Source organism: Thiobacillus thiophilus (assembly GCF_055378705.1).
Genome location: NZ_AP042404.1, coordinates 2,426,811 through 2,481,428 on the forward strand (window position 1 = coordinate 2,426,811; position 54,618 = coordinate 2,481,428).

At 61.5% G+C, this 54,618-nt stretch carries 65 protein-coding genes and 5 tRNA genes (2 of these 70 running past the window's edge); 61 read left to right on the forward strand and 9 right to left on the reverse strand.

Annotated elements, in window-relative coordinates; genetic code table 11:
- Positions 1-1,251, reverse strand: partial view of a dynamin family protein gene (locus ACZ41T_RS11970; protein WP_464921622.1) — the 5' portion only. Its footprint begins 726 nt before the window's first position; the window shows 1,251 of its 1,977 coding nt (coding positions 1-1,251); it begins with the start codon at positions 1,249-1,251; its stop codon lies beyond the left edge, outside the window.
- A gap of 76 nt (positions 1,252-1,327) precedes the next feature.
- A complete protein-coding gene (mutM, locus tag ACZ41T_RS11975) occupies positions 1,328-2,140 on the reverse strand; it encodes a bifunctional DNA-formamidopyrimidine glycosylase/DNA-(apurinic or apyrimidinic site) lyase (protein ID WP_464921623.1) in 813 nt (270 codons plus the stop codon).
- Positions 2,141-2,411: 271 nt separating this feature from the next.
- Between mutM and ACZ41T_RS11980 the strand changes: the two genes are divergently transcribed.
- The 55 genes from ACZ41T_RS11980 (at position 2,412) to ACZ41T_RS12250 (ending at position 42,201) form a co-directional block, all read left to right on the forward strand.
- Positions 2,412-4,181, forward strand: a complete 1,770-nt coding sequence (locus ACZ41T_RS11980) for a tetratricopeptide repeat protein (protein ID WP_464921624.1) — start codon at positions 2,412-2,414, stop codon at positions 4,179-4,181.
- The gene (gene lolB / locus ACZ41T_RS11985) at positions 4,181-4,735 is read left to right on the forward strand and encodes a lipoprotein insertase outer membrane protein LolB (RefSeq protein ID WP_464921625.1); all 555 of its coding nucleotides are present in this window, start codon (positions 4,181-4,183) and stop codon (positions 4,733-4,735) included. The genes ACZ41T_RS11980 and lolB overlap by 1 nt, the downstream gene beginning before the upstream one ends.
- Entirely contained in the window at positions 4,732-5,565 is an 834-nt protein-coding gene (gene ispE, locus ACZ41T_RS11990; RefSeq protein ID WP_464921626.1) for a 4-(cytidine 5'-diphospho)-2-C-methyl-D-erythritol kinase, read from the forward strand. Before lolB ends, ispE begins: the two co-directional genes overlap by 4 nt.
- A gap of 11 nt (positions 5,566-5,576) precedes the next feature.
- Positions 5,577-5,651: transfer RNA gene (locus ACZ41T_RS11995), tRNA-Gln, on the forward strand.
- Between the two features lie 72 nt (positions 5,652-5,723).
- Positions 5,724-6,674 carry a ribose-phosphate pyrophosphokinase gene (locus ACZ41T_RS12000; protein ID WP_464921627.1) on the forward strand — a complete coding sequence of 317 codons (951 nt, stop codon included), beginning with the start codon at positions 5,724-5,726 and terminating at the stop codon, positions 6,672-6,674.
- 93 nt (positions 6,675-6,767) lie between these two features.
- A complete protein-coding gene (locus ACZ41T_RS12005) occupies positions 6,768-7,388 on the forward strand; it encodes a 50S ribosomal protein L25/general stress protein Ctc (RefSeq protein WP_464921628.1) in 621 nt (206 codons plus the stop codon).
- 42 nt (positions 7,389-7,430) lie between these two features.
- A complete protein-coding gene (gene pth, locus ACZ41T_RS12010) occupies positions 7,431-8,027 on the forward strand; it encodes an aminoacyl-tRNA hydrolase (RefSeq protein WP_464921629.1) in 597 nt (198 codons plus the stop codon).
- The gene (gene ychF, locus ACZ41T_RS12015; protein WP_464921630.1) at positions 8,024-9,115 is read left to right on the forward strand and encodes a redox-regulated ATPase YchF; all 1,092 of its coding nucleotides are present in this window, start codon (positions 8,024-8,026) and stop codon (positions 9,113-9,115) included. The genes pth and ychF overlap by 4 nt, the downstream gene beginning before the upstream one ends.
- Before the next feature lie 70 nt (positions 9,116-9,185).
- Positions 9,186-9,270: transfer RNA gene (locus ACZ41T_RS12020), tRNA-Tyr, on the forward strand.
- 28 nt (positions 9,271-9,298) lie between these two features.
- Positions 9,299-9,372 (forward strand) — tRNA-Gly (locus ACZ41T_RS12025).
- Positions 9,373-9,420: 48 nt separating this feature from the next.
- Positions 9,421-9,495: transfer RNA gene (locus ACZ41T_RS12030), tRNA-Thr, on the forward strand.
- A 114-nt stretch (positions 9,496-9,609) separates the two neighbouring features.
- Complete coding sequence (tuf, locus tag ACZ41T_RS12035) at positions 9,610-10,800, forward strand: elongation factor Tu (protein WP_464921631.1); 1,191 nt, start codon at positions 9,610-9,612, stop codon at positions 10,798-10,800.
- Positions 10,801-10,870: 70 nt separating this feature from the next.
- Positions 10,871-10,946: transfer RNA gene (locus tag ACZ41T_RS12040), tRNA-Trp, on the forward strand.
- Positions 10,947-10,975: 29 nt separating this feature from the next.
- Positions 10,976-11,323, forward strand: coding sequence for a preprotein translocase subunit SecE (secE, locus tag ACZ41T_RS12045; RefSeq protein WP_464921632.1), 348 nt, complete (start codon positions 10,976-10,978; stop codon positions 11,321-11,323).
- Positions 11,320-11,853 carry a transcription termination/antitermination protein NusG gene (nusG, locus tag ACZ41T_RS12050; RefSeq protein ID WP_464921633.1) on the forward strand — a complete coding sequence of 178 codons (534 nt, stop codon included), beginning with the start codon at positions 11,320-11,322 and terminating at the stop codon, positions 11,851-11,853. Before secE ends, nusG begins: the two co-directional genes overlap by 4 nt.
- 100 nt (positions 11,854-11,953) lie before the next feature.
- A complete protein-coding gene (gene rplK, locus ACZ41T_RS12055) occupies positions 11,954-12,385 on the forward strand; it encodes a 50S ribosomal protein L11 (RefSeq protein WP_464921634.1) in 432 nt (143 codons plus the stop codon).
- Position 12,386: 1 nt separating this feature from the next.
- Positions 12,387-13,082, forward strand: a complete 696-nt coding sequence (rplA, locus tag ACZ41T_RS12060; RefSeq protein ID WP_464921635.1) for a 50S ribosomal protein L1 — start codon at positions 12,387-12,389, stop codon at positions 13,080-13,082.
- Between the two features lie 331 nt (positions 13,083-13,413).
- Positions 13,414-13,935, forward strand: a complete 522-nt coding sequence (rplJ, locus tag ACZ41T_RS12065) for a 50S ribosomal protein L10 (RefSeq protein ID WP_464921636.1) — start codon at positions 13,414-13,416, stop codon at positions 13,933-13,935.
- A 70-nt stretch (positions 13,936-14,005) separates the two neighbouring features.
- Positions 14,006-14,383, forward strand: coding sequence for a 50S ribosomal protein L7/L12 (rplL, locus tag ACZ41T_RS12070; protein ID WP_464921637.1), 378 nt, complete (start codon positions 14,006-14,008; stop codon positions 14,381-14,383).
- Between the two features lie 216 nt (positions 14,384-14,599).
- A complete protein-coding gene (gene rpoB, locus ACZ41T_RS12075) occupies positions 14,600-18,679 on the forward strand; it encodes a DNA-directed RNA polymerase subunit beta (RefSeq protein ID WP_464921638.1) in 4,080 nt (1,359 codons plus the stop codon).
- A gap of 21 nt (positions 18,680-18,700) precedes the next feature.
- Positions 18,701-22,900 carry a DNA-directed RNA polymerase subunit beta' gene (gene rpoC / locus ACZ41T_RS12080; protein ID WP_464921639.1) on the forward strand — a complete coding sequence of 1,400 codons (4,200 nt, stop codon included), beginning with the start codon at positions 18,701-18,703 and terminating at the stop codon, positions 22,898-22,900.
- 167 nt (positions 22,901-23,067) lie between these two features.
- Positions 23,068-23,445: a 30S ribosomal protein S12 gene (gene rpsL, locus ACZ41T_RS12085; RefSeq protein ID WP_011310913.1), complete on the forward strand. Its 378-nt coding sequence runs from the start codon at positions 23,068-23,070 to the stop codon at positions 23,443-23,445.
- A 44-nt stretch (positions 23,446-23,489) separates the two neighbouring features.
- On the forward strand, positions 23,490-23,960 hold the full coding sequence (gene rpsG, locus ACZ41T_RS12090) for a 30S ribosomal protein S7 (protein ID WP_464921640.1): 471 nt from the start codon (positions 23,490-23,492) through the stop codon (positions 23,958-23,960).
- Between the two features lie 31 nt (positions 23,961-23,991).
- A complete protein-coding gene (fusA, locus tag ACZ41T_RS12095) occupies positions 23,992-26,082 on the forward strand; it encodes an elongation factor G (RefSeq protein ID WP_464921641.1) in 2,091 nt (696 codons plus the stop codon).
- Between the two features lie 41 nt (positions 26,083-26,123).
- On the forward strand, positions 26,124-27,314 hold the full coding sequence (gene tuf, locus ACZ41T_RS12100) for an elongation factor Tu (RefSeq protein ID WP_464921642.1): 1,191 nt from the start codon (positions 26,124-26,126) through the stop codon (positions 27,312-27,314).
- 10 nt (positions 27,315-27,324) lie between these two features.
- Positions 27,325-27,633, forward strand: a complete 309-nt coding sequence (gene rpsJ / locus ACZ41T_RS12105) for a 30S ribosomal protein S10 (RefSeq protein ID WP_464921643.1) — start codon at positions 27,325-27,327, stop codon at positions 27,631-27,633.
- Between the two features lie 124 nt (positions 27,634-27,757).
- Positions 27,758-28,402, forward strand: coding sequence for a 50S ribosomal protein L3 (rplC, locus tag ACZ41T_RS12110; RefSeq protein WP_464921644.1), 645 nt, complete (start codon positions 27,758-27,760; stop codon positions 28,400-28,402).
- Positions 28,402-29,019: a 50S ribosomal protein L4 gene (gene rplD / locus ACZ41T_RS12115; protein ID WP_464921645.1), complete on the forward strand. Its 618-nt coding sequence runs from the start codon at positions 28,402-28,404 to the stop codon at positions 29,017-29,019. Before rplC ends, rplD begins: the two co-directional genes overlap by 1 nt.
- Positions 29,019-29,324, forward strand: coding sequence for a 50S ribosomal protein L23 (gene rplW, locus ACZ41T_RS12120; protein WP_464921646.1), 306 nt, complete (start codon positions 29,019-29,021; stop codon positions 29,322-29,324). Before rplD ends, rplW begins: the two co-directional genes overlap by 1 nt.
- A gap of 11 nt (positions 29,325-29,335) precedes the next feature.
- Positions 29,336-30,163 (forward strand): 50S ribosomal protein L2, encoded by an 828-nt coding sequence (gene rplB, locus ACZ41T_RS12125; RefSeq protein WP_464921647.1) that lies wholly within the window; start codon positions 29,336-29,338, stop codon positions 30,161-30,163.
- Between the two features lie 15 nt (positions 30,164-30,178).
- Positions 30,179-30,454, forward strand: a complete 276-nt coding sequence (rpsS, locus tag ACZ41T_RS12130; RefSeq protein WP_464921648.1) for a 30S ribosomal protein S19 — start codon at positions 30,179-30,181, stop codon at positions 30,452-30,454.
- Between the two features lie 10 nt (positions 30,455-30,464).
- A complete protein-coding gene (gene rplV, locus ACZ41T_RS12135; RefSeq protein ID WP_464921649.1) occupies positions 30,465-30,794 on the forward strand; it encodes a 50S ribosomal protein L22 in 330 nt (109 codons plus the stop codon).
- Between the two features lie 9 nt (positions 30,795-30,803).
- Positions 30,804-31,508, forward strand: coding sequence for a 30S ribosomal protein S3 (gene rpsC / locus ACZ41T_RS12140; protein ID WP_464921650.1), 705 nt, complete (start codon positions 30,804-30,806; stop codon positions 31,506-31,508).
- Complete coding sequence (gene rplP, locus ACZ41T_RS12145; RefSeq protein WP_464921651.1) at positions 31,492-31,908, forward strand: 50S ribosomal protein L16; 417 nt, start codon at positions 31,492-31,494, stop codon at positions 31,906-31,908. Before rpsC ends, rplP begins: the two co-directional genes overlap by 17 nt.
- 3 nt (positions 31,909-31,911) lie before the next feature.
- A complete protein-coding gene (gene rpmC / locus ACZ41T_RS12150; protein ID WP_464921652.1) occupies positions 31,912-32,106 on the forward strand; it encodes a 50S ribosomal protein L29 in 195 nt (64 codons plus the stop codon).
- On the forward strand, positions 32,103-32,366 hold the full coding sequence (gene rpsQ, locus ACZ41T_RS12155; protein WP_464921653.1) for a 30S ribosomal protein S17: 264 nt from the start codon (positions 32,103-32,105) through the stop codon (positions 32,364-32,366). The genes rpmC and rpsQ overlap by 4 nt, the downstream gene beginning before the upstream one ends.
- Positions 32,367-32,549: 183 nt before the next feature.
- Positions 32,550-32,918 (forward strand): 50S ribosomal protein L14, encoded by a 369-nt coding sequence (rplN, locus tag ACZ41T_RS12160; RefSeq protein WP_464921654.1) that lies wholly within the window; start codon positions 32,550-32,552, stop codon positions 32,916-32,918.
- Between the two features lie 9 nt (positions 32,919-32,927).
- Entirely contained in the window at positions 32,928-33,251 is a 324-nt protein-coding gene (rplX, locus tag ACZ41T_RS12165; protein WP_464921655.1) for a 50S ribosomal protein L24, read from the forward strand.
- A 2-nt stretch (positions 33,252-33,253) separates the two neighbouring features.
- Positions 33,254-33,793, forward strand: a complete 540-nt coding sequence (rplE, locus tag ACZ41T_RS12170) for a 50S ribosomal protein L5 (protein WP_464921656.1) — start codon at positions 33,254-33,256, stop codon at positions 33,791-33,793.
- A 7-nt stretch (positions 33,794-33,800) separates the two neighbouring features.
- Entirely contained in the window at positions 33,801-34,106 is a 306-nt protein-coding gene (gene rpsN, locus ACZ41T_RS12175; RefSeq protein WP_464921657.1) for a 30S ribosomal protein S14, read from the forward strand.
- Positions 34,107-34,118: 12 nt separating this feature from the next.
- On the forward strand, positions 34,119-34,514 hold the full coding sequence (rpsH, locus tag ACZ41T_RS12180; protein WP_464921658.1) for a 30S ribosomal protein S8: 396 nt from the start codon (positions 34,119-34,121) through the stop codon (positions 34,512-34,514).
- 12 nt (positions 34,515-34,526) lie between these two features.
- Positions 34,527-35,057 (forward strand): 50S ribosomal protein L6, encoded by a 531-nt coding sequence (gene rplF, locus ACZ41T_RS12185; RefSeq protein WP_464921659.1) that lies wholly within the window; start codon positions 34,527-34,529, stop codon positions 35,055-35,057.
- A 16-nt stretch (positions 35,058-35,073) separates the two neighbouring features.
- Positions 35,074-35,427, forward strand: a complete 354-nt coding sequence (gene rplR / locus ACZ41T_RS12190) for a 50S ribosomal protein L18 (RefSeq protein WP_464921660.1) — start codon at positions 35,074-35,076, stop codon at positions 35,425-35,427.
- Positions 35,428-35,442: 15 nt separating this feature from the next.
- Entirely contained in the window at positions 35,443-35,958 is a 516-nt protein-coding gene (rpsE, locus tag ACZ41T_RS12195) for a 30S ribosomal protein S5 (protein WP_464921661.1), read from the forward strand.
- 3 nt (positions 35,959-35,961) lie between these two features.
- Entirely contained in the window at positions 35,962-36,147 is a 186-nt protein-coding gene (gene rpmD, locus ACZ41T_RS12200; protein ID WP_464921662.1) for a 50S ribosomal protein L30, read from the forward strand.
- A complete protein-coding gene (gene rplO / locus ACZ41T_RS12205) occupies positions 36,148-36,582 on the forward strand; it encodes a 50S ribosomal protein L15 (protein WP_464921663.1) in 435 nt (144 codons plus the stop codon).
- Between the two features lie 19 nt (positions 36,583-36,601).
- Positions 36,602-37,915: a preprotein translocase subunit SecY gene (secY, locus tag ACZ41T_RS12210; RefSeq protein WP_464921664.1), complete on the forward strand. Its 1,314-nt coding sequence runs from the start codon at positions 36,602-36,604 to the stop codon at positions 37,913-37,915.
- A gap of 1 nt (position 37,916) precedes the next feature.
- Complete coding sequence (gene infA, locus ACZ41T_RS12215; protein WP_464921665.1) at positions 37,917-38,141, forward strand: translation initiation factor IF-1; 225 nt, start codon at positions 37,917-37,919, stop codon at positions 38,139-38,141.
- 44 nt (positions 38,142-38,185) lie between these two features.
- Positions 38,186-38,299: a 50S ribosomal protein L36 gene (rpmJ, locus tag ACZ41T_RS12220; protein WP_026240735.1), complete on the forward strand. Its 114-nt coding sequence runs from the start codon at positions 38,186-38,188 to the stop codon at positions 38,297-38,299.
- 90 nt (positions 38,300-38,389) lie between these two features.
- On the forward strand, positions 38,390-38,746 hold the full coding sequence (rpsM, locus tag ACZ41T_RS12225; RefSeq protein WP_464921666.1) for a 30S ribosomal protein S13: 357 nt from the start codon (positions 38,390-38,392) through the stop codon (positions 38,744-38,746).
- A 9-nt stretch (positions 38,747-38,755) separates the two neighbouring features.
- A complete protein-coding gene (gene rpsK, locus ACZ41T_RS12230; RefSeq protein ID WP_059750921.1) occupies positions 38,756-39,148 on the forward strand; it encodes a 30S ribosomal protein S11 in 393 nt (130 codons plus the stop codon).
- A gap of 15 nt (positions 39,149-39,163) precedes the next feature.
- Positions 39,164-39,793 (forward strand): 30S ribosomal protein S4, encoded by a 630-nt coding sequence (gene rpsD / locus ACZ41T_RS12235; RefSeq protein ID WP_464921667.1) that lies wholly within the window; start codon positions 39,164-39,166, stop codon positions 39,791-39,793.
- Positions 39,794-39,849: 56 nt separating this feature from the next.
- Positions 39,850-40,830 carry a DNA-directed RNA polymerase subunit alpha gene (locus tag ACZ41T_RS12240; protein ID WP_464921668.1) on the forward strand — a complete coding sequence of 327 codons (981 nt, stop codon included), beginning with the start codon at positions 39,850-39,852 and terminating at the stop codon, positions 40,828-40,830.
- Positions 40,831-40,919: 89 nt separating this feature from the next.
- Positions 40,920-41,309: a 50S ribosomal protein L17 gene (gene rplQ / locus ACZ41T_RS12245; RefSeq protein ID WP_464921669.1), complete on the forward strand. Its 390-nt coding sequence runs from the start codon at positions 40,920-40,922 to the stop codon at positions 41,307-41,309.
- 163 nt (positions 41,310-41,472) lie between these two features.
- On the forward strand, positions 41,473-42,201 hold the full coding sequence (locus ACZ41T_RS12250; RefSeq protein ID WP_464921670.1) for an SAM hydrolase/SAM-dependent halogenase family protein: 729 nt from the start codon (positions 41,473-41,475) through the stop codon (positions 42,199-42,201).
- Between the two features lie 6 nt (positions 42,202-42,207).
- Here the strand turns inward: ACZ41T_RS12250 and ACZ41T_RS12255 are convergent, their stop codons facing one another.
- The 6 genes from ACZ41T_RS12255 to uvrA form a co-directional block, all read right to left on the reverse strand.
- Positions 42,208-43,464, reverse strand: coding sequence for a glycerate kinase type-2 family protein (locus ACZ41T_RS12255; RefSeq protein ID WP_464921671.1), 1,257 nt, complete (start codon positions 43,462-43,464; stop codon positions 42,208-42,210).
- 139 nt (positions 43,465-43,603) lie between these two features.
- Positions 43,604-44,035 (reverse strand): hypothetical protein, encoded by a 432-nt coding sequence (locus ACZ41T_RS12260; RefSeq protein WP_464921672.1) that lies wholly within the window; start codon positions 44,033-44,035, stop codon positions 43,604-43,606.
- Positions 44,036-44,147: 112 nt separating this feature from the next.
- Entirely contained in the window at positions 44,148-44,447 is a 300-nt protein-coding gene (locus tag ACZ41T_RS12265; protein ID WP_464921673.1) for a hypothetical protein, read from the reverse strand.
- Positions 44,448-44,568: 121 nt separating this feature from the next.
- Positions 44,569-45,303 (reverse strand): pseudouridine synthase, encoded by a 735-nt coding sequence (locus ACZ41T_RS12270; RefSeq protein WP_464921674.1) that lies wholly within the window; start codon positions 45,301-45,303, stop codon positions 44,569-44,571.
- A gap of 12 nt (positions 45,304-45,315) precedes the next feature.
- The gene (locus tag ACZ41T_RS12275; RefSeq protein ID WP_464921675.1) at positions 45,316-46,287 is read right to left on the reverse strand and encodes a YecA family protein; all 972 of its coding nucleotides are present in this window, start codon (positions 46,285-46,287) and stop codon (positions 45,316-45,318) included.
- A gap of 597 nt (positions 46,288-46,884) precedes the next feature.
- Positions 46,885-49,707, reverse strand: a complete 2,823-nt coding sequence (gene uvrA / locus ACZ41T_RS12280) for an excinuclease ABC subunit UvrA (protein ID WP_464921676.1) — start codon at positions 49,705-49,707, stop codon at positions 46,885-46,887.
- Positions 49,708-49,832: 125 nt separating this feature from the next.
- Between uvrA and ACZ41T_RS12285 the strand changes: the two genes are divergently transcribed.
- Both ACZ41T_RS12285 and ssb read left to right on the forward strand, forming a co-directional pair.
- Positions 49,833-51,194 carry an MFS transporter gene (locus ACZ41T_RS12285; protein ID WP_464923968.1) on the forward strand — a complete coding sequence of 454 codons (1,362 nt, stop codon included), beginning with the start codon at positions 49,833-49,835 and terminating at the stop codon, positions 51,192-51,194.
- Positions 51,195-51,247: 53 nt separating this feature from the next.
- Positions 51,248-51,706: a single-stranded DNA-binding protein gene (ssb, locus tag ACZ41T_RS12290; RefSeq protein WP_464921677.1), complete on the forward strand. Its 459-nt coding sequence runs from the start codon at positions 51,248-51,250 to the stop codon at positions 51,704-51,706.
- Between the two features lie 177 nt (positions 51,707-51,883).
- Here the strand turns inward: ssb and ACZ41T_RS12295 are convergent, their stop codons facing one another.
- On the reverse strand, positions 51,884-52,147 hold the full coding sequence (locus ACZ41T_RS12295) for a hypothetical protein (protein ID WP_464921678.1): 264 nt from the start codon (positions 52,145-52,147) through the stop codon (positions 51,884-51,886).
- On the opposite strand from ACZ41T_RS12295, the gene ACZ41T_RS12300 reads away from it, so the two are divergent.
- From ACZ41T_RS12300 to aspS, 4 genes are all read left to right on the forward strand, one after another.
- Positions 52,146-52,712 (forward strand): hypothetical protein, encoded by a 567-nt coding sequence (locus ACZ41T_RS12300; RefSeq protein ID WP_464921679.1) that lies wholly within the window; start codon positions 52,146-52,148, stop codon positions 52,710-52,712. The two genes, ACZ41T_RS12295 and ACZ41T_RS12300, sit on opposite strands and share 2 nt — an antisense overlap.
- Positions 52,709-52,879, forward strand: coding sequence for a hypothetical protein (locus ACZ41T_RS12305; RefSeq protein ID WP_464921680.1), 171 nt, complete (start codon positions 52,709-52,711; stop codon positions 52,877-52,879). The genes ACZ41T_RS12300 and ACZ41T_RS12305 overlap by 4 nt, the downstream gene beginning before the upstream one ends.
- A gap of 125 nt (positions 52,880-53,004) precedes the next feature.
- Positions 53,005-53,265: an FmdB family zinc ribbon protein gene (locus ACZ41T_RS12310; RefSeq protein ID WP_464921681.1), complete on the forward strand. Its 261-nt coding sequence runs from the start codon at positions 53,005-53,007 to the stop codon at positions 53,263-53,265.
- 161 nt (positions 53,266-53,426) lie between these two features.
- Positions 53,427-54,618, forward strand: the 5' portion of a protein-coding gene (gene aspS / locus ACZ41T_RS12315) for an aspartate--tRNA ligase (protein WP_464921682.1). It continues 599 nt past the right edge of the window; only the first 1,192 of its 1,791 coding nucleotides appear in the window; it begins with the start codon at positions 53,427-53,429; its stop codon lies off the right edge, out of view.

Below are 54,618 nucleotides of genomic sequence, written 5' to 3' on the forward strand. Positions count from 1 at the left end.
CAGGCCGCGTTCGAATTGCTGCTTGTCCTCGTTGGCCTTGACCATCATGTGCTGGATGACGTCGCGATTCTTGCCGCGCAGCCCCTGCAGTTCATCGACCTGATCCTGGATGTTGGCGAGCCGGGTTTCCAGCAGCTCGGTGGTCTTGATCACCACGTCCTCCACGCTGGCCTGGGCCGATTCGCTGACCAGCGTCTGCTTGCAGGGAATCAGTTCCTGCGTCAGCGCGGCTTCCAGTTCGAGCAGGCGGCTTCTCGCCAGCAGGGCGGGGTCATTCTTCACCTTGGCGACCAGCGCTTTCTGCGCCGACACCGGATAGACCTGGCTGGCGGGCAAATCGAGCAATGTCGCGCTCGCGTCGACCTGCCTGGCGATTACGGCGTCGATTTCGGCCGGCGACTTGAGGTCGTCCCACAGGCCGTCGATCTTGTTCAGCACCACCAGCCGTGCCCGGCTGGCGCCCTGCAGCGGGGCGATGTACTGACGCCAGATTTCGATGTCGGATTTGGTCACGCCGGTGTCGGCGGCCAACAGGAACAGCACCGCATGGGCGCTGGGCAGCATGTTGAGCGTCAGCTCCGGTTCGGTGCCGACGGCGTTGAGGCCCGGCGTGTCGAGGATGACCAGGCCCTGCTTCAGCAGCGGATGCGGAAAATTGATCAGCGCATGGCGCCAGCGTGGAATCGCGATGCCGCCGTCGCGCGCCAGGCCGCGTGCGGTCTCCTCATCGTTGGGGTTGATCAGGCCGTAGGCTTCGGCGGTGGCGGCATCGACCTGCATGGTGTCGGCCAGTCGCATCAGCGTCGCGCTCATCTCGTCGGCGGAATCGAGGTTGAGCGGGAATTCGGTCCAGGCGTCCGCATCGCGCTTGAAATCGGCAATGCTGCCCTCGCGGGTCTTGGTGTCGATCGGCAGCAGGCGCAGCGAAGGGCGCCGTGTGGGGGTGTAATACAACTCGGTGGGACACATGGTGGTGCGCCCGGCGGAAGACGGCAGCACGCGCTGGCGGTAATCCGAAAAGAAAATCGCGTTGATCAGTTCGGACTTGCCGCGCGAAAACTCGGCGACGAAAGCCACGTTCAGTGTGTCTTCCTGCAACCGCCCCAGCAGCTGGTTCAGCCGCAATTCGGATTCGGCGTCACCCAGTTCCTGTGTGGCGAGCCAGTCGCGCAGTGCCTCGACACGCACGTACACGGCATCGCGCCAGGCACTGTAGTGTTCGAACTCGTCAACCAGGGTCATGGGTTTCATCGGGCCGTCCATCGGATAACGCACTGTAATTTAACGACATGTTAATGACAAACTTGATGCGGGCGGCAGCTGCGCATCAGCGCTGGCAGGTCGGGCAGTAAAAGCTCGCACGCTGCCCCTGCACGATGCGGCGAATCGGCGTGGCGCAGGTCTTGCAGGGGAGGCCTGCGCGATCGTACACCCGTGTCTGCAGCTGGAAGTAGCCCAGCTCGCCGTCGCTTGCGACGTAGTCGCGCAGCGAACTGCCGCCGGCGGCAATCGCCGCCGTCAGCACGTGCCGGATCGCCTCCGCCAGCCGCGCGCAGGCCGGGCGGCTGAGGCGGCGGGCGGCGGTGGCGGGGCGGATGCCGGCATGGAACAGGGACTCGGAAGCATAGATGTTGCCGACGCCGACCACTACCTGCCCATCCATGATGACCTGCTTGATCGCGGCGCTGCGGCGCTGGCACTGCGCATGCAGATAGGTCGCATCGAATGCCGGCGTCAGCGGCTCCGGCCCCAGGTGGGCCAGCAGCGGATGGCGCGCCACGTCGTCGGTCCACAGCACCGCGCCGAAACGGCGCGGGTCGCGCAGCCTGAGCGTGGTGCCGTCGTCGAACAGCCAGTCGACATGGTCGTGCAGGGCGGCGGGTTCGCCGGGTTCGGCAAAGCGCAGGCTGCCCGACATGCCGAGATGCACGATTTGCGTGACGCTGCCGAAGTCGAACAGCAGATATTTGCCGCGCCGGACGAGTGAATTCAGCGTCAATCCCGCCAGCCGGGCTTCCAGATCGTCCGGCACCGGCCAGCGCAGGCGCGGGTTGCGCACCACGATGCGCCTGAGCGCACGGCCCCGCAGACGCGGCAACAGGCCCAGGCGGGTGGTTTCGACTTCGGGTAATTCGGGCATGGTGTGGGGCCGGGCTATGCTTCGATGCTGGGTTGAAATAAACGGGACGTTAGCCATTCACGCGATGCCCTGTAATGTTTTAGCTCCCGCAAGCGGGAACTGAACCTATACACTGCGATTCTATATCCCTCACCTCACTCCCTTAGCCCTCACCATTTTGAATACGTTTTTCTCTGCGTCCGCAATAAACGCTACACGCCTGAACCTGGCTTGCAGACAGGCCTCGAGCGCTTAGAATCGTGACAGGCACCCCCCATCTATAAGGCATAACATGGCATACCTCAAAGTCCTTCCCCTCTACGCAGCGCTGCTGTTAGCGGTTGCGTGCAGCCAGCCCGGCGTCAAGGCGTCGCAGCCCGTGGCAGAGGAAACGCAAGCGCAGCAGGCTGTCGAGGCAGCGGTCGAAGTCGCCGCCGATGCCGAGGCAGAGGCTGAAGCCCGTGCCCGTGCTGCCCTGCCCAGGCAGCCGCTCACGCCCGAAATCCTGTTCAAATTCCTGGTGGCCGAGGTGGCCGCCCAGCGCGGCGCGATTGGCATTTCCCAGTCGACCTATCTCGACCTGGCGCGGCAGACGCAGGATCCTCGCATTGCCCATCGTGCCGTCGAGGTTTCGATGTTTGCGCGTAACCAGGCCGGCGCGCTGGAGGCCGCCCGCTTGTGGGCGGCAGCCGAGCAGGATTCGGAACGGGCGCAGCAGACGCTGGCAGCGCTGCTGCTGAACGAGGGCAAGTTCGGGGAGGCCGAACCGATTCTGCGCGCCCTGCTGAAAAAGGATGGCGCTAACGGCTTCCTGCATCTGTCGGCGCTGATGGGCAAGTTGCGCGATACTCAGGCCGCGCTGGAACTGGTCGAGCGTCTGGCGGCCGACCATCCGACCTTGCCGGAGGCGCGCCTGGCGGTTGCCCAGGCCGCGGCCAGTGCCGGGCATTTCGATGCGGCGGTTGCGGCCTTGCAGCAGGCCGACAGCCTGCGCCCGGGCTGGGAGCCCGGCGCGCTGTTGCATGCGCAGATCCTGGCGAAAACTTCGCGCCCCGATGCGCTGGCCTTCATGCGCGATTTCCTGGCGCGCTACCCCGGATCGCGCGAAGTGCGGCTGGCCTATGCGCGCACCCTGGTCAATGCCAATCAGTTCGCCGAGGCACGCGTCGAATTCGCCCGCCTGACGGGCGATTTTCCGCGCAATGCCGAAGTCAGCTTTGCCGCCGGTCTGCTTTCGCTGCAGATGGGCGATTTCGAGGCGGCACGCGATTTGCTGACCCAGACGCTCGGCTACAGCCCACGCGATCCCGATATGGTGCATTACTACCTCGGTCAGGTGGCCGAACAGATGAAGCAGCCGGACGCAGCCAATGCCCATTACGCCGAAGTCGAATCGGGTAATTACCTGGTGTCGGCACGCGCGCGCCAGGCGGCGCTGCTGGTGCGCGCGGGCAAACTGGACGAGGCACGCGCGTTGCTGGCGTTCACGCGCGGCGAAAACGATGCGCAAAACGTGCGGCTGATCCAGGCGCAGGCCGAACTTCTGCGCGACAGCAAGGAATACGCGGCGGCATTCGGGGTGCTGTCGGAAGGGCTCAAGCGCTTTCCCGATTCGGCAGACTTGCTGTACGACCGCGCCATGGTGGCGGAAAAGCTCGACAAGCTCGATGCGCTGGAAGCCGACCTGCGCCGCGTGATCGTGCTGCGCCCCGACGATGCACAGGCCTACAACGCGCTGGGCTACACGCTGGCCGACCGCACCGATCGTTTGGCCGAGGCCATCGTGCTGCTCGACAACGCGCTGGCGCTGGCGCCGGAAGACCCCTTCATTCTCGATAGCGTGGGCTGGGCGCAATACCGCTCGGGCAATCTGGTGCGCGCGCGGGAATACCTGGAACGTGCCTACAAAGTGCGTCCGGATCCCGAAATCGCGGCGCATCTGGGCGAGGTGCTGTGGGCGGGCGGTCAGCGCGAGGCGGCCGGAGAACTCTGGCAGACCAGCCTGCAAGCCCATCCGCAGAACGAATTGCTGCTCGAAACCCTGCGCCGGCTGAAGCCTTGATGGTGCGCCTGGCCGCAGCATTGCTGCTGGCGCTGACGGCCGCTTGTGCGACCACGCCGCCGGGTGTTCCGGCCGATGTCGTCGTTCCCCTGTCCGCCAACTGGACGCTGCAGGGCCGCATCGGCATCCGGGCCGGCGAACAGAACCTGTCGGGCCAAATCCGCTGGCAGCACAGCATGCAAGCAGACGATGTGTTGCTGACCTCGCCGCTGGGGCAGGGGGTGGCGCGTATCGTGCGCGATGCCGATGGCGTTGCCCTCGAGGTGCCGAACCAGCCCACGCGCCGCGCACCCGATGCCGAATCCCTGACGCGCGAGGCGCTCGGTTATACGCTGCCGGTGGCGGGCCTGGGGTGGTGGATGCAGGCGCGTCCCGACCCTGACGGCATTTTCGAGGCGACACGCAATGACGCCGGACGCCTGGTGCAACTCAAACAGCATGGCTGGGTGATCGATTACCTGCAATATGCCGCCGACGGGCGTCCGCGCAAACTGACGGTGACGCGCGAGGGGCTGGAAATCCGCCTGGTGGCGGACAGCTGGGAGGCCGAATGATCCACGTCTACCCCGCCCCCGCCAAGCTCAACCTGTTCCTGCACGTCGTCGGCCGGCGCGCCGACGGTTACCACCTGCTGCAGAGCGTGTTTCGCCTGATCGACCGCGCCGACACCGTGCACCTTGAGCTGCGCGACGACAGCCGGGTGGTGCGCGACGGCGACCTGCCGGGGGTGCCGGAAGAGCGTGACCTGACGGTGCGCGGCGCGCGTCTGCTGCAGGCGTATGCGCCAGCCGGCGCCGGGGTGAGCATCCGGCTCGACAAGGTGTTGCCGATGGGGGGCGGGCTCGGCGGCGGCAGTTCGGATGCCGCCACCGTGCTGCTGGCCCTGAACCGCCTGTGGCAGGTCAATCTGCCGCGCGAAACCTTGCAACGGCTGGCCCTGCAGTTGGGGGCCGACGTACCGGTCTTCGTGTTCGGCCAGACGGCGCTGGCCGAGGGCGTGGGCGAAATTCTGCGCCCGCTGAGCGCACCGCCGGCGTGGTATGTGGTGCTGACGCCACCGGTGCAGGTGCCGACCGCAGCAATTTTTGCAGCGCCGGAATTGACACGCAACTCGCCACCCCTCAAAATAGCGCGCTTTTCCGCAGGCATGGGTTGTAACGACCTGCAGCCGGTGGTCGTCAGCCGTTATCCTGAAGTCGCCCGCCATCTCGAATGGCTGGGGCAATTCGGCGAGGCGCGGATGACCGGCTCGGGTGCCTGTGTGTTTGCATCGTTCGGAACGGAAGACGCGGCGCACGGCGTGCTGCGCCGGTTGCCCGAAACGATGCAGGGTTTTGTGGCGCAGGGTCTCGACAGGCATCCCTTGCATGACTTTTGCGCCTGAGTAGCACCCATTGGGGAGTCGCCAAGTGGTAAGGCATCGGATTTTGATTCCGACATTCGCAGGTTCGATCCCTGCCTCCCCAGCCAGTTAAGCGAACAGCCGCCGGTGGCGGCTGTTTTTGTTGTTAGGCCGGACCAGCCAAATCGCCGGAGACTCGTGTGCCCATAGACAATCTGATGGTGTTCAGCGGAAATGCCAATCCGCGTCTTGCCAGCGACGTGGCGCGCCATCTGAACATTCATCTCGGCCGCGCTACGGTGTCGCGTTTTTCCGATGGCGAAGTGATGGTCGAGCTTCTGGAAAACGTGCGCGGCAAGGACGTGTTCGTGCTGCAGTCGACTTGTCAGCCATCCAACGACACCCTGATGGAAGTGATGGTGATGGTCGATGCGCTGAAGCGCGCTTCGGCCGGCCGTATCACCGCAGCCATCCCGTATTACGGTTATGCGCGCCAGGACCGGCGCACCCGCTCGGCGCGGGTGGCAATCACCGCCAAGGTGGTGGCCAACATGCTGCAGGGCGTGGGGGTCGACCGGGTGCTGACGATGGACCTGCATTCGGACCAGATCCAGGGCTTTTTCGACATTCCGGTCGACAACATTTATTCCAGCCCGATCCTGCTGGGCGACATCTGGAAGCGCGACCACCCGAACCCGGTGGTAGTGTCGCCCGACGTGGGCGGGGTGGTGCGGGCGCGGGCGATCGCCAAGCGGCTGGAATGCGACCTGGCGATCATCGATAAGCGCCGCCCGAAACCGAACGTGGCGAAGGTGATGCACATCATCGGCGACGTCAAGGATCGGACCTGCATCATCATGGATGATCTGGTCGATACGGCCAATACACTGTGCGAAGCGGCCAATGCGCTGAAGGAGCATGGCGCCAGAAAGGTGATGGCCTATTGTACCCATGCCGTGCTATCCGGCAGCGCCGCCGAACGCGTGACGAATTCCGCGATCGACGAACTGGTGGTGACCGACACCATCCCGCTGCGCGACGATGCGCGCGCATGCGCCAAAATCCGGCAATTGTCGGTGGCTGAACTGCTGGCGGAAACTATCCGCCGCATCAGCAACGAAGATTCCGTCAGCTCGCTCTTTATCGAGTAGAGCCGGCAGAATGCCCCTGGTCGCGGGGGCTTTAATCATGCATTGACCATTTTCGGCAATGCATTATCAATGCAGTTATTTAGGAGAAGTTTCATGGAAATCGAAGTCATCGCCGCCAAGCGTGAATTGCAAGGTACGGGTGCGAGCCGCCGTCTGCGTCACGCGGGCAAGGTCCCGGGCATCGTCTACGGCGGCACTGCTGCCCCCGTGCAGATCGAGCTGGACCACAACACGCTGTATCACGCGCTGCGCAAGGAGTCGTTCCACGCCGCGGTGCTGACGCTGAACCTCGACGGCGCCAAGGAATCGGTGCTGCTGCGCGATTCACAGTGGCACCCCTTCAAGCAGCAGGTGCTGCACGTCGACTTCCAGCGCATCGACAAGAACCAGAAGATCCACGTCAAGGTGCCGCTGCATTTCCTCAACGCCGAAGTGGCACCTGGAGTCAAGACCGGCGGCGGCAAGCCGCACCACATCGTGACCGAGCTCGACGTCCAGTGCCTGCCCGGCAGCCTGCCCGAGTTCATCGAAGTCGACATGGGCAATCTCGAAGTCGGCCATTCCATTCATGCGAATGACCTGACGCTGCCCGCGGGCGTCGAGCTGGTTGCGCACCTGCAGACAGAAAACCCCGCTGTGGCGTCGATCAGTGCGCCCAAGGTCGGTGTGGCTACCGAAGAAGCGCCCGCTGCGCCGGCTGCTCCTGAGGCGTAAGCCGGTCGTGCAACCCGCGGTGGATTGCACGCCGTGTGCGGCATGACAGCGCCCCGCCTGATTGTCGGCCTCGGCAACCCGGGGCGCGACTACGAAGAAACCCGGCATAACGCCGGGTTTTGGTTTTGCGCGCGGCTGGCGCAGACATGGGGCGTGCCGCTCGCGCATGAGTCGCGCTTTCACGGCATCGTCGGGCGCAGTCCGGGCAACGTGTGGATGCTGCTGCCGCAGACTTTCATGAACCGTTCCGGTCAGGCAGTCGGTGCGTTTGCACGCTTTCATCGCATAGCGCCAGCCGAGATGCTGGTGGTGCACGACGAGCTCGACATTCCACCCGGCCAGCTGCGCCTCAAATTCGGCGGCGGCATGGGTGGCCATAACGGCCTGAAGGACATCGCCGCGCATCTGGGCACCCAGGACTATTGGCGGCTGCGCATCGGCATCGGTCATCCGGGCGAGCGCAACGAAGTCGTGAACTACGTTCTGAAACCGCCGCGTCGCGAGGAGCAGGGCGACATCGACGCCGCTATCGAGCGCGCGCTCGATTTGTGGCCGCTCATTGAAAAGGGCGAGTGGAACGCGGCCATCCAGCGTGCCAACACCAAACCCGGTTCCATCAAACTCCAGGAAAAACCATGAGTCTCAAATGCGGCATCGTTGGCTTGCCCAACGTCGGAAAATCCACCTTGTTCAACGCGCTGACCCAGGCGGGCATCGCGGCGGAAAACTATCCCTTCTGCACGATCGAGCCGAACACCGGCATCGTCGAGGTGCCGGATCCGCGTCTGGCGCTACTGGCCGAGATTGCCAAGCCGCAGAGAGTCGTGCCGGCGATTGTCGAATTCGTCGACATCGCCGGCCTGGTGGCGGGCGCCTCCAAAGGGGAGGGTCTGGGCAACCAGTTCCTCGCCAACATTCGGGAGACCGATGCGATCTGCCATGTGGTGCGCTGTTTCCAGGACGACAACGTGATCCACGTTGCGGGCAAGATCGATCCCCTGTCGGACGTGGAAACCATTGCCACGGAGTTGGCGCTCGCTGACCTGTCCAGTGCTGAAAAGGCGTTGATACGATATGAAAAAGCTGCACGTGGGGGCGACAAGGAAGCGAAAGTCATCGCGGAGGCATTGAAGCCGGTGCTGGCCGCGCTGAACGAAGGCCGCCCCGCGCGTGCCGCCGGCCTGGATGCGGAAGGCCTCGCGGCGATCAAGCCGCTGTGCCTGTTGACGATGAAGCCGACGCTGTATGTCGCCAACGTTAGCGAAGACGGCTTCCACGACAATCCCATGCTCGATGCGCTGCGAGCGTTTGCCGGCAAGGAAGGCGCGCCGGTGGTGCCCGTGTGCGCGGCGCTGGAGGCCGAACTGCAGGAATTGTCGCCTGAAGACCGCATGGAATACCTGAAAGAGCTCGGCTGGGACGAGCCGGGACTCAACCGTCTGGTTCGTGCCACCTATGATTTGCTGGGCCTGCAAACCTACTTCACCGTCGGGGTGAAGGAGGTGCGGGCGTGGACCATCCACAAGGGTAATACCGCGCCGCAGGCGGCGGGTGTCATTCACACCGATTTCGAACGCGGCTTCATACGCGCGCAGACCATCTCGTACGAGGATTTCATTGCCTGTAAGGGCGAACAGAGTGCCAGGGAGGCGGGCAAGATGCGCGCCGAAGGCAAGGAATACGTGGTCAAGGACGGCGACGTCCTGAATTTCCTGTTCAATGTGTGAGTGAGGAAATTTGCTCAGGGGATAATTGACACATTATTCCGAAAAGCCCTATAATCTCGCGCTTCGTTTGGGTGGGGTTCCCGAGCGGTCAAAGGGATCAGACTGTAAATCTGACGGCTCTGCCTTCGAAGGTTCGAATCCTTCCCCCACCACCAGATTTTTGCAGTTTTCGAGCACGGCGAAGCGGGTGTAGCTCAATGGTAGAGCAGAAGTTTTCCAAACTTATGACGAGGGTTCGATTCCCTTCTCCCGCTCCAGGTTGTAAAGGTTTTTGTGTTTTGACGCGCTGTGGGTCAAAGCCTTGCGCCCGCGTAGCTCAGAGGTAGAGCACTCCCTTGGTAAGGGAGAGGTCGACAGTTCGATTCTGTCCGCGGGCACCAGTTCTTGGGTGTTGTCGAAGTCTAAAGCGGCGCACCGGTATTTGAAAAGCGGTAGTCGGGTTGCCGATCGTGATTGACCGCATTGTTGCGTGTGCAAATTGAGGGGTACTTGAAATGGCTAAGGAAAAATTCCAGCGGACCAAACCGCACGTAAACGTTGGCACGATTGGTCACGTTGACCACGGCAAGACCACCTTGACCGCGGCGATCACCACCATTCTGGCGAAGAAATTTGGCGGTTCGGCCAAGAACTACGCCGAGATCGACAGCTCGCCCGAAGAAAAGGCGCGCGGCATCACCATCAACACCTCGCACGTCGAGTACGAGACCGAGAAGCGTCATTACGCACACGTCGACTGCCCGGGCCACGCCGACTACATCAAGAACATGATTACCGGTGCTGCGCAGATGGACGGCGCCATCCTGGTCGTGTCCTCCGCCGACGGCCCCATGCCGCAGACCCGCGAGCACATTCTGCTTGCGCGTCAGGTTGGCGTACCCTACATCATCGTCTACATGAACAAGGCCGACATGGTCGACGACCCCGAGTTGCTCGAGCTTGTTGAAATGGAAGTTCGCGAACTGCTCAGCAAGTACGACTTCCCCGGTGACGACACCCCCATCATCATTGGCAGTGCCCTCAAGGCCCTCGAAGGCGACCAGAGCGACATCGGCGAGCCCAGCATCCTCAAGCTGGCCGACGCGCTCGACTCCTACATCCCCGAGCCCGAGCGTGCCGTTGACCGTCCCTTCCTGATGCCTGTTGAAGACGTCTTCTCCATCTCCGGTCGCGGCACCGTCGTTACCGGACGTGTCGAGCGCGGCGTCGTCAAGGTTGGCGAAGAAATCGAGATCGTCGGCATCGTCCCCACCGTCAAGACCACCTGCACCGGCGTCGAGATGTTCAGGAAGCTGCTGGACCAGGGTCAGGCTGGCGACAACGTCGGCGTGCTGCTGCGCGGCACCAAGCGTGAAGAAGTCCAGCGCGGCCAGGTACTGGCCAAGCCCGGCTCGATCAAGCCGCACACCAAGTTCAGCGCCGAGATCTACGTGCTGAGCAAGGACGAAGGCGGTCGTCATACCCCGTTCTTCAACGGCTACCGTCCGCAGTTCTACTTCCGCACCACCGACGTCACAGGCAGCATTGAACTGCCGGCCGGCACCGAGATGGTGATGCCTGGCGACAACGTCAGCATCAAGGTCTCGCTGATCCAGCCGATCGCCATGGACGAAGGTCTGCGTTTTGCCATCCGCGAAGGCGGCCGCACCGTCGGTGCCGGCGTTGTTGCCAAGATCGAAGAATAAGGCGGGCAGTTGAAATCAAGGCCGGGTTCGGTGCGGCGGGTGCGTACTGAATGCCGGCCTTTAAGAATACAGGCCAATAGCTCAATTGGTAGAGCGTCGGTCTCCAAAACCGAAGGTTGGGGGTTCGAGACCCTCTTGGCCTGCCACAGGATAAGCCGCAAGGCGCACAGCATTCATGGCTGACAAACTCAAGCTGCTGGTAGCAGTGTTGCTGGTCATCGCAGGGGTGGCCGGCTTTTATTTTTTTGCGGACGCGCCCACCGTGGTGCGTGTGCTGTCCGTGATCGTGGGCGTCGTGCTGGCTGGCGCCGTTGCTGGCATGTCGAGTCCGGGCAGGCAGTTTTTCCGCTTCGCGCTCGATGCGCGTGACGAGGCCAAGAAGGTTGTCTGGCCGACGCGCAAGGAAACCATCCAGATGACGGGTGTGGTCATGTTGTTCGTGATCGTGATGGCGCTGTTCCTTTGGGCGGTTGACAGTATTTTGATGTGGCTGGTCAAACTGGCCATGGGACAGGGGAGTTGAGTATGCGGTGGTACGTGGTTCATGCCTACTCCGGCTTCGAGAAAAGCGTCGCGCGCAATCTGATTGAGCGTATCGAGCGTGCGGGTATGAAGGATCGTTTCGGCGAAATCCTGGTGCCGGTGGAAGAAGTGGTGGAAATGAAGGGTGGGCAGAAAAAAACCGCCGAGCGCAAGTTCTTCCCCGGATACGTCCTGGTGCAGATGGAAATGGACGATGACACCTGGCATCTGGTGAAAAGCACGCCCAAGGTGACGGGCTTTGTCGGTGGAACGGCAACCAAGCCCGCGCCGATTACCGAGAAAGAGGTTCAGTCCATCCTCGATCAGATGCGCGAGGGCGTTGAAAAGCCCAAGCCCAAGGTGTTGTTCGAGGTGGGCGAGGCGGTGCGTGTCATCGACGGCCCGTTCACCGACTTCAATGGAAATGTGGAAGAAGTGAATTACGACAAGAGCAAATTGCGCGTGTCGGTGATGATTTTTGGCCGGGCGACGCCTGTAGAACTGGGCTTCGGTCAGGTCGAAAAAGCCTGAATTCCGGCTTCGGCCGTGAAGGGTAAAAATCCGGTTCGCCGGAGAGGAGCGCGAGTAGGGTGACCTAAAGCGCGTTGGTACTCACTTATTAGGAGCCATCATGGCAAAGAAAATTGTCGGCTATATCAAGCTGCAAGTCCCGGCGGGCAAGGCTAATCCTTCGCCGCCCATCGGCCCCGCGCTCGGTCAGCGCGGCCTGAATATCATGGAATTCTGCAAGGCTTTCAACGCCAAGACGCAGAGCATGGAGCCCGGTCTGCCGATTCCGGTCGTCATCACCGCGTTTGCGGACAAGAGCTTCACCTTCGTGATGAAGACGCCGCCTGCAACGGTGCTGATCAAGAAGGCGATCAAGCTCGATAAAGGTAGCGCCAAGCCGAACCTCGACAAGGTTGGCACGATCAATCGCGCCCAGCTGGAAGAGATCGCCAAGGCCAAGGAGCCCGATCTGACAGCGTCCGACATGGATGCGGCAGTGCGCACCATTGCCGGCACAGCCCGTTCCATGGGCATCATCGTGGAGGGAGTCTGAGATGGCTAACGTATCCAAGCGCTTGCGCGCGCTCAAAGAAAAAATCGACCGTAACCGCAATTACCCGGTAGCCGATGCGCTGCAGCTGGTCAAAGACGCCGCCACCGCCAAGTTCAACGAGTCGATCGACATCGCGGTGAACCTCGGCGTTGACGCCCGTAAATCCGACCAGATGGTTCGTGGTGCCGTGGTGCTGCCGAAGGGTATTGGCAAGACGGTTCGTGTCGCCGTATTCGCCCAGGGCGACAACGTGCAGAAGGCAAAAGATGCAGGCGCCGATATCGTCGGTTTCGACGACCTGGCAGCCGAAATCAAGGCCGGCAAAATGGATTTCGATGTGGTGATCGCCACCCCTGACGCCATGCGCGTCGTCGGTCAGCTCGGCCAGATTCTGGGCCCGCGCGGCCTGATGCCGAACCCCAAGGTGGGCACGGTGTCGGCCGACGTGACGGGTGCGGTGAAAAACGCCAAGGCCGGCCAGGTACAGTACCGCACCGACAAGGGCGGCATCGTGCATTGCACCATTGGCCGCGCCTCGTTCAGCGTCGAAGACCTGAAAGAGAACCTGACAGCACTGCTGGATGCGCTTCAGCGTGCCAAACCGGCCAGTTCCAAGGGTGCCTATTTCAAGCGCCTGTCGGTGTCTTCCACCATGGGCGTGGGCGTTCGTGTGGATCAGGCCAGCGTCAGCGCATAAATTTAATTGCGGGCATTTCTGGAAAGAGTGCCTGAATGAACTTTGGGCCGTCAGCCGGTGGTTTCGACTGACGGGTTGTCAAAGACCGTAGGGGTGTCGTTCGTGAGGTGTGAGGCGTGAGGGGTGAGGTGTATGCCCCGAACGAATCAGCCTCCTGCGCGCTTAATCGGTTGGATGGAAGGTCGTTGGTGCGCGGGCGTGTTCCTTACGCCTCACGCCTCACGCCTCACCGAAAACTGCCCTACGCAGATGGCGTTCCCCAGCAGGATTTTCCTGTCAAGGTCGCCAGCCGGAGCGGGCAACGCTCCGTAACTGAGAAGGAGGTAAGACCTTGAGTCTGAATCTTGAAGAAAAGAAAGCCGTTGTTGCTGAGGTTGCTGCGCAGGTCGCGGCCGCCCAGACGGTTATTGTTGCCGAATACCGTGGCATCAAGGTGGAAGATCTGACCCGGTTGCGCGCGCAAGCACGCAAGGAAGGCGTCTATCTGCGCGTGTTGAAGAACACGCTGGTACGCCGCGCGTTTGCGGATACGCCGTTTGCAGGGCTTGCCGACCAGTTGGTCGGCCCGCTCGCCTACGGCATGTCCAAAGACCCGGTGGCTGCCGCCAAGGTGATGCACGAGTTTGCCAAGACCAACGACAAGTTTGTCGTCAAGGCCGGTGCCATGCCCAACTTCCTCATGTCCGCAAAGGACGTGGGGAATCTGGCCAGCATGCCCAGCCGTGATGAATTGCTGTCCAGGCTCTTGGGCACCATGCAGGCCCCGATCGCGCAATTCGTTCGTACGCTGAACGAAGTGCCGACCAAGTTCGTTCGCGGACTGGCTGCGGTGCGCGACAAGCAGGCCGCTTAAGCGGCCTGCCGACATCCGAATCGACGATATTGTTTTTTAATCTGAAGCACAATTGACAGGAGTAACACAAATGGCTGTTGCAAAAGCTGACATTCTGGACGCCATCGCGAGCATGACCGTGCTTGAGCTGTCCGAGCTCATCAAGGAAATGGAAGAGAAATTCGGCGTTTCCGCCGCCGCCGCTGCGGTTGCCGTAGCAGCCCCCGCTGCCGGCGCCGCCGCCGCCGCTGAAGAGCAGACCGAATTCACCGTGATGCTGAATTCCTGTGGCGAAAAGAAAGTGGAAGTCATCAAGGTGGTGCGTGCAGCGACCGGCCTGGGCCTGAAAGAAGCCAAGGATCTGGTCGATGGCGCCCCCAAGGCAGTGAAGGAAGGCGCCACCAAGGCCGATGCCGACGCGCTGAAGAAGCAGTTGGAAGACGCTGGCGCTACCGTCGAAATCAAATAAGTCAACGGACCCCAGGGCGGTGCGCGCAAGCGTGCCGTCTGCTTCCGGTGACGCATTTATTTCGATCGCTTGCAGCGGGGCAACCCGCGGCAGACGCAAGCAGCAAATACCCGGAACCCGGAATCGGCTTCCGGGTCGTTTGCTTTTTGCGTGTGCCCTATAAAGCATTGGCCGTAACCCACGCGCCAGCGCGCCCCTGATCGTCAAGGAGACCCCATGGCTTATACCTTTACCGAGAAAAAACGTCTGCGCAAGAGCTTCGCCAGCCGGACCAACACCCTTCCGGTGCCTTTTCTTCTGGCGACTCAGCTTGAGTCCTATCGCGCTTTCCTGCAAGAAGGCCGTACCCGCGAGGAGCGCCTGAACGAAGGCCTGCAGGCCGCGTTTACTTCGATTTTCCCGATTGAAAGTCACTCCAAGAACGCGCGGCTGGAATACGTCAGCTACATGCTGGGCGAGCCGGTGTTCGATATCGGCGAATGCCAGCAGCGCGGCCTGACCTATTGCGCCCCGCTGCGTGCCAAGGTGCGCCTGGTGATCATGGACAAGGAAGCGTCCAAGCCGACCATCAAGGAAGTCAAGGAGCAGGAGGTCTACATGGGCGAGATCCCCTTGATGACGCCGACCGGCTCCTTCGTCATCAACGGCACCGAGCGGGTGATCGTGTCGCAGCTGCACCGCTCGCCCGGCGTATTCTTCGAGCATGACCGCGGTAAAACGCACAGTTCGGGCAAACTCCTCTTTTCGGCGCGCGTGATTCCCTACCGCGGCTCGTGGCTGGACTTCGAGTTCGACGCCAAAGACATCCTGTTCTTCCGCGTCGACCGCCGCCGCAAGATGCCGGTCACCATTCTGCTGAAGGCGCTGGGCTACACCCCGGCCACTATTCTGGACGACTTCTTCAGCAAGGACACTTTTTACGTCAACACCCAGGGCGTGCAGTTCGAACTGGTGCCCGAGCGCCTGCGCGGCGAACTGGCGCGTTTCGATATCTGCGGTAAGGATGGGCACGTCATCGTTGCCAAGGACAAGCGCATCACCGCCAAGCACATTCGTGAGCTTGACGCCGCGGGCGTCAAGAAGTGGGCGGTGCCGGCCGAGTTCGTGGTGGGCCGCGTGCTATCGCACGATGTGGTCGACACCAACACCGGCGAACTGATTGCGCGCGCCAACGACGAGATCACCGAGGACCTGCTGACCAAGCTTGCCGCTGCGGGCGTGGACAAGTTCAACACCCTCTACACCAACGACCTCGATCACGGCGCCTTTATTTCGCAGACGCTGCGCGCCGACGATACCGCCGACGATTACGCCGCCAAGGTGGCGATCTACCGCATGATGCGTCCGGGCGAGCCGCCCACCGAAGATGCGGTGAACACCCTGTTTGCCAACCTGTTTTTCAACGAAGACCGCTACGACCTGTCGGCGGTGGGCCGGATGAAGTTCAACCGCCGCATCGGCCGCGAGGAACTGACCGGCTCCGGCACGCTGTCGACCGAAGACATCGTCGCGGTCATCAAGATCCTGGTCGAGCTGCGCAACGGCCGCGGCGAGATCGACGACATCGACCATCTCGGCAACCGCCGCGTGCGCAGCGTCGGCGAACTGGCCGAGAACCAGTTCCGCGCCGGCCTGGTGCGGGTCGAGCGCGCGGTGCGCGAGCGTCTGAGCCAGGCCGAATCCGACAACCTGATGCCGCACGACCTGATCAACGCCAAGCCGGTTTCGGCGGCGATCAAGGAGTTCTTCGGTTCCAGCCAGCTGTCGCAGTTCATGGACCAGACCAACCCGCTGTCCGAGATCACCCACAAGCGCCGCGTCTCCGCGCTGGGCCCGGGCGGCCTGACGCGCGAGCGCGCCGGCTTCGAGGTGCGCGACGTGCACCCGACCCACTACGGCCGCGTCTGCCCGATCGAAACACCGGAAGGCCCGAACATCGGCCTGATCAACTCGCTGGCCCTGTTCGCCCGCACCAACTGGTATGGCTTCATCGAAACACCCTACCGCAAGGTGGTGAACCACAAGGTGACCGACGAAATCGAATACCTGTCGGCGATCGAAGAGAGCAAATTCGTGATCGCGCAGGCCAACGCCGAGCTCGATGCCAAGGGCAAGTTCACCGACGACCTGGTGTCATGCCGTTTCAAGAACGAATTCACGCTGTCGGCCCCCGACAAGATCGAATTCATGGACGTCGCGCCGGCGCAGATCGTGTCGGTGGCAGCCTCGCTGATCCCCTTCCTCGAGCACGACGACGCCAACCGCGCGCTGATGGGCTCCAACATGCAGCGTCAGGCGGTGCCTTGTCTGCGCCCGGAAAAGCCCTTCGTCGGCACCGGCATCGAGCGCACCGCTGCGGTCGACTCCGGCACGGTGGTGACCGCGCATCGCGGCGGCGTCGTCGACTACATCGACGCCGGCCGGATCGTGATCCGGGTACACGACGAGGAGGCGCGCGAAGGCGAGGTGGGCGTGGATATCTACTCGCTGATCAAGTACACGCGCTCCAACCAGAACACCAACATCAACCAGCGTCCGCTGGTGAAGGTGGGCGACGTCATCGCCCGCGGCGACGTCATCGCCGATGGCGCCTCGACCGACATGGGCGAGCTCGCGCTGGGCCAGAACATGCTGGTCGCCTTCATGCCGTGGAACGGCTACAATTTCGAAGACTCGATCCTGATCAACGAGAATGTCGTTGCCGAAGACCGCTACACCTCGATCCACATCGAGGAGCTGTCGGTGGTGGCGCGCGATACCAAGCTCGGTCCGGAAGAAATCACCCGTGACATCTCCAACCTGGCCGAGCGCCAGCTGGGGCGCCTGGATGATTCCGGCATCATCGCCGTCGGCGCGGAAGTCGAGTCGGGCGACGTGCTGGTCGGCAAGGTCACGCCCAAGGGCGAAACCCAGCTGACGCCGGAAGAAAAGCTGCTGCGTGCCATTTTCGGCGAAAAAGCCAGCGATGTGAAAGACACCAGCCTCAAGGTGCCGTCCGGCATGTCGGGCGTGGTGATCGACGTGCACGTGTTCACCCGCGAGGGCATTGAACGGGACGGCCGCGCGCAGTCGATCATCGATACGCAACTGGTTGAATACAAGAAGGACGTGACCGACCGCATGCGCATCGTCGAAGGCGACACCTTTGCGCGTCTGGAGAAACTGCTGCACCTGAAGATCGCCAATGGCGGTCCCAAGAAGCTCGCCAAGGGCAGCAAGATCACCAAGGAATATCTGGAGTCGGTGAATCGCCATGACTGGTTCGACATCCGTCTGGCCGACGACGACGCCAGCCGCCAGGTCGAGTCGCTGAAGGACAGCCTGACGCAGAAGCGCATCGAGTTCGACCTGATGTTCGAGGAGAAGAAGAAAAAGCTTACCGCGGGCGACGAACTGCCACCCGGTGTGCAGAAGATGGTCAAGGTCTACATCGCGGTCAAGCGCCGCCTGCAGCCCGGCGACAAGATGGCCGGTCGTCACGGCAACAAGGGCGTGGTGTCGAAGATCGTTCCGGTCGAAGACATGCCCTTCATGGCCGACGGCCGTCCGGTCGACATTGTGCTGAATCCGCTCGGCGTGCCGTCGCGGATGAACATCGGCCAGATCCTGGAAACCCACCTCGGCTGGGCGGCCAAAGGACTGGGCGAGCGCATCGGCGAAATGCTGGCGGCGCAGACCAAGACGCTGGTCAAGGACCTGCGTATTTTCCTGAAGAAAATTTATAACCAGTCGGGCAAGACGGAAGACATCGATGGCTTCAGCGATGACGAAGTGCTCGAGCTTGCGCGCAATCTGAAAAAGGGCGTGCCGTTTGCCTCGCCGGTATTCGACGGCGCTTCGGAAGATGAAATCCGTCAGATGCTGACGCTGGCCGGCCTGCCCGAGGGCGGTCAGGTCACGCTGTACGACGGCCAGACCGGCGAGGCCTTTGATCGCCAGGTGACGGTGGGCTACAAGCATGTGCTGAAGCTGCACCATCTGGTCGACGACAAGATGCACGCGCGCTCCACCGGCCCGTACTCGCTGGTCACCCAGCAGCCGCTGGGCGGCAAGGCGCAGTTCGGCGGCCAGCGCTTCGGCGAAATGGAAGTGTGGGCGCTGGAAGCCTACGGCGCATCCTACGTGCTGCAGGAAATGCTGACGGTGAAATCGGACGATGTGAATGGCCGCACCAAGGTGTACGAGAGCATCGTCAAGGGCGAACACAAGATCGAGGCGGGCATGCCGGAGTCCTTCAACGTGCTGGTGAAGGAAATCCGTTCGCTGGGCATCGACATCGATCTGGAACGTTATTAATTTAGGGGTGAGGACACAGCCATGAAAGCACTGTTGGATCTATTCAAGCAGGCCACCCACGAGGAAGAGTTCGACGCCATCAAGATTGGCCTGGCGTCGCCGGAGAAAATCCGCTCCTGGTCGTACGGCGAAGTGAAGAAGCCGGAGACCATCAACTACCGTACCTTCAAGCCGGAGCGCGACGGCCTGTTCTGCGCCAAGATTTTCGGTCCGGTGAAGGACTACGAATGCCTGTGCGGCAAGTACAAGCGCCTGAAGCACCGTGGCGTGATCTGCGAAAAGTGCGGCGTCGAAGTCACGCTGTCCAAGGTGCGCCGCGAGCGCATGGGCCACATCGAGCTGGCCTCGCCGGTCGCCCACATCTGGTTCCTGAAGTCGCTGCCCAGCCGTCTCGGCATGGTGCTCGACATGACGTTGCGCGACATCGAGCGCGTGCTCTATTTCGAAGGCTTCATGGTGGTCGAGCCCGGCATGACGCCGCTCAACCGCGGCCAGTTGCTGACCGAGGAAGACTACCTCGCCAAACTGGAAGAATACGGCGATGAATTCAAGGCGCTGATGGGTGCGGAAGCCGTGCGCGAATTGCTGCGCTCGCTTGACCTGCATACCACCGTGGAAAGCCTGCATGCGGAAATCAACAAGACCAGTTCCGACACCAAGCTGAAGAAGCTGTCGAAGCGGCTGAAGATCCTCGAAGGTTTCCAGAAGTCCGGCATCAAGCCCGAGTGGATGATCCTCGAAGTACTGCCGGTGCTGCCGCCCGAACTGCGTCCGCTGGTGCCGCTGGACGGTGGTCGTTTCGCCACCTCCGACCTCAACGACCTCTACCGCCGCGTCATCAACCGCAACAACCGGCTCAAAAGGCTTCTTGAACTGAAGGCGCCGGAAATCATCGTGCGCAACGAAAAGCGCATGCTGCAGGAAGCGGTTGATTCGCTGCTCGACAACGGCCGTCGCGGCAAGGCGATGACCGGCGCCAACAAGCGCCCGCTGAAGTCGCTGGCCGACATGATCAAGGGCAAGAGCGGCCGCTTCCGCCAGAACCTGCTGGGCAAGCGCGTCGACTACTCCGGCCGTTCCGTCATCGTGGTGGGCCCCTATTTGAAGCTGCATCAGTGTGGCCTGCCCAAGAAGATGGCGCTGGAACTGTTCAAGCCCTTCATTTTCCACCGCCTCGAAGTGCTGGGGCTGGCGACCACGATCAAGGCTTCCAAGAAGATGGTGGAAGACGAAGAGCCGATCGTGTGGGATCTGCTGGAAGACGTCATCCGCGAGCATCCGGTGATGCTGAACCGCGCGCCGACGCTGCACCGCCTGGGCATCCAGGCGTTCGAGCCGGTGCTGATCGAAGGCAAGGCGATCCAGCTGCACCCGCTGGTGTGCGCCGCCTTCAACGCCGACTTCGACGGCGACCAGATGGCCGTTCACGTGCCGCTTTCACTGGAAGCGCAGACCGAAGCCCGCACCCTGATGCTGGCATCGAACAACGTGCTGTCGCCCGCCAACGGCGAGCCGATCATCGTGCCGTCGCAGGACATCGTGCTGGGCCTGTATTACATGACGCGCGAGAAGATCAACGCCAAGGGCGAAGGTATGTTGCTTGCCGACGTCACCGAAGCGCGCCGCGCCTATGACACCCGCGAGGCGGAACTGCACGCCCGCGTCACGGTGCGCATCAAGGAAGTGACCCTGGACGAGAACAGGAACCGGGTCGAGACCGTCAAGCGGGTGGAAACCACGCTCGGGCGCGCGCTGCTGTCCGAAATCCTGCCGCCGGGTCTGCCGTTCAGCTTCATCGACAAGGCATTGAAGAAAAAGGAAATTTCGAAACTGATCAACGCCAGCTTCCGCCGCTGCGGCCTGCGCGAGACGGTGATTTTCGCCGACAAGCTGATGTACACCGGCTTCACCTTCGCCACCCGTTCGGGGATGTCGATTGCGGTCAAGGACATGCTGATCCCCGGCGAGAAGGGCCAGATCCTGGGCGCCGCAGAAGCCGAGGTGAAGGAGATCGAGTCGCAGTACACCTCGGGTCTGGTGACCCAGGGCGAACGCTACAACAAGGTGGTCGACATCTGGGGCCGCGCGGGGGATGCCGTGGCCAAGGCGATGATGGGACAGCTGGGCGGCGAGAAGGTCATTGACCGCAACGGCAAGGAAGTCACCCAGGAGTCGTTCAACTCGATCTACATGATGGCCGACTCGGGCGCGCGCGGCTCCGCGGCGCAGATTCGCCAGCTGGCCGGCATGCGCGGCCTGATGGCGAAACCGGACGGCTCCATCATCGAGACCCCGATCACGGCGAACTTCCGCGAAGGCCTGAACATGCTTCAGTACTTCATCTCGACCCACGGCGCTCGCAAGGGCCTCGCCGATACCGCGCTGAAGACCGCGAACTCCGGCTATCTGACGCGCCGTCTGGTCGACGTGACGCAGGATCTGGTGGTGACCGAGGACGATTGCGGCACCAGGAACGGCCTGGCGGTGAAGGCGCTGGTCGAGGGCGGTGAAGTCGTGGAAGCGTTGCGCGAGCGGATTCTCGGCCGCGTGGCTGCCAGCGATATCATCCATCCCGACACCCAGGAAACCGTGTTCGAGGCCGGTACGCTGTTGGTGGAGGACGTTGTCGATACCATCGAATCGCTCGGCCTCGACGAAGTCAAGGTGCGCACCCCGCTGACCTGCGAAACGCGTTACGGCCTGTGCGTCAAATGCTATGGCCGCGACCTCGGCCGCGGCTATCTGGTCAACGTCGGCGAAGCGGTCGGTGTGATCGCCGCGCAGTCGATCGGCGAGCCGGGCACCCAGCTCACCATGCGGACCTTCCACATCGGCGGTGCCGCTTCGCGTGCCGCGGCAGCGAGCCAGCTCGAGGCCAAGTCGAACGGCACGGTGCAGTACACCGCCACCATGCGCTACGTGACCAACGCGCGCAAGGAGCCGGTGGCGATTTCGCGCAGCGGCGAAATCATCATTGCGGACGACAGCGGTCGCGAGCGCGAGCGTCAGAAGGTACCCTACGGCGCGACGCTGATGGTGACCGACGGCGCCAGGATCAAGGCCGGCACCGTGCTGGCGACCTGGGATCCGCATACCCGTCCGATCATTACCGAGTACGCCGGGCGCATCCGCTTCGAGAACATCGAGGAAGGCATCACCGTGGCCAAGCAGCTCGACGACGTCACCGGCCTGTCGACGCTGGTGGTGATCGATCCCAAGCGCAAGGCCAGCAGCGCCGCCAAGGGCCTGCGCCCGCAGGTCAAGCTGCTGGACGAGAGCGGGAATGAAGTCAAGATCGCGGGCACCGAGACGCTGGTCAATATCACCTTCCAGATCGGCTCCATCATTACCGTGAAGGATGGCCAGGACGTGGCGGTGGGCGACGTGATCGCGCGTATTCCGCAGGAAACGTCGAAGACCCGTGACATTACCGGTGGTCTGCCGCGCGTGGCCGAGCTGTTCGAGGCGCGTTCGCCGAAAGATGCCGGTGTGCTGGCGGAAGTCACCGGAACCGTATCGTTCGGTAAGGACACCAAAGGCAAGCAGCGTCTGGTGATCACCGACCCGGACGGCGAGCCGCATGAATATCTGATCACCAAGGAAAAACATGTGACGGCGCACGACGGCCAGATCGTGCAGAAGGGTGAAATCATCGTCGACGGCCCGGTTGACCCGCATGACATCCTGCGCTTGCGTGGGGTGGAAGCGCTGGCGCGTTACATCACCGACGAAGTGCAGGACGTCTACCGCCTGCAGGGGGTGAAGATCAACGACAAGCACATCGAGGTCATCGTGCGCCAGATGCTGCGTCGCGTCACCGTGACGGATCCGGGTGCCACCGGCCTCATCCCCGGCGAGCAGGTCGAGCGCTCGGAAGTGCTGCAGATCAACGACGACATGGCGGCGGCGGGCAAGGAACCGGCAATCTACGATCCGATCCTGCTCGGTATCACCAAGGCATCGCTGTCGACCGATTCGTTCATTTCCGCGGCCTCCTTCCAGGAAACCACGCGTGTGTTGACCGAGGCGGCCATCATGGGCAAACGGGACGAACTGCGCGGCTTGAAGGAAAACGTGATCGTCGGACGCCTGATCCCTGCGGGCACTGGCCTGGCCTACCACAACACCCGGCGCCGCCAGGCAGCCGGGGAAGACTTGGGGGCCGAGCATCTGATCGAAGGCGGGGGCGTGAATCCCGCCGAGAATCAGGAAGTTGCTTGACAGGGGGGAGTCTCCCCCATAGAATCACGCGTCTTTTTCCGGCCATAGGTTTGCCGGGAAGCGCAGGACTGTAGCCCGGGACGGCGCCGCGTTTAAAAAATGCGGTTGGCGCCGTCCCGCTTGTTTTAGAAACGATACGCTTACTTAATTTTTCGGAATTTTTGAACATGCCAACGATTAACCAGCTGATCCGCAAGCCGCGCCAGGCGCCGGTGGAAAAGAGCAAGGTTCCGGCCTTGAAGGCCTGCCCGCAGCGTCGCGGTGTGTGCACCCGTGTGTACACCACGACGCCCAAGAAACCGAACTCCGCTTTGCGCAAGGTGTGCAAGGTCAAGCTCACCAGCGGCTTCGAGGTCATCAGCTACATCGGTGGTGAAGGCCATAACCTGCAGGAGCACTCGGTGGTGCTGGTGCGCGGCGGCCGGGTCAAGGATTTGCCGGGCGTGCGTTACCACACCGTGCGCGGCAGCCTGGATACCGCCGGCGTGAAGGATCGCAAGCAGTCGCGTTCGAAGTACGGCGCCAAGCGCCCGAAAAAAGCCTGATTCAAAAGCGTCCAACCAGCTTAACTAGATAGAGAGACAGGAATATGCCCCGTCGTCGCGAAGTCCCCAAACGTGAAATCCTGCCTGATCCGAAATTCGGCAATCAGGAGGTTTCGAAATTCATGAACGTCGTCATGTCCAGCGGCAAGAAGTCGGTCGCCGAGCGCATCGTCTACGGCGCATTCGAGCAGATCGTCCAGAAGTCCGGCAAAGACCCCCTGGAGGTGTTCGGGATTGCGCTGAACAACGCTCGTCCCATGGTCGAGGTGAAGAGCCGCCGTGTCGGTGGCGCCAACTACCAGGTGCCGGTCGAGGTGCGTTCGAGCCGCCGTACCGCGCTGGCCATGCGCTGGCTGAAGGATGCGGCGCGCAAACGTGGCGAGAAATCCATGGGCGCCCGTTTGGCGGGCGAATTGCTGGATGCGGCGGAAGGCCGTGGCGGCGCGGTGAAGAAGCGTGAGGAAGTGCATCGTATGGCTGAAGCCAACAAAGCCTTCTCGCATTTCCGTTTCTAATCTCAACGCATAAAATTGGCAGGTAATTAACGTGGCACGCACGACTCCTATTGAGCGCTATCGCAATATCGGCATTTCGGCCCATATTGACGCCGGCAAGACCACCACCACCGAACGCGTCCTGTTTTACACGGGGGTGTCGCATAAAATCGGCGAAGTCCATGATGGCGCGGCCACCATGGACTGGATGGAGCAGGAGCAGGAGCGTGGCATTACGATTACATCGGCTGCGACCACGTGCTTCTGGAAGGGGATGGACGGCAATTTCCCCGAGCATCGCATCAACATCATCGACACACCGGGACACGTCGACTTCACCATCGAGGTGGAGCGTTCCATGCGGGTTCTGGATGGCGCCTGCATGGTGTACTGCGCGGTGGGCGGCGTTCAGCCGCAGTCCGAGACGGTGTGGCGTCAGGCCAACAAATACCGCGTGCCGCGTCTGGCCTTCGTCAACAAGATGGACCGCTCGGGCGCAGACTTCTTCAGGGTCTATGACCAGATGCGTTTGCGCCTGAAGGCCAATCCGGTTCCGCTTCAGGTGCCGATTGGCGCGGAAGAGAAGTTCGAAGGCGTGGTCGATCTGGTTCGCATGAAGGCGATTTACTGGGATGAGGCCAGCCTGGGCATGAAGTTCGACCTGCGCGAGATTCCCGCGGATTTGGTTGAAACGTGTAAAAAATGGCGTGAAGCCATGGTCGAGGCGGCTGCGGAATCATCCGAAGAGATGATGAACAAGTATCTCGAAGAGGGGGATCTGTCCGAGGCCGAGATCATCCTGGGTTTGCGCACGCGCACGATCGCCAGCGAAATCGTCCCGATGATGTGCGGCAGCGCGTTCAAGAACAAGGGTGTGCAGGCGATGCTCGACAAGGTGATCGAGTTGATGCCGGCGCCAACCGACGTTCCCCCGGTGAAGGGCGAGCTGGATAATGGCAGTGAGGGCGCGCGCCGCCCCTCTGATGACGAGAAGTTTTCTGCGCTGGCGTTCAAGGTCGCGACCGATCCCTATGTGGGCCAGTTGATTTTCTTCCGGGTGTATTCCGGCGTGGTCAAATCGGGCGATACGGTTTACAACCCGGTCAAGGGTCGCAAGGAGCGTCTGGGGCGGATTCTGCAGATGCACGCCAACCAGCGTGAAGAAATCAAGGAAGTGCGGGCGGGCGACATCGCCGCAGCGGTCGGCCTCAAGGATGTCACAACGGGTGATACGCTGTGCGACATGGCTGACCCGATCACGCTTGAGCGGATGATTTTCCCCGAGCCGGTGATTCACGTTGCGGTCGAGCCGAAAACCAAGGCCGACCAGGAAAAAATGGGCGTTGCCTTGGGCCGCCTGGCGCAGGAGGACCCATCTTTCCGCGTTCGCACGGATGAAGAGACCGGCCAGACGATCATGTCCGGCATGGGTGAGCTGCACCTGGAAATCCTGGTTGATCGCATGCGCCGCGAGTTTGGCGTCGAGGCCAATGTTGGCGCGCCGCAAGTGGCCTACCGCGAAGCGATCAAGAAGGAAGTCGAGCAGGAAGGCAAGCACGTCAAGCAGTCGGGTGGTAAAGGTCAGTACGGCCATGTCTGGATCAGGATGGGGCCGAATGAAGCAGGCAAGGGCTTTGAGTTCATCGACGCCATCAAGGGCGGCACGGTGCCGCGCGAATACATTCCGGCAGTGGAAAAAGGCTTGCGCGAAGCGCTGAACAGCGGCGTGCTGGCCGGTTTCCCTGTGGTCGACGTCAAGGTCACGTTGTTTGATGGCTCCTACCACGATGTCGACTCGTCCGAGCTGGCATTCAAACTGGCAGCGATCATGGCTTTCAAGGATGGCATGCGCAAGGCGAGCCCGATCCTGCTGGAGCCGATGATGGCGGTGGAAGTGGAAACGCCGGAAGACTACATGGGTGACGTGATGGGCGACTTGAACCGTCGTCGCGGCATCATCCAGGGCATGGACGATGTCGGTGGCGTCAAGGCGATCAAGGCCGAAGTGCCGCTGGCCGAGATGTTCGGCTACTCCACCGATCTGCGTTCGATGTCGCAAGGTCGCGCGACCTATTCGATGGAATTCAAGCATTACACCGAAGCGCCGAAAAGCGTCGCAGAAGCTGTCATTGCCAAGAAGTGATCTGGCGCCACGAAATAATTTTGATCTCATAGGGTACTGAAATGGCTAAGGAAAAATTCCAGCGGACCAAACCGCACGTAAACGTTGGCACGATTGGTCACGTTGACCACGGCAAGACCACCTTGACCGCGGCGATCACCACCATTTTGTCGAAGAAGTTTGGCGGTGCGGCCAAGAAATACGACGAGATTGACAGCTCGCCCGAAGAGAAGGCGCGCGGCATCACCATCAACACCGCGCACGTCGAGTACGAGACCGCCAAGCGTCACTACGCGCACGTCGACTGCCCGGGCCACGCCGACTACATCAAGAACATGATTACCGGCGCTGCGCAGATGGACGGCGCCATCCTGGTCGTGTCTTCCGCCGACGGCCCCATGCCGCAGACCCGCGAGCACATCCTGCTTGCCCGTCAGGTTGGCGTGCCCTACATCATCGTCTACATGAACAAGGCCGACATGGTCGACGACCCCGAGTTGCTCGAACTTGTTGAAATGGAAGTTCGCGAACTGCTCAGCAAGTACGACTTCCCCGGCGACGACACTCCCATCATCATCGGCAGTGCCCTCAAGGCCCTCGAAGGCGACCAGAGCGACATCGGCGAGCCCAGCATCCTCAAGCTGGCCGACGCGCTCGACTCCTACATCCCCGAGCCCGAGCGCGCCGTTGATCGTCCTTTCCTGATGCCTGTAGAAGACGTCTTCTCCATTTCCGGTCGCGGCACCGTCGTCACCGGTCGTATCGAGCGCGGCGTCGTCAAGGTTGGCGAAGAAATCGAGATCGTCGGCATCGTCCCCACCGTCAAGACCACCTGCACCGGCGTCGAGATGTTCAGGAAGCTGCTGGACCAGGGTCAGGCCGGCGACAACGTCGGCGTCCTGCTGCGCGGCACCAAGCGTGAAGAAGTCCAGCGCGGCCAGGTGCTGGCCAAGCCCGGCTCCATCAAGCCGCACACCAAGTTCAGCGCCGAGATCTACGTGCTGTCCAAGGACGAAGGCGGTCGTCACACCCCGTTCTTCAACGGCTACCGTCCGCAGTTCTACTTCCGCACCACCGATGTCACCGGCAGCATCGAATTGCCGGCCGGCACCGAGATGGTGATGCCTGGCGACAACGTCAGCATCAAGGTATCGCTGATCCAGCCGATCGCCATGGACGAAGGTCTGCGTTTCGCCATCCGCGAAGGCGGCCGCACCGTCGGTGCCGGCGTTGTTGCCAAGATCGAAGAATAAGGTTCATACCATGCAAAGCCAGAAAATCCGCATCCGCCTGAAGGCGTTTGACTACAAACTGATCGACCAGTCTGCGCTCGAAATCGTGGAAACGGCCAAGCGCACCGGCGCCGTGGTCAAAGGCCCGATTCCGCTGCCGACCTCGATCGAGCGTTTTGACGTGCTGCGTTCGCCGCACGTCAACAAGACGTCGCGCGACCAGTTCGAAATCCGCACCCATCGCCGTCTGATGGACATCATGGACCCCACCGACAAAACGGTTGATGCCCTGATGAAGCTGGATCTGCCTGCCGGCGTCGACGTCGAAATCAAGTTGTAAAAAGTGGGCGGCGTGGGTATAATGCCGCCCCTTCAGCTGTATCAATAGTCGCCGGTCAATTGTAATCGGCACCTACAACCCTTGTCAGCGGCTCCGGCTGCCGGCTTGAGATAGGAAATATAAAATGAGTATCGGGCTCGTTGGCCGCAAGGTCGGCATGACCCGCATTTTCACTGAGAGCGGTGCGTCCGTTCCGGTGACGGTGCTGGAAATGTCCAACAATCGTGTGACGCAGGTGCGCACGCCAGAAAATGACGGCTATTCCGCCGTGCAGCTCGCTTATGGCAGCCGCCGCAATAGCCGTGTCAATAAAGCACAGGCCGGTCACTTCGCCAAGGCGGGCGTCGATGCGGGTGAGCTCATGCGTGAGTTCCGCGTCTCCGCCGAGGAGGCGGCGCAATATCAGCCGGGTGCCGCCGTTTCGGTCGAACTGTTCCAGGCCGGGCAAAAAGTCGATGTGACCGGGGTAACCCAGGGCAAGGGCTTTGCAGGCACCATCAAGCGCCACAACTTCAAGTCGCAGCGTGCCACGCACGGCAACTCGCGTTCGCACAACGTGCCGGGTTCCATCGGTATGAACCAGGATCCGGGCCGGGTGTTTCCGGGCAAGCGCATGTCGGGCCATATGGGCGCGGTGACCTGCACCAAGCAGAATCTTGAAGTCGTGCGCGTCGATGCGGAGCGCGGGCTGGTGTTGTTGAAGGGGGCCGTTCCGGGTTCCAAGGGTGGTCATGTGGTGGTGCGCCCGGCTGTGAAGGGAGGTGCCTGATGGATTTGACCGTCATTAATGAACAGGGCCAGCAGATTTCCAGTCTGGCTGCCGCCGACGAAACTTTTGGTCGCGACTACAACGAGGCGCTGGTGCACCAGGTGGTGACCGCGTTCCAGGCGAATGCGCGCAGCGGTAATCGTGCGCAGCAAACGCGTGCCGAAGTGAGCGCGTCCACGCACAAGCCGTGGCGTCAAAAAGGCACCGGCCGTGCACGTTCCGGCCGCACCTCGAGCCCGATCTGGCGCGGGGGTGGTGTCACCTTCCCGAACAAGCCCAACGAAAACTTCACGCACAAGGTCAATCGCAAGATGTATCGCGCTGGCCTGGCGGCCATCCTGTCGCAGCTGGCCCGCGACGGCAAGATCAAGGTGGTGGAAAGCCTGGGCATCGAATCGCCCAAGACCCGGTTGCTTGCCGACAAGCTGAAGTCGATGGGGTACGGCAAGGTCATGATTATTGCGGACAACGTGGATGACAACCTGTGGCTGTCGTCGCGCAATCTGCCGAATGTCTACGTGGTCGAGCCGCATCAGGCCGATCCGTGGAGCCTGGTCAAATTCGGTAACGTATTGATCACCAAGGCGGCGGTCAAGCAGTTTGAGGAGATGGTGTAATGGGTGCGATCAGTCAAGAGCGTTTGCTCAAAGTCATTCTCGCGCCGGTGATCTCCGAAAAAAGTACGCGCATGGCCGACAAGCTGAATCAGGTTGTTTTTCGTGTGTTGCCCGATGCCACCAAGCAGGAAATTGGCGCAGCCGTTGCCAGCCTGTTCAAGGTCGAGGTTACGGGTGTGCAAGTGCTGAACGTCAAGGGCAAGGTCAAGCGCTCCGGCCGTGTCACGGGTCGCCGTGACAACTGGAAGAAAGCGTATGTCACCCTGAAGCCGGGTCAGGACATCGACTTCGCGTCCGGTCTGTAAGGGAGAAAATCATGGCACTGATTAAAGTTAAACCTACCTCTGCCGGGCGTCGTGCGCTCGTCAAGGTTGTTACCGCCGGCCTGCACAAAGGCGCGCCGTTCGCAGCACTGCTCGAGCCGAAGAAGCGCGGTTCGGGCCGCAATAACAATGGCCATATCACAGTGCGCCACAAGGGCGGTGGCCACAAGCAGCATTACCGCGTGGTGGACTTCCGCCGCAACAAGGATGGCATCCCCGCCAAGGTCGAGCACATCGAATATGACCCCAACCGTTCGGCGCATCTGGCATTGCTGTGCTATGCCGATGGCGAACGGCGCTACATCATTGCGCCGCGCGGCATTGCGGTGGGTGCGCAGCTGGTGAATGGGATCGAAGCGCCGATCAAGGCGGGCAACTGCATGCCGCTGCGCAGCATCCCGGTCGGCAGCACGGTGCATTGCGTCGAGATGATGCCTGGCAAGGGTGCGCAGATCGCGCGTTCCGCCGGCACCTCGGTGCAGCTGTTGGCGCGTGAGGGCAGCTATGCGCAGTTGCGTCTGCGCTCGGGTGAGATCCGCAAGGTACACGTTGACTGTCGCGCCACGCTCGGCGAGGTGGGCAACGAGGAGCACAGCCTGCGTTCGATCGGCAAGGCGGGTGCAAGCCGCTGGCGTGGCATCCGTCCCACCGTGCGCGGTGTGGTGATGAACCCGTGCGATCACCCGCATGGCGGCGGCGAAGGCCGCACAGCGGCTGGCCGCCATCCGGTCAGCCCGTGGGGCACGCCGACCAAGGGCTATCGTACCCGCAGCAACAAGCGCACCTCCAACATGATCGTCCGCCGCCGCAACGCGCGCTGATAGAGGTAGAAAGATATGGCACGTTCAATTAAAAAAGGCCCTTTCGTCGACGGGCATCTGCTGAAGAGAATTGAAGCCGCTCGCGGCACCAACGACAAGCGCCCGATCAAGACCTGGTCGCGCCGTTCCACCGTGTTGCCCGACTTTATCGGGCTGACGATTGCGGTGCATAACGGGCGTCAGCATATGCCGGTATTCGTGACCGAGAACATGGTCGGCCACAAGCTGGGTGAGTTTTCCCTGACGCGGACCTTCAAGGGTCACGTTGCGGACAAGAAGGCGAAGAGATAAGGAGCGCATGATGGAAGTTTCTGCAATTTTGCGTGGTACGCGTCTGTCCGCACAGAAGGGCCGCCTGGTCGCCGACCAGATTCGTGGCCTGCGCGTGGAGAAGGCGCTGAATCTCCTGGCCTTCAGCCCTAAAAAAGGTGCTGGCATCATCAAGAAAGTGCTTGAGTCGGCGATTGCCAACGCCGAGCACAATGAAGGCGCCGACATCGATACCCTTAAGGTCAAGACGATTCTTGTCGACCAGGGTACGGTGCTGAAGCGTTTTACTGCACGCGCCAAAGGCCGTGGCAACCGTATTACTAAGTCAACCTGTCACATCAGTGTGACGGTTGGGGATTAAGGAAGCGCCATGGGACAAAAAATACATCCGATTGGGTTCCGTCTTGGCGTTCAGCGCATCTGGACGGCAAAATGGTACGGTTCGAACCGCAACTTCTCCAGCACCCTGCTTGAGGATATCAAGGTTCGTGATTATCTGAAAAAGAAGCTCGCCCATGCGTCGGTTTCCAAGGTGGTGATCGAGCGTCCGGCCAAGAATGCGCGCATCACGATATTCAGTGGTCGCCCTGGCGTGGTCATTGGCAAAAAAGGCGAGGACATCGAGGTGCTGCGCGGAGAGCTGGCGCGTTTGATGTCGGTGCCCGTGCACGTCAATATCGAAGAAGTGCGCAAGCCCGAGACCGATGCTCAGATCATTGCTGACGGCATTGCCCAGCAACTTGAAAAGCGTGTGATGTTCCGTCGTGCCATGAAACGTTCCATGCAGAACGCCATGCGTCTGGGTGCGCAGGGCATCAAGATCATGAGTTCCGGGCGTTTGAACGGCGCTGAAATCGCCCGCACCGAATGGTATCGCGAAGGCCGTGTGCCGCTGCACACTCTGCGCGCCATCATTGATTATGGCTTTGCCGAAGCGAAGACCACCTACGGCGTCATCGGTGTCAAGGTATGGGTTTACAAGGGAGACACGCTCGGCCGTGGCGAGGCGCCTGCGGTGGCCGAACAGGAAAAACGCGGCAAGAAACCAGGAGTGAAACATGCTGCAGCCAGCTAGAAGAAAATTCCGCAAGGAACAGAAAGGCCGTAACACCGGTCTGGCCACCCGTGGCGCCAGTGTAAGTTTCGGCGACTTTGGCCTGAAGGCGGTCGGCCGCGGTCGCCTGACTGCGCGTCAGATTGAAGCCGCACGTCGCGCCATGACCCGTCATATCAAGCGCGGCGGGCGCATCTGGATTCGTATTTTTCCGGACAAGCCGATTTCGCGTAAACCGGCCGAAGTCCGGATGGGTAACGGCAAGGGTGCGCCGGAATACTACGTGGCTGAAATTCAGCCAGGCAAGGTGTTGTACGAGATGGATGGCGTGAATGAAGTGCTGGCACGTGAGGCGTTTCGCCTGGCGGCTGCCAAGTTGCCGATCGCGACCACCTTCGTGACCCGCATGATCGGGAGTTGAGTAATGAATACAAATGAAATGCGCGGCAAGAATGCCGCAGAACTGCAGCAGGAACTAGAGTTGCTGTTGCGTGCCCACTTTGCCCTGCGTATGCAGGTGGCCACCCAGCAGTCGAATAAAACTGCCGACCTGGGCAAGTTGCGTCGCGATATTGCACGGGTCAAGACAATTATGCGCGAAAAGGCGGGTCAAGCATGACTGAAGACAAGAAGATGATGCGCACGCTGACTGGGCGTGTGTTGAGCGACAAGATGAACAAGACGGTCACCGTGCTGGTCGAGCGTCGTGTCAAGCATCCGGTTATTGGCAAGATCATTCGCCTGTCCAAAAAATATCACGCCCACGATGAAAACAATGAGTTTCACGAGGGCGACATGGTGCAGATCGAAGAGTCGCGCAAAATGTCGCGTACCAAGGCATGGACAGTGAGCAAGCTGATTGTGCGCGCACGCGTTTAAAGCTTGCGCGAAGCGCAAAGACCCAGTATAATTTCGCGTTTTCCGGTAGTGAGCCGGTTGGTTTTAGTCCGGTTCGCTGGCTCAAGTAGTTCCGCGTATGGCGGAATTTTCTCCCGAACGGGGTCCAAAACTAGCCGCCGCTCTTTTGATTAAAGCGTGGTGGATTAAGTTGGAGGCAATTAAATGATTCAGATGCAGTCCGTATTGGATGTGGCGGACAACACAGGTGCGCGCTCGGTTATGTGCATCAAGGTGTTGGGCGGCAGCCGCCGACGCTATGCAGGTGTGGGTGACATCATCAAGGTCAGCATCAAGGATGCTGCACCGCGCGGTCGCGTGAAAAAAGGCGACGTCTACAACGCTGTTGTGGTCCGCACTGCCAAGGGTGTGCGGCGTCCGGATGGTTCGCTGGTGCGCTTTGACGGCAATGCCGCAGTGCTGTTGAACGCTAAATTAGAGCCGATCGGCACCCGTATCTTTGGGCCGGTTACCCGTGAGTTGCGTACCGAGAAGTTCATGAAGATCGTCTCGCTGGCGCCCGAGGTTCTGTAAGGGGGAGTCATGGCACGAATTCGTAGAAGTGATCAGGTGATCGTTCTTGCCGGAAAAGACAAGGGTAAGCGCAGTGTGGTGCTCAAGGTATTTGACAATGATCATTTGCTCGTTGAGGGCGTGAATCGCGTCAAGAAGCATCAGAAGCCGAATCCCATGCGCAACATTCAGGGTGGGATCGTCGAAAAGGAAATGCCGATTCAGGCTTCCAATGTCGCATTGTTCAATGCCGGCACACAGAAGGCTGATCGCGTGGGGTACAAGGTGCTGGAGGACGGCCGCAAGGTGCGCGTTTACAAGTCCAATGGCGAAATGGTTGACGCACAGGGGTAATCATGGCGCGTTTTCAAGAGTTTTATCGTGAGACGGTGGTGCCCAAGCTGATTGAACAGTTTGGCTACACATCTGTCATGCAGGTTCCGCGTATTCAGAAGATCACCCTTAACATGGGGGTGGGCGAGGCTGTGGCGGACAAGAAGGTGATGGATCATGCGGTGGCGGACATGCGCAAGATCGCCGGCCAGAAGCCGGTTGTCACCAAGTCGAAGAAATCGATCGCGGGTTTCAAGATCCGTGAAAACTACCCCGTTGGCTGCATGGTGACCCTGCGTCACGTGCGGATGTACGAATTTCTGGATCGTCTGGTGACGGTGGCAATTCCCCGTATCCGCGATTTCCGGGGAGTTTCGGGCAAGTCCTTTGATGGCCGTGGCAACTACAACATGGGTGTCAAGGAACAGATTATTTTTCCTGAAATCGAATACGACAAGATTGATGCGTTGCGTGGCATGAACATTACGATCACCACCACCGCCAAGACTGATGATGAAGCGCGAGCCTTGCTTGCCGCCTTCAGTTTCCCGTTCAAGAGTTGAGGTAGGCATGGCCAAGTTATCCTTGATTAACCGCGAAGAAAAGCGCGCGCGCATGGTGAAGAAATATGCTGCCAAGCGTGCTGACCTCAAAGCCGCAATCGCCAGCGTGCGGACCAGCGATGAAGATCGCATGGCAGCCTACAAGGCATTGCAAGAGCTGCCACGCAACTCCAGCCCGGTGCGCCAGCGCAACCGGTGCCAGTTGACGGGGCGCCCGCGCGGCGTGTTCAGCAAGTTTGGCCTGGCGCGCGGCAAACTGCGCGAGTATGCGATGCGGGGCGAAATCCCGGGCATCGTCAAGGCAAGCTGGTAAGGGGTAAACAATATGAGTATGAGTGATCCCATCGCGGACATGCTGACCCGCATCCGTAACGCCCAAGCAGTCGAAAAGATGGCTGTTGCGATGCCTTCTTCCAAGGTCAAAGTGGCTATCGCCAAGGTGCTGAAGGACGAGGGCTACATCGACGATTTTGCCATTCGTGGCGAGGCCGGCAAGCCCGAGCTTGAGTTGCAGCTTAAATATTATGCCGGCCGTCCGGTCATCGAGCGCATCGAGCGAGTTAGCCGGCCTGGTCTGCGCATCTACAAGGGTGCCGAGGATCTGCCGCGGGTGATGAATGGCTTGGGTGTGGCCATTGTATCGACCTCGAGCGGTGTGATGACCGATCGCCATGCCCGCGCCAAGGGCGTGGGTGGCGAAGTCCTGTGCGTGGTTGCGTAAGAGAGAGCGGATATGTCACGTGTAGCCAATAATCCTATTACATTGCCGAAAGGCGTCGAGGTCGCGCTGGGAAGTGTGATCTCGGTCAAGGGTCCGCTCGGTTCGATGAGCCGGGCGGCATCGAGCGATGTCTCGGTCGCGCTCAACGAGGGTGTGCTGACTTTTGCGCCTGTCGGTGGAAGCATCCAGGCGAATGCCATGGCGGGAACCCTGCGTGCGCTGGTCAATAACATGGTGCAGGGTGTTACCAAGGGTTTCGAGAAGAAGCTGTTGCTGGTCGGAGTCGGCTACCGCGCTCAGGCTCAGGGCGACGCGCTCAACCTGACGCTGGGTTTCTCGCATCCCGTTGTGCACAAGATGCCTGCCGGCATCAAGGTCGAGACGCCGACGCAGACTGAAATCCTGATCAAGGGCATTGATCGCCAGGTTGTTGGGCAGGTGGCCGCCGATGTGCGTTCATACCGTCCGCCGGAGCCTTACAAAGGCAAGGGCGTGCGTTATAGCGACGAAGTGGTTATCAAGAAAGAGACCAAGAAGAAGTAAGGCTTAAGGACAGAAAATGAACACCAAGCAATCACGGATTCGCCGAGCGCGCAAAACCCGCGCCAAGATCGCGGCCGTCAAGGCGACTCGCCTGGCAATTCACCGCACCAACAGCCATGTCTACGCCCAGATTATTTCTGCGGACGGGGGCACGGTGATGTGCAGCGCGTCTTCCAACGACAAGGCGCTACGTGCCGGGTTGCCCAATGGCGGTACCGTTGCCGCGGCGACGGCAGTCGGCAAGCACCTGGCTGAAAAGGCCAAAGGTTTGGGTATTGAAAAAGTGGCTTTCGACCGTTCGGGTTTCAAGTTCCATGGGCGTGTGAAAGCCCTGGCAGATGCCGCGCGTGAAGGCGGTTTGGTTTTTTAACGAGGCAGAATCAAGATGGCCCGTACAGCACCTAGCAGTAACGAAGAGCGCGGCGACGGCTTGCGCGAAAAAATGATCTCGATCAACCGGGTCACCAAAGTGGTTAAGGGTGGTCGGATCATGGGCTTTGCCGCGCTGACCGTGGTCGGCGACGGCGATGGCGGTATCGGCATGGGCAAGGGAAAATCCCGTGAAGTGCCAGTGGCCGTGCAGAAGGCAATGGAAGAGGCCCGCCGCAAACTGGTCAAGATCAGCCTGAAGAATGGTACTTTCCACCATACGGTGGTGGGCCAGCATGGCGCCTCGCGCGTGCTGATCCAGCCGGCATCCGAAGGTACCGGCATTATCGCCGGCGGTGCGATGCGTGCCGTTTTCGAGGTGATGGGCGTGCAGAACGTTCTCGCCAAGTGCCTGGGTTCGACCAACCCCTACAACGTCGTGCGTGCGACGCTTGACGGCCTGTTGAAAATGTCCACGCCGTCCGAGATTGCGGCCAAGCGTGGCAAGTCACTCGAAGACATCACGGGGTAAACCATGAGCGAGCAGAAAAAAATTAAGGTGACGCAGATCAAAAGCCTGATTGGCGCCAAGGAAGCACATCGCGCCTGTGTCCGTGGCTTGGGTCTGCGACGTATGCACCACACGGTCGAGGTGATCGACACCCCGGAAAACCGCGGGATGATGACGAAGGCCGCCTATTTGTTGAAGTGCGAGGCTTAAATGGAACTGAATACGATTAAACCGGCAGACGGCGCCAAGAAAGACAGGCGTCGCCCGGGCCGTGGCATTGGCTCAGGCCTGGGTAAAACCGCGGGGCGTGGCCACAAAGGCCAGAAATCCCGTTCGGGTGGTTTCCACAAGGTGGGTTTCGAAGGCGGTCAAATGCCGATGCAGCGCCGCCTGCCCAAGCGCGGATTTGTTTCACTGACCAAGGCGAACACGGCGCACGTCCGTCTGTATGAACTGGCGGCGGTGGGTGTGGACGAGATCGATTTGCTGGTGCTGAAACAGGCTGGACTGGTCAGTTCCGCAGTCAAGGCGGCAAAGGTCTACCTGGCGGGTGAAATCGGCCGGGCGATCAAGCTGAGCGGCATTGCCGTGACCAAGGGTGCGCGCGCCGCGATTGAGGCGGCGGGCGGCACCATCGCCGACTGATCCTGCGAGGACGCACACCTTGGCCACGCCAAAAACCGGCTTGAACAAATTCGGCGACCTCAAGCGCCGCTTGTTATTCCTGCTCGGCGCATTGATCGTCTACCGTATCGGCACTTTTATTCCGGTGCCGGGGATCGATCCGCTGGTGCTCGACCAGTTGTTCAAGTCGCAGCAGGGCGGCATCCTGGGCATGTTCAACATGTTCTCCGGTGGCGCACTGTCGCGTTTCAGCCTGTTTGCGCTGGGGATCATGCCGTATATTTCGGCATCGATCATCGTGCAGCTGATGACGACCGTGTCTCCCCAGCTCGAGGCGCTGAAAAAAGAGGGCGAGTCCGGACGCCGCAAGATTACGCAGTACACCCGCTACGGCACCCTGTTCCTGGCGGTGTTTCAGGCGCTGGGCATTTCCATCACGCTGGAATCGCAGGCAGGCCTGGTGCTGGATCCGGGTATGGCATTTCGTCTGATCACGGTGGCCACCCTGACCGCCGGCACGATGTTCCTGATGTGGTTGGGCGAGCAGATTACCGAGCGTGGTCTGGGTAATGGCATTTCGATCATTATTTTTTCGGGCATCGTGGCCGGGTTGCCGTCCGCGATCGGCGGCACGCTGGAATTGACGCGAACCGGCGCATTTCCGATCCCGCTGGTGCTGATGCTGTTTGTCGGTGTACTGCTGGTTACCGCGTTGGTGGTGTTTGTCGAACGGGGCCAGCGCAAGATTCTGGTCAACTACGCCAAACGGCAGGTCGGCAAGGTGGTGGTGGGTGGCCAGAGTTCGCATTTGCCGCTCAAGCTGAATATGGCCGGGGTGATCCCGCCGATTTTTGCTTCCAGCATCATTTTGTTCCCCGCCACGCTGGCGGGCTGGTTTGGTAGCGGCGAGGGCATGGGCTGGTTGCGTGACATTGGCTCGTCCTTGTCCCCCGGGCAACCGGTGTACGTTCTGGTGTATGCGTTGGCGATCATCTTCTTCTGCTTTTTCTATACGGCCCTGGTGTTCAACCCCAAGGAAACGGCGGACAACCTGAAGAAGAGCGGTGCGTTTGTTCCGGGAATTCGGCCGGGTGCTCAAACCGCCCGCTACATCGACAAGATTCTGACCCGGTTGACGCTGGTGGGGGCGATCTACATCACCCTGGTGTGTTTGTTGCCCGAGTTTCTGATTCTGAAATGGAATGTTCCGTTCTACTTTGGTGGAACATCCCTGTTGATTATCGTGGTGGTGACGATGGATTTCATGGCCCAGGTTCAGGCTTATGTCATGTCTCACCAGTATGAAGGCTTGCTCAAGAAAGCCAATTTCAAGAATGGCCTGGTAGGACGATGACATGTCCAAGGAAAAGGAAGATGTCATCCAGATGCAGGGTGAGGTGATTGAAAACCTGCCTAACGCCACGTTTCGGGTCAAGCTTGAAAATGGCCATGTTTTACTGGGCTATATTTCGGGGAAGATGCGTATGCACTACATCCGCATTCTTCCAGGTGACAAAGTGACGGTTGAACTCACGCCGTACGATTTGAGCAAAGGCCGGATCGTTTTTCGAGCCAAGTGATTTTTGGCCGGCAGCATGCCGCCGGCAAGTGAATGGAGAAAACCATGAGAGTACAGGCTTCAGTCAAAAAGATGTGCCGCAAGTGCAAGGTTGTACGCCGCAAGGGTGTTGTGCGCGTGATCTGTGATGATCCGCGGCATAAGCAGCGCCAGGGATGAGTGGGCAATTGTCGGCAAGTTTGAATCCGGGTCAACCTGAAAGTGGGTTGACGTGTTATAATTTTTTGTTCTGCATTTGGGGCTCTGCGAATGGCTCGTATTGCTGGGGTTAATATCCCGAATCATCAACACGCGATTATTGCGTTGACCGCCATTTATGGCATTGGCAGGACCTCGTCCGGCAAGATTTGCGAAGCGGCTGGCATTGCCCAGACTTCGAAAATCAAGGATTTGTCGGAGGCTGAGGTGGAGCGCATACGTGAGATCGTGGCCAGGTTCACGATCGAAGGCGACCTGCGCCGTGAGACCACCATGAACATCAAGCGTTTGATGGATCTTGGCTGCTATCGCGGCTTGCGCCATCGTAAAGGCTTGCCGGTGCGTGGTCAGCGTACTCGCACCAACGCGCGAACCCGCAAGGGCCCGCGCAAGGCCATCAGGAAATAAAGGTTAACCATGGCAACGAAACCAGCTACGCGCGTCCGTAAAAAGGTCAAGAAGAATGTCGCAGAAGGTATTGCGCACATTCACGCATCGTTCAACAACACCATCGTGACGATCACCGATCGTCAGGGCAACGCCCTGTCGTGGGCAACGGCCGGTGGTGCGGGCTTCAAGGGCTCGCGCAAGTCGACTCCGTTCGCGGCGCAGGTTGCGGCGGAAAATGCCGGCAAAATGGCGCAGGAATGCGGCGTCAAGAACCTGGAGGTGCGGATCAAGGGCCCCGGTCCTGGTCGCGATTCCACCGTACGTGCGTTGAATGCGCTGGGCTTCAAGATCGTGACGATCTCTGATGTCACACCGATTCCGCATAACGGTTGCCGTCCCTCCAAAAAGCGTCGTATCTAATACTAGGCAAAAATCATGGCTCGTAATCTTGATCCAAAATGCCGTCAGTGCCGCCGCGAAGGCGAAAAGCTTTTCCTGAAAGGCGAGAAGTGTTTCACTGACAAGTGCGCTATCGAGCGCCGTCCCTATGCGCCCGGCCAGCATGGCCAGAAGAGCGGGGCTCGCCTGTCAGGCTATGGCGTGCAGCTGCGCGAGAAACAAAAAATTCGCCGTATCTACGGCGTGCTGGAAGGCCAGTTCCGCCTGACGTACAAGCGTGCGGACAGTCGCAAGGGCGTGACCGGTGAGAACCTGCTGTCGATGCTTGAGTCGCGCCTGGATTCGGTGTGCTATCGCATGGGCTTTGGTGCGTCGCGCACCGAGGCGCGCCAGGTGCTGCGCCACAACGGCATTATGGTCAACGGCCGCCGGGTCAACATTCCTTCGTACCAGGTTCGCGCCGGTGATGTAATCGAGGTGTCGGAAAAGGCGAAAGCCCATCTGCGCATCAAGGCGGCTGCGGAAGCGACTGCAGCGCGCGGCTATCCCGAATGGGTCGAGGTTGATGCCAAGGCACTCAAGGGGACCTACAAGGCCGCACCGCAACGCTCGGAGCTGCCGTCGACCATCAATGAGTCGCTGGTCGTCGAACTGTACTCCAAATAAGTTGGCTCGGTCTCTGTGACCCGGTCTTAAGGGCTGGTTTTAAGGAATTGCACTCTATGCAAAGCGCTACGGAATTTCTCAAGCCGCGTATTGTGGAGGTGGATCGCTCGTCCCCGCTGCACGCCAAGGTCATCATGGAGCCCTTCGAGCGCGGCTACGGCCACACGCTCGGCAACGCGTTGCGTCGTATTCTGCTGTCCTCCATGGTTGGCTATGCGCCCACCGAAGTATCCATCAGTGGTGTCGTCCACGAGTATTCGACCATCGAAGGCGTGCAGGAGGATGTCGTCGACATCCTGCTGAACCTCAAGGGCATTGCTTTCAAGATGCATGGCAAGTCCGAGGCCATCCTGAAGGTATCCAAAGCCGGTGAAGGCGTTGTGACCGCGGGTGACATCGAAGTCGGCCACGATATCGAAGTGCTGAATCCGGATCATGTGATTGCCCACCTGACCAAGGGCGGCAAGCTTGATATGGAAATCAAGATCGAGAGCGGCCGCGGCTATCAGCCGGCCACTGCGCGCAAGGTTTCGGAAGAAACCCGTGCCGTGGGTTCGATCCTGGTCGATGCATCGTTCAGCCCGGTTCGGCGCGTCGCCTACACGGTGGAGAGCGCGCGTGTCGAACAGCGCACCGACCTCGACCGTCTGGTGATCGACATCGAGACCAACGGCGTGGTCGAACCGGAAGAGGCCGTGCGCACGGCTGCCCGCATCCTGGTGAACCAGCTCTCCGTGTTTGCCGATCTGGAAGGCACGCCGGCCGAGTCCGAGTCGCCGCGTTCGCCGCAGATCGATCCCCTGTTGCTGCGCCCGGTCGATGACCTCGAACTGACCGTACGTTCGGCCAATTGTCTGAAGGCCGAAAATATTTACTTCATCGGCGACCTGATCCAGCGTTCCGAAACCGAGCTGTTGCGTACCCCCAATCTGGGCCGCAAGTCACTGAACGAAATCAAGGATGTGCTGGCTTCCAAGAGCCTGTCCTTGGGGATGAAGCTGGAAAACTGGCCGCCTGCCGGTCTCGAGCGTCCCTGAAAAATACACCACAACCGAAATCAAACAATAAAGTGCGGGTCGCCGTGGCTGGCGACCTAGCCCAAGAATACTGACTGAAAGGAATAGCCATGCGTCATCGTCAATCCAACCGCAAGCTGAATCGCACCACCAGCCATCGGCTGGCCATGTTCCGCAACATGACCGTGTCGCTGCTGAAGCATGAAATTATCAAGACCACACTGCCGAAGGCCAAGGAACTACGCCGCTTCGTCGAGCCACTGATCACCCTGGGCAAGGAACCCAGCCTGGCCAACCATCGCCTGGCGTTCGACCGTCTGCGCGACCGCGACATGGTCGTCAAGCTGTTCGGCGAACTGGGCCCGCGTTACCAGGCGCGTCCCGGTGGCTACCTGCGCATTCTGAAGTATGGTTTCCGCAAAGGCGACAATGCGCCGATGGCGCTGGTCGAACTGGTTGACCGTCCCGAGACTGACGCCGAGTTGGTCGAGGCCGAGTAAAGCCAGACTGTGTCGAGTTGAAAAAGCCGGGATCACCCGGCTTTTTCATGCCCGTTTCCCAGGGCGCTCCGCAGGCGTGGCACGTGTCGGCGTGCCTCCCGTACTTACCCGCCCCCGCCTTGCCAGGCATAGTTGTCCTTATTCTCAAGCCAGGAAAAATCCTGTGATCGTACTTTTCACCGATTTTGGGTTGCGCGATCCCTACGTGGGGCAGATCAAGGCGCGCCTCGCCGAACATGCACCCACGCAGTTGGTGGTGGATCTGCTGCACGAGGTGCCGGACTTCAATCCGCATGCCGGCGCACATTTGCTGGCGGCACTCGCATCCGGTTTTCCATCCGGCAGCGTGTTTTTGGCGGTGGTCGATCCAGGCGTCGGCACGCAGCGCGCCGCCGTGGCGGTCATGGCTGGCGGTCGCTGGTTCGTCGGGCCGGACAACGGGTTGCTGTCGGTCGTTGCCGCGCGCCATGCCGACGCCCGGTTGTGGCGCATTGTCTGGCAGCCCGAGATCCTGTCACCCACGTTTCACGGACGCGACCTGTTTGCCCCGGTTGCGGCCGACATCGTGCGCGGCGATGTGCTCACCGACAAATTGATCCCGATAGACAAGTTGAATGTCGAATTCGACGCCGGAGACCTGGCACGGGTGATATATGTCGATCATTACGGAAACGCCTGGACCGGCGTACGCGGAGTGCCGCAGGACGCGTGCGTGAGCGCCACGGGCGAACGGTTCAGGCACGGCGAGAGTTTCGGTTCCGTCGGCAAGGGCGAGGGCTTCTGGTTCAACAACAGCGTTGGCCTGCTGGAGCTTGCGGTCAACCGTGGCAGCGCCGCAGCCACATTTGGTCTGAAGGTGGGCGACCCGGTGCAGGTGCAGCGGCTGAATTAAACGCAATCAATCCAGGCCGAGTAACAGCGCCCGATAGTCGTTGACGTTGGTGCGAGTGGGACCACTGACGACGAGGTCGCCCAGCGCCGCAAAAAATCCGTGACTGTCGTGGGCGGCCAGAAAACCGGCCGCATCGAGACCGCGTGCATGTGCGTGCAGCAGCGTGTCCGGGCCGATCGATGCCCCTGCGTTGTCCTCGCTGCCATCGATGCCATCGGTGTCGCAGGCGATCGCCCACGCCGGCGTGTCTTTCAATTCAAGCGCCAGGGCCAGCAGGAACTCGGTGTTGCGGCCGCCACGCCCGTGCTGCGGGCGCAGGGTGACGGTGGTCTCGCCGCCTGAAATCAATGCCATGGGACGCGATTTCATGGTGCGTGCCAGCGCGGCGTGCTGTTTGGCCACCGCCTGCGCATCCCCGCTGACGTTGTCCGACAGCACCACGGCGGGAATGCCGTGACGCTCGAAATACACGCACGCGGCCTGGAGGCTGGCCTGTGCGCTGGCAATGACGCGGTTTTCCGTATTGGCGAAACAGGGGGCGCCCGGCTTGGGCGTGTCGGTCTCCGGCACCGTCTGTTCCAGATGGCGGCGTACGCCGGCGGGCAGTGTAATACGGAAGCGCAGCAGCCGTTCGAGCGCATCGGCGCAGCTGGTGGGGTCGGGCGCGCAGGGGCCGGATGCGATATGGGTGGGGTCATCGCCGACGACGTCGGAAATGATCAGCGCCAGCGTGCGTGCGCCATTCGCCGCCTGCGCCAGGCGTCCGCCCGACAAGCGGGTGAGGTGCTTGCGCACGGTGTTGATGTCGTGGATGGCCGCGCCGGCATTGAGCAGCGCCTTGGTCACCTGGCGCAGTTCCTTCAGGCTCACCCCTTCGACCGGCGCAGCGAGCAGGCTGGAGCCGCCGCCCGAAATCAACGCCAGCAAAAGGTCGTCCGGCCCCAGCTGGCCCGCCATCTCCAGCATGCGCAAGGCGGCTTCCTCCCCGTGGCCGTCGGGCAGAGGGTGGCTCGCCTCGACGACCTCGATGCGGTGCGTGGGCAGGCCATGCTGGTAGCGGGTGACCACCAGCCCGGACAGCGGCGCATCCGCCGGCCAGTGGGCTTCCACCGCAGCGGCCATGCTGGCGGCCGCCTTGCCGCCTCCGACCACCAGGGTGCGGCCGCGCGGCGGCGCGGGCAGGTGCGGCGGCAGGATGCGTGCGGGGTCGGCGGCGGCCACCGCCGCACGGAATGATTCCAGCAACAGTTCGCGCGGGTTCATTCCATATCCCGGATCAGATGGCGGCCGGGCGGCGCAGCCTGCGCCAGACACCGCCGCGCAGCGCCGGGCCGATCTGCATCGCCAGCCGGAACAGGATCGGCATGGCGAACAACGTGAGCGTGGTGGCGACCAGCAGGCGTCACGCCAGGCTTGCTGCCATCGGTCCCCGGACCAGCGACTTGCCGCCGAGCCCGACCACGTGTGCCGGCATGATCCAGTAGGCTTCAGCGAGGCTCATCGGCAGCGTCAGCGTCACCACCAGCGGTACCAGCAGCATGACTTGCCGATGATTCCGGGCATCAGCATCAATGGCATAAATGCGGCGATGGTGGTGGTGGATACCGCCGCCAGTACCGACAGCCCGACTTCGCCGATGCGCCGCGCGCGATGCGGTAATAGATGGCCTCAGTGATGACCACTGCGTCGTCCACCAGCATGCCCAGCACGATGACGATGCCTCGCGAACCGGATGGATGGCCAGTTCGGCCAGCGGGCGGCTCTTGATGGGAGCTGGCGGCGCGGCCAGCGCGGGCGCGCACAACAGGGCGAGTAAGCAGATAGCGAGGCGCATGGCGGGAGCGGGAAGTGGAATGGCTGGATTGTAGCGGCTGGCCTCCCGGGCCGGTTGCGGCAAACAAAAACGGCCAGGAGAAACCTGGCCGTCCGAGCTGCATGAGGCGGAATTACTGTGCGGCGTCCTTGGCCTTGTTGGCCATGTCCTGGGCTGCGTCGGCGGTGTCCTGGGCGGCTTTGGCAGCCGCATCTTTGGTTGAGTCAGTAGCTGCGGCGGCGGCCTCACCTGCAGCGTCGGCAGCGGCGCCGGCTGCCTCGGCAGCGGAATCTGCGGCTTCGGCGGCGGCGTCCGCGGCAGCGCCGGCGGCTTCTTGGGCCTGTTCCATGGCGGGGGCTGAGGCTTCCTCGGCTTTTTTGCAGGCGGTCAATGCAAGGGCGGCGAACAGTGCGACGAGAAGTTTGGATTGCATGGGTATCTCCCTGATGTCAATTAAAAATGATGCAGGCTTACCAACCTACACTTATCATTGATAGTGCAAAAGAACGACGAAGCAAGCGGCGCGCGCAACCCGATTTTTACAGTTTTTCGCTTCAGAACGCCTCGTCGTCGCGCAGGTAGCGCCATTGCCCCAGCGGCAGTTCGCCCAGCCGCACGCGGCCGATGCGCACGCGTTTCAGCCCCGCCACTTTCAGCCCCACCAGTTCGCACATGCGGCGGATCTGGCGCTTGCGGCCCTCCTTCAGAATGAAGCGCAGCTGGTCGGCGTTCTGCCAGCCGACCCGGGCCGGGCGCAGCTTGCGGCCGTCGAGCGAGAGGCCGTGATTGAGCAGGGCAAGGCCTTTGTCGTCCAGCCGCCCCTCGACCCGCACCAGGTATTCCTTCTCGACGCCGGAATCTTCGCCGATCAGTTGTTTGGCGATGCGCCCGTCCTGCGTCAGCACCAGCAGGCCGGTCGAATCGATATCGAGTCGCCCGGCCGGCGCCAGCCCCTTCAGGTGTGCCGGGTGGAACGCCCGTCCAGCACGCCCATCCTGCCACAGGGTGTCGGAGCGGATCAGGGCTACGGCCGGCTGATAGCCCGGTTCCGGCTGCCCCGACACATAGCCGACCGGCTTGTGCAGCAGGATGGTGACGCGCTGTTGCTGCTGGGCGCTGGCCTGCGTGTCCAGCCGGATCGCGCAGGCCGGGTCGACCTTGGTGCCCAGCTCGCTCACCCGGCGGCCGTCGACGAACACCAGCCCGCGTTCGATGTAGCTGTCGGCTTCGCGGCGCGAGCACAGCCCGCGTTCGGACATCAGTTTGGAGAGGCGGATCGGTTCGGTCATGTCGTAATCCCCTCAATGCAGCTGGCGGGCGAGTGCTTCGCGCGCCTCGTCGGCGGGCAGGCAGCACTTCTTGTACTTCATGCCGCTGCCGCAAGGGCAAGGGTCGTTGCGCCCCGGCTTGGGCTGTTCGCGCACGTAGGGTTCGGGAAAGTCGAACAGGTCATCGTGTTGATCCACCACGCTCGCTGCGCGGGCATTTTCTTCGCGCCATCTTTCCTGGCGCGCCAGAATCTCCGCCTCGTCGTAAAACGTCCAGGGCTCGCCGCGCCGCACCCATCCCGGTGCGTCCGTTGCATCTGCGAAACTGTGCGCGACATCATCCGACCCGAACACCACGTTGAAGCTGGGGCCTGCTTCCTGTTCGACAGCCATCGCATCCAGCAGGGCGCGATGCCGTTGGCGGGGAAAGTCCAGCAGATTACTGGCAGCAAGCAGGCGAAAATCCGGATCATCGCTTGTGTCCGTCACCAAATCCGCAAGCCAGTCCAGCGCAGCGTCCAGCTCGGCGGGGCCGGCTGCCAGCCCCGCTGCCACCACGGGATCCACCGCCTCGCAACGCACAAACCAGCTCGCGTTGCGGTCCTGCATCAGTTCCCTGGCCTGGTCGATGACCGCAGACGGCTTGTTGGCGAATAGCCAGGCCGTATCGCCCGCCACCCAGTCCAGCAGCAAGTCGTCTTCCCGGCCCGCGCGGCGCAGCGCGTCGATGAGTAAACGGCCCGCCGCCTCGCCCGGAATCGCGCCCAGCAGAAACAGCGCGTGCAGCCCCATCCACCAGACATCCCGCTCATCGTCCGCGCCCAGCCGCGCGTAAAAGTCCGCCAGGGCCGCCACCATGTCCTCGCCGCGCGCGACGCAGGCGTCGAACAGGGCGTGCGGCACACGATCCTCATGCTCTATCAGCAGATTGAGCAAATCCCCAACCGGAGCGTGGGACAGGGTGTCGGGGTCAAAAACCGGAATGTCGTTCATGGATTGCTTCATTCGATGAGGGATGGGTTGTGCGCGAGGCGGCGTTGGCTGATGAAGTCTCTGGTTACTTGTTGACGTTGGATGTCACGGGCACCACAGTCACGGTCGTGGCGATCCGGTTGTTGGTGTCGTTATCGCCGGGCGTTGTTTGACGATTTTCGAACCGCGCGTGGGCGACAGTTCGGTGAAATGGATGTCACCACATTTCATCGCCAAGCCCATCGGCAACAGTGATGACCCATGCCGGGTCGATTTCTGCCGAGGCATCCCGATAGGTGGTTTCGAGTTCGCGCTCCCGCATCTGTTTCAGTGCCATGTCGATGACCGCGGGAGCGGGTTTTAACCCTGTGTGTAGTCCGGTAAGCCTCAAGAAAGCCTACAGTCTCGGCAGGTAGGGAGATGGAGCGCTTTTCGGCATGCATTCAGGTGCCCCAACAAGTAGGCTGATTGGTATTACCAATGGCAGCAATTAATTCGGGCGCGCGCCAGCCAGATCTCGGGGTGGGCTGGGGCCTTAAACATCTTTGTTCGCCACACAATTCCTGCCCCAATAATCGGGGAGATAGCACGGCATGTAAATACCTTGCCCCCAACGCCTGCGAATCGACGTCAATGTCGCGCCAGCACCGGTTGCAGGTACTGGCCGGTATGGCTGGCCGGATTGTCGGCCACCGCCTCGGGCGTGCCTTCGGCGACGATCATCCCGCCGCCGCCGCCGCCTTCGGGCCCGAGGTCGATCAGCCAGTCGGCGGTCTTGATCACATCCAGGTTGTGTTCGATGACGACTACGCTGTTGCCGGCATCGGACAGCCGTTGCAGTACCTTCAGCAGCAGGTCGATATCGGCGAAATGCAGGCCTGTGGTCGGCTCGTCGAGGATATACAGCGTGCGCCCGGTGTCGCGCTTGGACAGTTCAAGTGCGAGCTTGACCCGCTGCGCCTCGCCGCCCGATAGCGTGGTGGCGGACTGGCCGAGGCGGATGTAGCCGAGGCCGACGTCGAGCAGGGTCTGCAGCTTGCGCCGTACCACCGGCACCGCGGCGAAGAATTCGTGCGCCTGCTCGATGGTCATTTCCAGCACGTCGCGGATGGTCTTGCCCTTGTACTGGATTTCCAGCGTCTCGCGGTTGTAGCGCGCGCCGTGGCAGACGTCGCACGGTACGTAGATGTCGGGCAGGAAATGCATCTCGACCTTGATCACGCCGTCGCCCTGGCAGGCCTCGCAGCGTCCGCCCTTGACGTTGAAGCTGAACCTGCCCGGCCCGTAGCCGCGCATGCGTGCTTCGGGCACTCCGGCAAAGAGTTCGCGGATCGGCGTGAACAGCCCGGTATAGGTAGCCGGGTTGGAACGCGGGGTGCGGCCGATCGGCGACTGGTCGACGCTGATTACCTTGTCGAAAAATTCCAGGCCGCGAATCTCGCCGTGCGGCGCGGGTTCGGCCGACGAGCCGTAGAGGTGGCGCGCAACGGCGGTGTAGAGCGTGTCGTTGATCAGCGTCGACTTGCCCGAACCCGACACGCCGGTAACGCAGACGAACAGCCCGACCGGCAGGTTGAGCGTCACGTGCTTCAGGTTGTTGCCGCTGGCGTCGGTGACCACCAGCTGCCGCGCGGGATCGGGCTGGCGGCGTTTTTTCGGGATGGCGATGCGGCGTCGGCCCGACAGGTATTGCCCGGTGAGCGAGTGTTCGGCGAGGCGGATGGCTTCGGGCGTCCCTTCCGCCACCACTTCGCCGCCATGCACGCCGGCACCGGGGCCCATGTCGACCACGTAGTCGGCGGCGCGGATCGCGTCCTCGTCGTGCTCGACCACCAGCACCGAGTTGCCGATGTCGCGCAGGTGCTTCAGCGTGCCCAGCAGGCGGTCGTTGTCGCGCTGGTGCAGGCCGATCGACGGCTCGTCCAGCACGTACATCACGCCGGTCAGCCCCGAGCCGATCTGACTGGCGAGGCGGATGCGCTGCGACTCGCCGCCCGAAAGCGTGTCGGCGGAGCGGTCGAGCGACAGATAATCCAGCCCGACGTTGTTGAGGAAACCGACGCGGGCGATGATTTCCTTGACGATACGGTCGGCGATCTGCGCGCGGTGGCCGTCGAGCGTCAGCACTTCGAAAAACGCCAGTGCCTGTTTCAACGGCATCGCGCTGACCACATAAATCGGCACGCTGCCGACCATCACGTGGCGCGCTTCCTCGCGTAGCCGGGTGCCGTTGCAGGCGGGGCAGGGTTTGTTGTTCTGGTACTTGGCGAGTTCCTCGCGCACCGCCGTCGAGTCCGACTCGTGGTAGCGCCGCGCCATGCTGGCGAGCACGCCCTCGAACGGATAGCTTTTCGTCGTGTAGCCGCCGCGTGGCGCCAGCGTCTGGAACGCGATCGCCTCGCGGCCGGAGCCGTTCAGAATCACGTCGCGGGTGCGCTCGGGCAGCGATTCCCACGACGTGTCGAGGTCGAAGCCATAATGCAGCGCCAGGCTCTGCAGCATCATGAAAAAGAACTGATTGCGCTTGTCCCAGCCCTTGATCGCGCCGGAGGCCAGCGACAGGTGCGGGAAGGCGACCACGCGCGCCGGGTCGAAGAAGGTGATCTGGCCAAGACCGTCGCAGGTCGGGCAGGCGCCCATCGGATTGTTGAACGAAAACAGGCGCGGCTCCAGTTCGGGCAGCGCGTAGCTGCACACCGGGCAGGCGAATCTGGCGGAGAACAGATGTTCCTTGCCCGAGTCCATTTCCACCGCCAGCGCGCGGCCGTCGGCGTGGCGCAGCGCGGTCTCGAAGCTTTCGGCCAGTCGCTGCTTGGCATCGGCGCGCACCTTCAGGCGGTCGACCACCACCTCGATGGTGTGCTTTTTGTTCTTGTCGAGCTTGGGAATGGCATCGATTTCGTGCACCTTGCCGTCGACCCGTACCCGCACGAAGCCCTGCGCGCGCAACTCGGCAAACATCTCCAGATTTTCGCCCTTGCGCCCCACCACCAGCGGCGCCAGAATCATCAGCTTGGTGTCCTCCGGCAGCGCCAGCACCGCGTCGACCATTTGCGACACCGTCTGCGCGGCGAGCGTAATGCCGTGCTCCGGACACTGCGGATCGCCGACGCGAGCGTACAAAAGGCGCAGGTAGTCGTGGATTTCGGTGACCGTGCCGACGGTCGAGCGCGGGTTGTGACTGGTCGCCTTCTGTTCGATCGAGATCGCCGGGCTTAAGCCCTCGATCAGGTCGACGTCCGGCTTTTCCATCAGCTGCAGGAACTGCCGCGCATAGGCCGACAGCGACTCGACATAGCGGCGCTGACCCTCGGCATAGAGCGTGTCGAAGGCGAGCGAGGACTTGCCCGAACCCGACAGTCCCGTAATCACCACCAGCTTGTTGCGCGGCAGATCGAGGTTGATGTTCTTCAGGTTGTGGGTGCGGGCGCCACGGATGCGGATGAATTCCATTGTTTGACGGCTATCGGTTAGGGCGGCGAGCGTAATTCGCAACCTGCTAATATAGCGGACTTCCCGCAATCGACTAACCCCGGTTAGAACATCCCGCAGTGGCCAACATCGACCTGACCGAAAGCATGACCCGCGTCGAAAAGCGCGCGGCTTTGGGTCTGGCGGCGATTTTCGGCCTGCGTATGCTGGGCATGTTCCTCATTCTGCCGGTGTTCGCGCTGTATGCCGAAGACCTGCCGGGCGGCGACAACCACACCCTGGTCGGCCTCGCGCTCGGCATGTACGGCCTGACCCAGGCCATTCTCATGCTTCCCTTCGGCATGGCGTCCGACCGCATCGGGCGCAAGAAGGTCATCATCTTCGGCCTTGTCGTGTTTGCCCTCGGCAGTTTTATTGCCATGGCGGCTACCGATATCTACTGGACCATCGCCGGCCGCGCATTGCAGGGCGCGGGTGCCATTTCCGCCGCGGTCACCGCCATGCTGGCCGACCTTACCCGCGAGGAACACCGCACCAAGGCGATGGCGCTGATCGGCGCCACCATCGGCATCACCTTTGCCGTGTCGCTGGTGGCGGGGCCGGCGCTCAATCGCGTGATCGGCGTACCGGGTCTTTTTGCGCTGACCGGTATTCTGGCGCTGGCCGCCATCTGGGTGGTCAAGGTGTGGGTGCCCGACCCTGCGGACAGCCACTTTCATGCCGACGCCCAGGCCAATCCGGCGAAACTGATCGACGTGCTGAAAAATGGCCAGCTCGCCCGGCTCGATTTCGGCATCTTCGCGCTGCATGCAGCACAGATGGCGATGTTCGTGGTGGTGCCGGTGGCGCTGAAGAACAGCGGCCTCGCCGTCGACGACCACTGGGCGGTGTACCTGCCGGTGGTGCTGGGTTCCTTCGCGTTGATGGTGCCGGCCATCATTGTTGGCGAAAAGCGCGGCTGGATGAAACCGGTGTTCATCGGCGCGGTGGCGCTGATGCTGCTGGCGCAGCTGGGATTCGCGTTCGGTATCGACCATTTCTGGGGCATCGTGTGGGCGCTGTTCTTTTACTTCGTCGCCTTCAATCTGCTCGAAGCCAGCCTGCCTTCGCTGATTTCCAAGCTCGCCCCGGTGTCGGCTAAAGGCACGGCGATGGGCGTCTACAACACCGCGCAGGCGCTGGGACTGTTTTTCGGCGGCGTGCTCGGCGGCTGGCTGGCGCAGCATCATGGCTTCCAGGCCGTGTTCATCTTTTGCGTGGTCCTGATGGGCGCCTGGCTGGTCGCGAGCCTGTCGATGGCGACGCCGCCCGCGATCAAGACCCGCATGTTTCGCGTCGGCGCGATGCCGGCGGACCAGGCCGCGCGGCTGAAGGCGCAGCTGGCCGGAGTGGCGGGCGTGGTCGAGGCGGTGGTGCTGGCCGAAGAAGGCGTGGCCATGCTCAAGGTCAGCATCAAGGGCTGGGACGAGGATGGCGTACGCCGCCTGCTGGATGCTGCGGCAGCCTGATAGAATTCGCAGCAGATCAGCTCAGACCATTCAATTTCAATACAGGGGAAAACATGGCATCCGTCAACAAAGTTATTCTGGTCGGCAACCTGGGGCGTGATCCCGAAATGCGCTATCTGCCGAGCGGCGAAGCAGTCGCCAATCTCGCCATTGCCACCAGCCGCAAGTACAAAAACAAGGCGGGAGAAATGGTCGAGGAGACCGAATGGCATCGCGTGACTTTCTTCGGGAAATTGGCAGAGATAGCAGGTCAGTACCTGAAAAAAGGTCGTTCGGTGTATGTCGAGGGCCGCATCAAGACCGACAAATACACCGGTAAGGATGGTGTGGAGAAGTATTCCACCCAAATCATCGCCAACGAAATGCAGATGCTCGGTGGTCGCGAAGGCATGGGTGAGCCGTCGGGCGAGGCGGATGAGGCGGCGGGCTATTCGCGTCCGGCCCCGCGCCCGGCGCCCGCAGCCAAATCCAGCAGCGGGTTCGACGACATGGACGACGACATTCCATTTTAGGATATACCTAAAATAATTCGTAAACAAAAGGCCTGTAACGCTTGTCGTAGCGGGAATAGCGCTCGATGACATCGAGCGCATCGAGGTTATACGCGGCCCGGCGGGCACCAGCTACGGCGCAAATGCCTTTATGGGTGTCACCAACATCCTCACGCGCTTGAGCGCCGACGGCGCCCTCTATGTGGAGCCGGACTTGGTGACCACGGGCAAGGCCTGCTCAATGCCAGGGTCAGCGGCCAAACGCGCGCATTCAACTGGCGCCTCTCTGCCGGAACCCAGCTCGACGACGGCCTCCGGCAAGACATGCCCGACGATGTGCGCGAGCGTTTCGATGACTGGAAGAGCGAACTGCAACTGGACGCGAGGCAGGTACTGACCTTGCAGGCGGGGATCGCGCATACCCGCCAGAAGACCGACTTCACCCCCTGCAACCAGCACCATGGCCAATCCGGGCTGGACATTCGTGCAGGATGCGGACAGCGAGTTTTCTGCCGCGTACAGCCTGCCCGAGGAGTCTTACGGCGGCAAGCCGGGTATCGTCTCGACTATCGAACAACCAGGCATAACGTCAGTGCGCAGTGGCAGGGTCGCGTCAACAACGCGCAGTCGGATTTCCATTATTCCACGCCGGACACGATCGCCGAGGACTCGTGGCGCGTGTATGACAGTCGGCGCGCGCCTGCTCTACGACCGCTATGAAAACCTGATCGATGCGGCATGTGTTTCCGCGGGCGATGGCAATGACTTCATTTGCCAGTTCGTGAACCAGTCCAAGACGGTGGCCCTGCAGGGCGTCGAGTTTCAGATCGAATGGCGCCCGGTCCTCTCGACGCGTATTGTCATGGCCCCCGCCTGGGCACGGATCCGCAGCCACGACAGCAGCATCGCAGATTCCGCGCCGCCGTTCTCCTTCAGCCTGCTGCTGGACCGGAAAATCGCTGGCGCGCCAGCGCAGGGTATTACCACAGCGGGGCTGCGATCTGGCCCGGCGGCGGAAGCCGGGTGAGTGCATCCGATCGGCCCGATGCACGGCTGGCGTACCAGACTCGGGTGAACGGCCAGGCTGTTGAATTCTGGCTGACCGGCCAGAGCCTGCTTGGCGGGCAGATGGAATTTGAACAATTCCAGGAAGCCGAGCGCCGCTTCCTGGCGGGGGGCAGGGTGACGTGGTGATGCTGGCGGGGGCGGCTCTTGTTGCCTGCTGCCGGTGGCCTTGAAGCCCTGTGTCGCAGCCCCGATTGGGGTCTTGTGCCCTAACGGGTATAATTCCGCAACTTGTTGATTTGCCGGAGCGAATCATGCCGATTTACGCTTATAAATGTGTGTCCTGCGGCTTTGCCCAGGATGAAATGCAGAAGATATCCGATGCGCTGCTGACTGTGTGCCCGTCGTGCGGCAAGGCCGATTACGCCAAGCAGGTGACGGCGGCCGGCTTTGCGCTGAAGGGGACTGGATGGTATGCCACCGATTTCAAAGACGGCGGCAGCAAGCCCGTCGCAGCCAAGCCCGAAGCCCCCTCGCCCGCCTGCGGCACGGGTGCGTGTCCGGCGTGTAACTGACGGCGGTGGTCGCGCCGGGAAGCGGGCGGTGTGAGCCGCCCGCTTCTTTGTTTCCGGCTGGCTGATGGGGAATCTGCTGGTCCGTCGTGCGTTGGAAAAAATCGTCTCGATGGGCGCCGCTTCGGGTGAAGTGCGCCCCGGTATTTAAAATTAGGAAAAACATGCGTACTCATTACTGCGGTGCCGTCACCGCCGCCGACATCGGCAACAGCGTCACCCTGTGCGGCTGGGCGCATCGCAGGCGCGACCACGGCGGTGTCATCTTTATCGACCTGCGCGACCGCGAGGGCATGATGCAGGTGGTGATCGACCCCGACACCCCGGAAGCTTTCAAACTGGCCGAGGATGTGCGTTCGGAATTCGTGCTGAAGATCGAGGGGCTGGTGCGGCCGCGCCCGGCCGGCACCGAGAACCCCAACCTGCCGACCGGCATGGTTGAGTTGCTGACCAAAAAGCTGGAGGTGCTGAATCCCTCGCTGACGCCGCCGTTCCAGATCGACGACGAAAACGTCAACGAGAATATCCGCCTGCAGTACCGCTATCTCGATCTGCGTCGCGAGCCGATGCAGAAGAACCTCAAGCTGCGCTACCGCGTGTCGAAAATTATGCGCGACTACCTCGACGCGCACGGCTTCATGGAAGTCGAAACGCCGATGCTGACGCGCTCCACTCCGGAAGGTGCACGCGACTATCTGGTGCCGAGCCGCGTGCATGACGGCATGTTCTACGCGCTGCCGCAGTCGCCGCAGTTGTTCAAGCAGCTGTTGATGGTGGCCGGCGTCGACCGCTATTTCCAGATTACCCGGTGCTTCCGCGACGAAGACCTGCGCGCCGACCGCCAGCCCGAATTCACCCAGGTCGACCTCGAAACCTCGTTCATGGGCGAGGAGGCGATCATGAATCTCGTCGAGGGCATGATTCGCGACATGATGAAGCGTGCGCAGGACACCGACCTGCCTGCCGCCTTCCCGCGCATCAGCTACGCCGAAGCGATGAGCCGCTACGGTTCCGACAAGCCCGACATGCGGGTGACGCTGGAAATCGTCGACGTTGGCGATGTGATGAAGGAGGTTGCATTCAAGGTTTTCGCCGGCCCGGCCAACGATCCGAAAGGCCGCGTCGCCGCGCTGCGCATCCCCGGCGGCGCTGCACTCTCGCGCAGCGAAATCGATGGCTATACCGAGTTCGTCAAAATCTACGGCGCCAGAGGCCTCGCCTACATCAAGGTCAACGATGTCACGCAGCTCAATGAATCCGGCCTGCAGTCGCCCATCGTCAAGAACCTTTCCGAAGCGGCGCTCGCAGCCGTGATCGAACGCACCGGCGCGCAAAATGGCGACCTGGTTTTCTTCG

Bases quoted from the DNA above. Each gene is read 5' to 3' on its own strand.
- uvrA (WP_464921676.1), bottom strand. From the start codon at position 49,707: ATGGAATTCATCCGCATCCGTGGCGCCCGCACCCACAACCTGAAGAAC.
- rplA (WP_464921635.1), top strand. From the start codon at position 12,387: ATGGCTAACGTATCCAAGCGCTTGCGCGCGCTCAAAGAAAAAATCGAC.
- rpsL (WP_011310913.1), top strand. From the start codon at position 23,068: ATGCCAACGATTAACCAGCTGATCCGCAAGCCGCGCCAGGCGCCGGTG.
- ssb (WP_464921677.1), top strand. From the start codon at position 51,248: ATGGCATCCGTCAACAAAGTTATTCTGGTCGGCAACCTGGGGCGTGAT.
- rpsG (WP_464921640.1), top strand. From the start codon at position 23,490: ATGCCCCGTCGTCGCGAAGTCCCCAAACGTGAAATCCTGCCTGATCCG.
- rplX (WP_464921655.1), top strand. From the start codon at position 32,928: ATGGCACGAATTCGTAGAAGTGATCAGGTGATCGTTCTTGCCGGAAAA.
- rplW (WP_464921646.1), top strand. From the start codon at position 29,019: ATGGGTGCGATCAGTCAAGAGCGTTTGCTCAAAGTCATTCTCGCGCCG.
- lolB (WP_464921625.1), top strand. From the start codon at position 4,181: ATGGTGCGCCTGGCCGCAGCATTGCTGCTGGCGCTGACGGCCGCTTGT.
- rplL (WP_464921637.1), top strand. From the start codon at position 14,006: ATGGCTGTTGCAAAAGCTGACATTCTGGACGCCATCGCGAGCATGACC.
- ispE (WP_464921626.1), top strand. From the start codon at position 4,732: ATGATCCACGTCTACCCCGCCCCCGCCAAGCTCAACCTGTTCCTGCAC.
- rpmJ (WP_026240735.1), top strand. From the start codon at position 38,186: ATGAGAGTACAGGCTTCAGTCAAAAAGATGTGCCGCAAGTGCAAGGTT.
- rplC (WP_464921644.1), top strand. From the start codon at position 27,758: ATGAGTATCGGGCTCGTTGGCCGCAAGGTCGGCATGACCCGCATTTTC.
- ACZ41T_RS12310 (WP_464921681.1), top strand. From the start codon at position 53,005: ATGCCGATTTACGCTTATAAATGTGTGTCCTGCGGCTTTGCCCAGGAT.
- rpsM (WP_464921666.1), top strand. From the start codon at position 38,390: ATGGCTCGTATTGCTGGGGTTAATATCCCGAATCATCAACACGCGATT.
- ACZ41T_RS12005 (WP_464921628.1), top strand. From the start codon at position 6,768: ATGGAAATCGAAGTCATCGCCGCCAAGCGTGAATTGCAAGGTACGGGT.
- ACZ41T_RS12255 (WP_464921671.1), bottom strand. From the start codon at position 43,464: ATGAACCCGCGCGAACTGTTGCTGGAATCATTCCGTGCGGCGGTGGCC.
- pth (WP_464921629.1), top strand. From the start codon at position 7,431: ATGACAGCGCCCCGCCTGATTGTCGGCCTCGGCAACCCGGGGCGCGAC.
- secE (WP_464921632.1), top strand. From the start codon at position 10,976: ATGGCTGACAAACTCAAGCTGCTGGTAGCAGTGTTGCTGGTCATCGCA.
- infA (WP_464921665.1), top strand. From the start codon at position 37,917: ATGTCCAAGGAAAAGGAAGATGTCATCCAGATGCAGGGTGAGGTGATT.
- ACZ41T_RS12260 (WP_464921672.1), bottom strand. From the start codon at position 44,035: ATGCGCCTCGCTATCTGCTTACTCGCCCTGTTGTGCGCGCCCGCGCTG.
- ACZ41T_RS12265 (WP_464921673.1), bottom strand. From the start codon at position 44,447: ATGCAATCCAAACTTCTCGTCGCACTGTTCGCCGCCCTTGCATTGACC.
- rpsE (WP_464921661.1), top strand. From the start codon at position 35,443: ATGGCCCGTACAGCACCTAGCAGTAACGAAGAGCGCGGCGACGGCTTG.
- rpsC (WP_464921650.1), top strand. From the start codon at position 30,804: ATGGGACAAAAAATACATCCGATTGGGTTCCGTCTTGGCGTTCAGCGC.
- tuf (WP_464921642.1), top strand. From the start codon at position 26,124: ATGGCTAAGGAAAAATTCCAGCGGACCAAACCGCACGTAAACGTTGGC.
- rplB (WP_464921647.1), top strand. From the start codon at position 29,336: ATGGCACTGATTAAAGTTAAACCTACCTCTGCCGGGCGTCGTGCGCTC.
- rplK (WP_464921634.1), top strand. From the start codon at position 11,954: ATGGCAAAGAAAATTGTCGGCTATATCAAGCTGCAAGTCCCGGCGGGC.
- ACZ41T_RS12240 (WP_464921668.1), top strand. From the start codon at position 39,850: ATGCAAAGCGCTACGGAATTTCTCAAGCCGCGTATTGTGGAGGTGGAT.
- tuf (WP_464921631.1), top strand. From the start codon at position 9,610: ATGGCTAAGGAAAAATTCCAGCGGACCAAACCGCACGTAAACGTTGGC.
- rplR (WP_464921660.1), top strand. From the start codon at position 35,074: ATGAACACCAAGCAATCACGGATTCGCCGAGCGCGCAAAACCCGCGCC.
- rplE (WP_464921656.1), top strand. From the start codon at position 33,254: ATGGCGCGTTTTCAAGAGTTTTATCGTGAGACGGTGGTGCCCAAGCTG.
- ACZ41T_RS12295 (WP_464921678.1), bottom strand. From the start codon at position 52,147: ATGGTGCTGGTTGCAGGGGGTGAAGTCGGTCTTCTGGCGGGTATGCGC.
- rplQ (WP_464921669.1), top strand. From the start codon at position 40,920: ATGCGTCATCGTCAATCCAACCGCAAGCTGAATCGCACCACCAGCCAT.
- rpsQ (WP_464921653.1), top strand. From the start codon at position 32,103: ATGACTGAAGACAAGAAGATGATGCGCACGCTGACTGGGCGTGTGTTG.
- ACZ41T_RS12285 (WP_464923968.1), top strand. From the start codon at position 49,833: ATGACCCGCGTCGAAAAGCGCGCGGCTTTGGGTCTGGCGGCGATTTTC.
- rpsJ (WP_464921643.1), top strand. From the start codon at position 27,325: ATGCAAAGCCAGAAAATCCGCATCCGCCTGAAGGCGTTTGACTACAAA.
- rpoB (WP_464921638.1), top strand. From the start codon at position 14,600: ATGGCTTATACCTTTACCGAGAAAAAACGTCTGCGCAAGAGCTTCGCC.
- rpoC (WP_464921639.1), top strand. From the start codon at position 18,701: ATGAAAGCACTGTTGGATCTATTCAAGCAGGCCACCCACGAGGAAGAG.
- rplO (WP_464921663.1), top strand. From the start codon at position 36,148: ATGGAACTGAATACGATTAAACCGGCAGACGGCGCCAAGAAAGACAGG.
- ACZ41T_RS12300 (WP_464921679.1), top strand. From the start codon at position 52,146: ATGGCCAATCCGGGCTGGACATTCGTGCAGGATGCGGACAGCGAGTTT.
- ACZ41T_RS11980 (WP_464921624.1), top strand. From the start codon at position 2,412: ATGGCATACCTCAAAGTCCTTCCCCTCTACGCAGCGCTGCTGTTAGCG.
- rplN (WP_464921654.1), top strand. From the start codon at position 32,550: ATGATTCAGATGCAGTCCGTATTGGATGTGGCGGACAACACAGGTGCG.
- rpsS (WP_464921648.1), top strand. From the start codon at position 30,179: ATGGCACGTTCAATTAAAAAAGGCCCTTTCGTCGACGGGCATCTGCTG.
- rplF (WP_464921659.1), top strand. From the start codon at position 34,527: ATGTCACGTGTAGCCAATAATCCTATTACATTGCCGAAAGGCGTCGAG.
- rpmC (WP_464921652.1), top strand. From the start codon at position 31,912: ATGAATACAAATGAAATGCGCGGCAAGAATGCCGCAGAACTGCAGCAG.
- ACZ41T_RS12270 (WP_464921674.1), bottom strand. From the start codon at position 45,303: ATGACCGAACCGATCCGCCTCTCCAAACTGATGTCCGAACGCGGGCTG.
- rpsN (WP_464921657.1), top strand. From the start codon at position 33,801: ATGGCCAAGTTATCCTTGATTAACCGCGAAGAAAAGCGCGCGCGCATG.
- rpmD (WP_464921662.1), top strand. From the start codon at position 35,962: ATGAGCGAGCAGAAAAAAATTAAGGTGACGCAGATCAAAAGCCTGATT.
- ychF (WP_464921630.1), top strand. From the start codon at position 8,024: ATGAGTCTCAAATGCGGCATCGTTGGCTTGCCCAACGTCGGAAAATCC.
- rplV (WP_464921649.1), top strand. From the start codon at position 30,465: ATGGAAGTTTCTGCAATTTTGCGTGGTACGCGTCTGTCCGCACAGAAG.
- ACZ41T_RS12275 (WP_464921675.1), bottom strand. From the start codon at position 46,287: ATGAAGCAATCCATGAACGACATTCCGGTTTTTGACCCCGACACCCTG.
- rpsK (WP_059750921.1), top strand. From the start codon at position 38,756: ATGGCAACGAAACCAGCTACGCGCGTCCGTAAAAAGGTCAAGAAGAAT.
- rpsH (WP_464921658.1), top strand. From the start codon at position 34,119: ATGAGTATGAGTGATCCCATCGCGGACATGCTGACCCGCATCCGTAAC.
- rplP (WP_464921651.1), top strand. From the start codon at position 31,492: ATGCTGCAGCCAGCTAGAAGAAAATTCCGCAAGGAACAGAAAGGCCGT.
- mutM (WP_464921623.1), bottom strand. From the start codon at position 2,140: ATGCCCGAATTACCCGAAGTCGAAACCACCCGCCTGGGCCTGTTGCCG.
- rpsD (WP_464921667.1), top strand. From the start codon at position 39,164: ATGGCTCGTAATCTTGATCCAAAATGCCGTCAGTGCCGCCGCGAAGGC.
- rplD (WP_464921645.1), top strand. From the start codon at position 28,402: ATGGATTTGACCGTCATTAATGAACAGGGCCAGCAGATTTCCAGTCTG.